This window comes from Stenotrophomonas sp. YJH_SMC_110 (assembly GCF_059369255.1).
In genome coordinates this window covers 53,020-108,473 of record NZ_JCAFSM010000004.1, presented here as the reverse complement: position 1 = coordinate 108,473, position 55,454 = coordinate 53,020, and the positions used below count along the sequence as shown (strand labels likewise).

The window sequence follows — 55,454 nt, the reverse complement described above, 5'->3', positions numbered from 1 at the left end:
GTGGCTGCGGTGATCCGGGTCAAGGATGAGGCCGAGGCGCTGCGCGTGGCCAACGACACCCGCTTCGGCCTGGGCGGCAGCGTGTGGACGCGCGACCCGGTGCGCGGCGAAGCCTTCGCGCAGCGCATGGAATGCGGCGCCGCGTTCGTCAACGCCATCGTCAAGAGCGACGCTCGGCTGCCGTTCGGTGGCAGCAAGCAGTCCGGCTTCGGCCGGGAGCTGGCCGACCACGGCATCCACGAGTTCATGAACATCAAGACCGTCTACGTGGCTTGATGCCGAAGGGTAGTGCCGGCCGCTGGCCGGCATTGCCCTGGTTGCCGGCCAGCGGCCGGCACTACCAGAAGCGGGGCATGTGCCACGACCAACGGTCGCGGCCTACCGGATTGCCGGGTATCGACGCCCCCGTGCATGGTGGGTATCGACGCCCCCGTGCATGGTGGGTATCGACCGTTGGTCGATTCGCGCTACAGCCACTTCGCGCGCTTGAACAACCGGTACAGGCCCACGCACACACCGCCCACGCCGACAATCATCAGCGGATACGACCACGGCTGGCTCAGCTCGGGCATGTGGCTGAAGTTCATGCCGTACCAGCTGGTGATCAGCGTCGGCGCTGCCAGCAGTGCGGCCCATGCACCCAGGCGCTTGACCGTCTCGCCCTGCGCCAGCGTCACCAGCGACAGGTTCACGCTCAGTGCGGTGCCCAGCATCTCGCGCAGGGTGTCGATCACATCGCTGATGCGTACCGCGTGGTCATGCACGTCGCGCACGTAGAGCTTCACTTCATCGGGAATCAGGTCACCCTGGTAGCGGCGCAGCTGCGCCAGCACATCCTGCAGCGGTGCCACCGCCATCCGCATCTTGTTCAGTTCGCGCTTGAGCTCGTAAAGCCGTACCACCGTGCTGCGCTTGTAGCTGTCGGCAAAGATGTCCTTTTCCAGCAGGTCCAGGGTGTCGCGGAAGCGGTGCACGATCGGCAGGTAGTTGTCGACCACGAAGTCGGTCAGCGCGTACAGGCAGTACGACGGGCCCATCTTCAGCAGCTGCGGTTCACGCTCGACCCGTGCACGCACCGGGGCGTAGGACAGCGAGGCGCCGTGGCGCACCGTCACCAGGAAACGCGGGCCGAGGAAGGCGTGGGTTTCGCCGTACTGGATGCGTTCGTCCACCATCTGCGCGGTGGTCACCACCACGAACAGCGAATTGCCGTAGGTCTCGACCTTGGGTCGCTGGTGCGCATTGCGCGCGTCCTCGATGGCCAGGTCGTGCAGGCAGAACTCTTCCTGCAGTTTCAGCAGCACATCGTCGTTGGGGTCGTACAGGCCGACCCAGACGAAGCCGTTGCCACTGGCAATGACATCGCTGATGGCATCCAGGCTGATGTCGTGGCGTTTGCCGTCGTCATCGTAGTGGACGCAGTTGATGACGCAGGCGGGGTTGGCCGAGGCAGGGGCGGAAGCGGAGGCGGGCAATGACATGCCCGCCATCGTGCGTCAGTGCCGTGTTTCGGACAAGTGAGGACGGCGCCCCAGTACCCACGCCAGCGCGACGTGGACGGGCAGCAGCAGCACGATCCACTGCACGTTGTACTGCGCCTGCAGGCTCAGCCAGTGCAGCACCAGCGCCGCCACGGCCTGCACCGCCAGCAGCCACAGCACGACCCTGAACATGCGGCCCGGCGCGCGCCGGCGCAGCAGCGCGATCGCGCCTGGCAGCAGCAGCACGGCCAGTGGCGAAAGCAGCAGCAGGTTGCGGTTGGCCCAGGCGGCGTAGTGGGTGCTGAAGCCCCACAGGAACACCAGCAGGCTGCCGGCGATGGCACACAGCAGCCAGAACGGCAGGGCCAGCCCGGCCAGCAGGCGCGGGCGGTTGCGCAGCGCCAGCACGCCGCCGGCCACGACCAGCCCAAGCAGCAGCCACGGCCACCAGCGGCGTGCGAATTCCTTCGGCTCCGGGTCGATGCGGTGCGGCAGCAGTTCCTGTTCGGACTGCACCAGCGGCCGGCCATCGCTGTTGCGCGCCTGGCGCAGCGCATCGGCCAGGCGCATCGGCACGAAGGCTTCCTGCCAGCGCGACAGCGGCTGGTCGGCGAACGGCCCGAGGCCGACATCGAAGCCCAGCCACATCCATGGTGCCGGCGAGGCCAGGCGCACCGATTCACTGCGGTAGGTATTGCCGCGCGAGCGCCCCGACAGCTGCGACTGCAGGCCGCCACCCAGCGCCTTGTCCACCGTGTCGCGTACCATCGTGGCGCAGTTGGCGGTGTAGTAGTCGTAGTGGTAGCGCGCGTTTTCCGGCTTGGCCCGCTCGGCCAGGTCGGCGGCCAGTGCACGTGCCTGCTCCGGGCGCAGGTCCAGCCACTGCACGCTGGCGCCACGGCCGGTCTCGTCGTAGTACGACAGATCCTGCTGCAGCGGCAGCGCCACCAGGTAGTACATCATATCGCCGCGCACGAAGCGGCTGATGAAATCGTCCTCGGACGGATCGAAGTAGCCGAAGTTGTACGAGGTCGCTTCGCCGCTGAGCGGATCGATCACGACGATGGCGTCGTGGCCGAAGCGCTCGAAGAACACCGTGCCCGGCTGCATGGTCACCACCCCGATGCGCGGGGCGGGAGCCTCGGCGCTGGTGGCGGGTGCAGCAGGTTCGGGTGCCGCCGGCTGCGCGAAGGCGGCCAGCGGCAGGGCCGTGGCCAGCACGCACAGTGCCAGCCACAGCCTCAGGCGCAGTGCCAGGAGGGCGCCGCGCTTCAAGCGTCGTCCTGCGCGTCCGGCGGCAGCACGGTCACGTGGAAGGCCTGGACCCGGCGCGCATCGGCGCGGGCCACGCGGAACATGAAGCGGTCCAGCGCCAGCTCGTCACCGACTTCCGGCAGGTGGCCCACGGCCTCGGTGACCAGGCCACCGATGGTGTCGTAGTCCTCGTCGGAGAAGGTAGCGCCGAAGCGTTCGTTGAAGTCGCCGATCGGGGTCAGCGCGTCGACCACGTACTGGCCGTCGGACTGGATGGCGATCTGCGCCGACGGATCCTCGGCCTCGTCATGCTCGTCGTCGATCTCGCCGACGATCTGTTCCAGCACGTCCTCGATGGTGACCAGGCCGGCGACACCGCCGTACTCGTCGACCACGATGGCCATGTGGTTGCGTGACAGGCGGAATTCCTTCAGCAGCACGTTGAGCTTCTTCGCCTCCGGGATCAGCACTGCCGGGCGCAGCAGCTCGCGCACGTTGGCCGGGCCGTTGTCGGCGACCACGCCGCGCAGCAGGTCCTTGGCCAGCAGGATGCCAAGGATGTCGTCCTTGTTCTCGCCGTGCACCGGGAAGCGCGAATGGCCGGATTCGACCACCTGCTTCATCAGTTCCAGGAAGGGCGCTTCGACCGGCAGCGAAACCATCTGCGAGCGCGAGATCATCACGTCGCCCACGGTCAGCTCGGCCACCGAAATGGCGCCTTCCATCATCTTCAGGGTATCGGCGGCGATCAGGCCCTCTTCCTGCGCGGTGTGCAGGACAGCGACCAGCTCGTCGCGGGTATGGGGTTCGCCGGAGAAGGCGGAGGTCAGGCGTTCAAGCCAGCCGCGCTTCTTTTCACTGGGCTCCTGTGCGGAGCTACTACTGTCGTCTTCTGACATCTCTGGAAAAAGGGCACCCGGCAAGCCGGGCGTTGGCCCAAGTCTAGCAGGATGTGGCGGCCTGTCAGTGACCGTCGCTGCCCGGTCCGGTGATCGGCGGCGGGGCCAGTTCAGGCCGGGCGGGGGCTTCTTCCTCGGGCAGGTCCAGGCTGTAGGTGCAGCCGGCCAGGGTTTTGCCGGGATGGGAGGCCACGGTGGAGACGCTGAGGATGATCGACTCGATCCGGGCCTCGCCGGTCTTCGGATCGGTCACGTCGCGGCTGACCAGCTCGCGGCCGGCCATGAACTTGCCGTCCTGGTCGTAGCCGGTCTCCAGCCCCAGCTGCCTGGCCAGCGGCCGCGGATCGGCCTGGTCGAGGATCGCCATGACGCTGGACCCGGCCACGGCGACCCGTTCGGTGCGGGCGCCGAACACGCTGATCGGCTGGGCCAGCCGGTACTCGCTCATGAACTGGTTGCCCTGCGGCAGCGGCTGCAGGCCGTGGGCGACGGCTTTCAGCGGATCAGCCAGCAGGGGCGCCAACGCGGCCTGCTCGGCCACGCCCTGGCGGCATTCAATCAGGGCCGGCAGGTCCAGGGCAGCGGCCGGGGCGGACACGGCGAGCAACAGGGGCAGGGCAATACGCAGCACGGGCACGGGATCCGCAACGGAAGGCAGGCCGGTGATCGTACCGGTCCCGGCCAGCCATCGCGAGCGCCCCAAGGCAATCAGGGCGGATGCCTGCGCGTGGTCGCTGGGTACCAGCGCAGCCTGACCGGGTAGCCCAGTTGCACTTGCAAGTGGTCGCGCACGGCCGCCGCCGTCGCGCGGTTGGCCGGGGTATCCCGCAGCTCAACCTCCAGTTCCCCGGTCGTGACATCCAGGCTATAGCCGAACAGGTCGGGCAGCTGGGCCAGCAGCCAGTCCCGCTGTGCGTGCAGGCGGCGCTGCATCTCCGCTTCGGTCATCGCGGCGCCGGTGATGTAGCGCACGCGTTGCGGGCCATCCGCCCCTGGATGTGTCTCATCGGCCGCGGGTGCTGGGCCAGTCAGTCGAACGACGACGTTCCAACCTGCCGCGTTGTCCACCCAGATTCCGGCGAGGCGTGCCGCGTGGCGCGCTTTCAAACGTTCCATCAATGCGTGCTGCTGCGCCTCGGCGACCGCCTGACGCGCCGTCTGTTGGCTGACGTCAAAGAACGCCTGCACCTCGGCGACCTTGGCGGCAATGTCGGCGGCGCTGTCGCTGGCCGGGAACGGCGACGGTCGTTCCCGGCCGGGGTCGATGCCCGGGGCAGTGGTCACCTGCAGAAGAGCGGCGATGAGTGCGGGCAGCAGCGCGATGGGCGCGTCCTCCGTGAAGATCCCGGTGTGCGTGGGCCTCAGCGCTCGCCGGCGTAGGGGTCGGCGATGCCGAGCTCGGCCAGGATCTCGCGCTCCAGCTGTTCCATGGCGTCGGCTTCCTTGTCGTCCTCGTGGTCCCAGCCGAGCAGGTGCAGCACGCCGTGCACGGTCAGGTGTGCGTAGTGGGCGTTGAGCGCCTTGCCCTGTTCATCGGCCTCGCGGGCCACCACCGGTGCGCAGATCACCAGGTCGCCCAGCAGCGGAAACTTCACGCCCTTGGGCAGCCCTTCGGGCACTTCGGCCGGGAAGCTGAGCACGTTGGTCGCGTAATCCTTGCCGCGATAATGGCGGTTCAGTGACTGCCCTTCCTTGGCATCGACCACGCGGATGGCCAGGTCGGCCTCGCGGATGCGGCCTTTCAGCGCAGCAGCCACCCACTTGCGGAAGCTGACCGCCGCCGGCAGGCCGGTGCGCGGCAGGGCATAACTGACGGCGACGTCCAGTCGCACGGGACCACGGGTCATGGAGTTGCTCCAGGTTGGATCTGATGCAGGTCACGGCGATCGTAGGCGCTGACGATGCGCGCCACCAGCGGGTGGCGGACTACGTCGCGCGACTCGAAGAAGGTGAAGCTGACGCCCTCGACCTCGCGCAGCACGTCGATGGCATCGCGCAGGCCGGACTTCACGTGCTTGGGGAGATCGGTCTGGGTCAGGTCGCCGGTGACCACGGCGGTGGAACCGTAGCCGAGGCGGGTCAGGAACATCTTCATCTGCTCGATGGTGGTGTTCTGTGCTTCGTCCAGGATCACGAAGGCATCGTTGAGCGTGCGGCCACGCATGTAGGCCAGCGGCGCGATTTCGATGACGTTCTTTTCCAGCAGCTTGACCACCTTCTCCACGCCCATCATCTCGTAGAGGGCGTCGTACAGCGGTCGCAGGTAGGGGTCGACCTTCTGGCTCAGGTCACCGGGCAGGAAGCCCAGCTTCTCGCCGGCCTCCACCGCCGGGCGCACCAGGATCAGGCGCTGCACCCGTGATTCGTTCAGCGCTTCGACCGCGCTGGCCACGGCCAGGAAGGTCTTGCCGGTGCCGGCCGGGCCGATGCCGAAGTTGATGTCATGCGTGGCGATCTGGTGCAGGTAGCGGCCCTGGTTGGCACCGCGGCCGCGCACCGTGCCGCGCTTGACCTTGATCGCCACCTCCTGCGCTTCGTAGGAGCGTTCGGCGATCTGCTCGACGTTGGCCTGCGCCAGGCGCAGGTGGATGGCGTGGTTGTCGAAGGTGGTTTCGCCGGCTTCGGCGTACAGCGCTTCAACCAGCTTCTGCGCCTCGACGATGGCTTCGTTGGGCCCGCTGATGCGGAACACGAAACCGCGGTTGGCGATCTCCACGCCGAGCTTCAGCTCGATCTGGCGCAGGTGCCCATCGAAGGGGCCGCACAGGTTGGCCAGCCGCTCGGTGTCTTCCGGCGACAGGGTGAAGTCTCGATGTTCGATGCTTTTCATTGCCTTGGGTGGGGCGGAAGCCTTCCACCGCAGTGTATTCAGGGAGGACAAGGGTAGCGCGCGCAGCGGGCGCGCGGCCAGCACGGGGTCGATACATGCTTTTCCACACCCGGTGTGGACGGGGGCTGCGGAAACCTGTGGATAGACCTCTACAGTGCTTGTGCCACAAGCGTCATGAGGGGGTGGTGAAAAAATCGTCACGGACCCGGGCGTGCCGGCACCCGCAGGACGGGCGGACCGGGAGGGAGGGCACGTCGCAGCGCGTGGCCGAGAACTTCCCGGGCACGCCGGCGTTCTTCGTGATCGCAGCGCAGGTTCCGCTGCCAGGCGAGCAACAGGATCCCGTGTTGCCGGTTTTCCACACCGGTTGTGGAATGATGCCGAATCAACCTGTGGATAGGTGGCGCGGAGCCTTGCAGCCAAAGGCTCGCCAACGCGTGGTGAAAAAACCGTCAGGGCTGATCGGAATCATAGAGGGTGCACGGGGCGGATGGCACCGTGGCGCCGTCGCAGGAGGGGATGGCATGGGCATCGGCAATGGGATGCGTGGAATCGGATTGGTGGGTATCGGCCTGCTGGCCGGGTGTGGGCAGGCGCCGCCTGCAGCGCTCGGCACGCTGGAGTGGGACCGGATCACGGTGCCGGCGCCGGCGGCCGAAGTGATCGCCACGGTGGAGGTGCGCGAGGGGCAGCAGGTCAAGGCCGGAGCAGTGCTGATGCAGCTCGACCCCGCCCGCGGCGACGCGCAGTTCGCCGCGGCGCAGGCCGACACGGTGCGCGCGCAGGCCCAGTTGGAAGAGCTGAAGATCGGCCCGCGCCAGGAACAGATCGCACAGGCCCAGGCGCAGCTGGCCGCGTTGCGCGCGCAGTCCGCCGAAGCCAGTGCCTACTACCGTCGGGTGCAACCGCTGGCACGCCAGCGCCTGATCGCCGCCGCCGAGCTGGACCGTGCACGGGCGGCTGCCGGCAATGCCGAGGCCAGCGTGCGGGCCGCCGAGCAGGTTTGGCTGGAGCGGGTGCACGGCAGTCGCGCGCAGGACATCGCCCAGGGCCAGGCGGCCGCCGACGCCGCACAGGCGCAGCAGGTGGTGCAGGGCGTCAACCTGCAGAAGTTGCAGCTGCGCGCGCCGCGCGATGGTGTTGTCGATGCCCTGCCTTACCGGCAGGGTGACCAGGCGCCGATCGGGGCGCCACTGGCGGTGATGCTGGTCGGCGAGCGCCCCTATGCACGCGTCTACCTGCCGCAGCCGCTGCGCCTGCAGGTCAAGGTCGGGCAGGCTGCGCAGGTGCAGCTGGAAGACGGCAGCACCGTGCTGAAGGGGCACGTGCGCTCAATCCGCAGCGAGCCCTCGTTCACCCCGTACTACGCACTGACCGGTGATGACGTCGAGCGCCTGAGCTATCTGGCCGAGATCGAAGTGGACACGGCCACCGACATGCAGAAGCTTCCGGCCGGACTGCCGGTGCAGGTGCGCTTCTGAACACCGGCGACGACATCGCGGTGCATGCGCAGGGCTTGACCCGCCGCTTCGGCGATCTTCTGGCTGTGGACAATGTCGACCTGACCGTGCCGCGCGGGCAGGTGTACGGCTTCCTGGGGCCGAATGGATCCGGAAAGTCGACCACCATCCGCATGCTGTGCGGCCTGCTGGAGCCGAGCGCTGGGCAGATCCAGGTGCTGGGGCTGGCGGTTCCCGAGCAGGCCGAAGCACTGCGCCGGCGCATCGGCTACATGACCCAGCGCTTCTCGTTGTATGAGGACCTGTCGGTGCGCGAGAACCTGGAATTCCTCGCCGCCATCCAGGATCTGCCACGCGCGCAGGCCCGGCGGCGGGTCGACGAGCTGCTGCAGCAGTACCGTCTGCTGGACCGGCAGCCGCAGCTGGCCGGAACCCTCAGCGGTGGCCAGAAGCAGCGCCTCGCCCTGGCCGGCGCCGTCGTGCACGCGCCCGAGCTGCTGTTCCTGGACGAGCCGACCAGCGCGGTCGATCCGGAATCGCGCCGTGATTTCTGGGAAGCCCTGTTTGAACTTGCCGACGCCGGTACCACCGTGCTGGTGTCGACCCACTACATGGACGAGGCCGAGCGCTGCCACCGGATGGCAATCCTGGATCGTGGTGCACTGGTTGCCGATGGCACGCCGGCTGAGCTGTGCGCACGATTGGACGGCCGCACGTTGCAGGTCACGTCGTCGCAGCCGCGGCAGGCCAGCCGCGCACTGTCTGAGCTGCCCGGTGTGCTGAGCGTGGCGCAGATCGGCACCCAGCTGCGCGTGCTGTGCAATGAGGGCGCAGCGGACGTCGCAGTGCTGGCCCGTGCACTTGCCAACGCTGACCCGCAGGCCCGCATCCAGACGGTGGCGCCAAACCTGGAAGATGTGTTCGTGGCCGCCACCCGTGGCCGCGGCCGGGAGCCGGCGGCATGAACCTGCGCCGGCTGTCGGCGATCATGCTCAAGGAGCTGCGGCAGCTGCGCCGCGACCGCATCACGCTGGCGATGATCGTTGGCATTCCGGTGATGCAGCTGTTGCTGTTCGGCTATGCGATCAACCTCAACCTGCGTCATCTCGATGCGGGTGTCGCCGATCAGGCCAACAGCGCCGCTTCGCGCGCGCTGGTGCAGGACATGGTGGCCACCGGCGTGATCACGCCGCGCAGCGAAGCCTACACGCCTGCCCAGCTGATGCAGGCGCTGCGCCGTGGCGAGATCAGTGTCGGCATCGTGGTGCCGGCCGACTTCGAGCGTCGCCGCTTCGATGGACGCGAGGCGGTGCAGGTGCTGGTCGATGGCAGTGACACCGTGGTGCAGAGCGCGGCGATCCAGCTGGCGCAGGTGCCGCTGGACACGCGCCCGACCAGCAACACCCGTCCCCTGCGCGAAGGCAGCATCGCCAGTGGTCCGGTCGGCGTGACCAGCTTCTACAACCCGCAGCGGCGCTCGGCGGTGAACATCGTACCGGGCCTGATCGGGGTGATCCTGACCATGACCCTGGTGATGTTCACGGCGGTAGCGGTGGTGCGCGAACGCGAGCGCGGCAACATGGAACTGCTGATCGCCACGCCGGTGTCGCGCAGCGAGCTGATGGTCGGCAAGGTGCTGCCCTATGCGGCCATCGGCCTGCTGCAGACCACGCTGGTGCTGGTGCTGGGCACCTGGCTGTTCCAGGTACCCATTCGCGGCAGCCTGCTGGACATCTATCTGGCCGCGGTGCTGCTGGTGCTGGCCAACCTGGCGCTGGGCCTGCTGATCTCCACGCGTGCGCGCTCGCAGTTCCAGGCGATGCAGATGACCCTGTTCCTGTTCCTGCCGTCGATCCTGCTGTCGGGCTTCATGTTCCCGTTCGCAGGCATGCCGCGGCCGGTGCAGTGGCTGGCCGAGGTGCTGCCGCTGACCCACTTCCTGCGCCTGGTGCGCGGCATCATGCTGCGCGGCGCCTCATTGTGGGAGCTGTGGCACGACGCGCTGGCGCTGCTGGCCTTCATCGTGGTGATGATGACCCTGGCGATCCTGCGCTTCCGCAAGCGCCTGGATTGAAGGCAGGGGGTCGGATCCCCGCAGGGGCTCCGACCCCAATTTATCGGGCCGGCGGGTCGGAGCCCCTTTGGGGCTCCGACCCGAAGATTCATTCCGCCACCACCCGCGCGCGCAGCGAATTGGTCAGCGCTTCGGTGATCACCACATCCACGAACTGGCCGATCAGGCGCGCCGGCGCCGGGAAGTTCACCGAACGCATGTTCTCGGTCTTGCCGGTCAGCTCGTTCGGGTTCTTGCGCGAGGGCCCTTCCACCAGCACGGTCTGCACGGTGCCGACCATCTTCTCGGAAATGCCGGCGGCATGCGCATTGATGCGCTCCTGCAGGCGCGACAGGCGCGCGTGCTTTTCGGCATCGCTGATCGTGTCCTCCAGGTCCGCGGCTGGCGTGCCCGGGCGCCGCGAATAGATGAAGGAGAAGCTGTGGTCGAAGCCGATGTCCTCGATCAGCTTCATGGTCTTCTCGAAGTCGGCATCGGTCTCGCCGGGGAAGCCGACGATGAAGTCCGAGCTGATCGAGATGTCCGGGCGCACCGCACGCAGCTTGCGGATCTTCGACTTGAATTCCAGCGCGGTGTAGCCGCGCTTCATCGCTGACAGCACGCGGTCGCTGCCAGCCTGTACCGGCAGGTGCAGGAAGTTGGCCAGCTGTGGCACGTCACGGAACGCATCGATCAGCGAATCGCTGAACTCCAGCGGATGCGAGGTGGTGAAGCGGATGCGGCCGACGCCATCGATCTCGGCGATGGTGCGGATCAGCAGGCCGAGGTCGGCGAACTCGCCGTCACCGTACGGCCCGCGATACGCGTTGACGTTCTGCCCGAGCAGGTTAATCTCGCGCACGCCCTGTGCGGCCAGCTGCGCCACCTCCACCACCACGTCCTCGAACGGGCGGCTGACTTCGGTGCCGCGGGTGTAGGGCACCACGCAGAACGAACAGTACTTGGAACAGCCTTCCATGATCGACACGAATGCCGAGGGTCCTTCGGCGCGCGGCTCGGGCAGGCGATCGAATTTCTCGATCTCGGGGAAGCTGATGTCGACCTGCGGGCGCTTCTGTTCGCGGCGTGCGCGGATCAGCTCCGGCAGCCGGTGCAGGGTCTGCGGGCCGAACACCAGGTCGACGAACGGCGCACGCTTGATGATCGCTTCGCCTTCCTGCGAGGCGACGCAGCCGCCGACGCCGATGATGACTTCACGGCCCTTGTTCTTCAGCCCCTTCCACACGCCCAGCTGGCTGAACACCTTCTCCTGCGCCTTCTCGCGGATGGAGCAGGTGTTGACCAGGATGACGTCGGCGTCGTCCGGGCTGTCGGTCAGTTCCAGGCCATCGCTGGCGGCAAGCACGTCGGCCATCTTGGCCGAGTCGTACTCGTTCATCTGGCAACCGTGGGTCTTGATGTACAGCTTGCCTTTCACCTGGTCGGGCTTGCGCGGACCAGCGGGCAGGGCAACGAGGGGGGTACCGCCCGGTGTGGTGGGCGGAAAGACGTCTGGCGTCCCGGTCATGGCGCTTAATCCATTCGGGTGGCGGGAAAGCGGGTAATTCTACCCGCATCCCGCGCCAGCCGCCGCGCCCGTGCAACCGAGCCCATGCCCAGCGTGGCCATCACTGTAGAGCCGAGCCCGTGCTCGGCTGCCTTTGCAAGGCGGAGGAGCAGCCGAGCGTGGGCTCGGCTCTACAAGGGGGCGCTGCTTACGCCGCCAGTTCCGCATCGATCTGCCGCGAACGGTCGAAGGCGGTCATCGCGCTCATCCGTGCAATGTAATCAGCCGTGGCCGGTGCAGGCTGCACCAGGCCGAAGGCCGTGGTCCAGGCCAGCGCATTGCCCCACAGCACGTCGGCGGCGCTCATCGTCTCGCCAAGCAGGTAGGGGCCCTGCGCCAGCTGGGCCTCGATCACCTGCAGCACGGTCTCGGCGTCGTTGTACGGCGACATCAGGCGCGGCGGCGGCTCGCGGTGCATCGCCTTGTCGATCATCGCCGGCTCGAAACAGGCGCCATAGAAGGCCATCCAGCGCAGGTAGGGCCCGCGCAGGGCGTCGCCGATCGGCGGTGCCAGGCCGGCCTCCGGATACAGGTCGGCCAGGTACAGATAGATCGCCACCTGCTCGGTCACCAGCGCACCGTTGTGGACGATCGCCGGCACCTTGCCCATCGGGTTGATGGCCAGGTAGGCCGGGGCCAGGTTGGCGCCCGCCTTCAGGTCCAGCACCTGCATGCGGTAGTCGGCACCCAGTGCTTCGAGCAGGGCCACGGCGCCGCTCGAGCGGGAACGGGCGGCGTGGTACAGGGTGATCTGGCGTGAATTCATGGCATTGCTCCTTGCGGTGGGTGGTGAACTGGAGGCCATCCTGGGGCACTATTGCGGACGACTTCTGTCCTCGATCCTTCATGCGCCATACCGCCCATCGATTGCTGCGCCTGATCGCCCTGCTGCAGGCCCGTCGCCAGTGGTCCGGGGCCGAGCTCGCCGAGCGCATGGGCGTGGACCGGCGCAGCATCCGCCGTGACGTCGAGCGCCTGCGCGAGCTGGGTTATCCGGTCCGGGCCTCGTCCGGGGTTGGCGGCGGCTACCAGCTGGGGGCAGGGGCGCCGGTGCTGCCGATGCTGCTGGACGAGGAGGAGGCGACTACCCTGGCCATCGCCCTGCGCGCGGCCTCTGCGACCGTCGCCGGCATCGACGACACCGCGCGCGGCCTGTTGTCCAAGCTCGATCCGCTGGTGCCGACCCGTCGCCGCCAGCAGGCCGGCGAGGTGCATGCCGCCACCGCCACCCTGTCCGACCTTCCGTCCACCGACGCACGCCTGCTCGGGCAGCTGGCCCAGCACTGCCGGCAGGCGTCACGGCTGGCCTTCGAATACCGCAGTGCCCAGGAAGCGGTGACCCAGCGCGAGGTCGAGGCGCAGCACCTGGTCAACTACGGGCGGCGCTGGTACCTGCTGGCCTGGGACCTGGGCCGGCAGGACTGGCGCACCCTGCGCGTGGACCGGATGGGCGCGGTGCGCGAATGCGCCGAGCCGGGCATGCACCGCCGTACGCCCGCACCGCCGGATGTGATGGTGCGGCAGGCGGTCAGCCAGGCCCCGTTCGCCCTGCAGGCCATCGTCCGCCTGGCCGGCAGCCGCGCCGAGCTGGAAGGCTGCATCCCGCCCTGGTGTGGTGTGCTGGAGGACGATGGGCCCGACCATTGCCTGCTGCGCATGGGCGCCGAGAGCCGCGGCATGATGCTGGCGCAGATCCTCAGTCTGGACCGGGTGCCGGTGGCGGTGTGGACCACGCCGCCGGGCCTGCGCGATGAACTGGCACAGCGCCTGGCCGGATTGGGGCAGGTGCTGGCTGTGCCGCCGGTCACAGGCTGAGCCGCGTCGCTTGGCAAGCCCCGGCGAAGCTGGGACACTCGCCGGCATGAAGGGGATACTGGGGACAACGGCGATCATCATCGCTGCGCTGACCGCTGCGCCGGCCAGCGCGGGCACCCTGTTCAAGTGCCAGGGCGCCGACGGGGTCACCAGCTATGTCAGCAAGCGCCTGGCCGGGGCCCGCTGCAGCGCCATCAGCTACAGCCGCGACCTCCGCCCGGCACCGCGCCCGGTGGTGGCCGCGCCGAAGCCGGCGCCGACCACCGTGGCCAGCATCGAGCGCAACCCGGTGGCGGTGGCGGCCAGCACTGCGGCGCCGGCGGCTGCGCCAGCCGCCGTACCCGCGCCCCCGGTCGCCTCGCGCAGCGGGCGCATGGTCAGCGGCCAGGTCTATTCCTTCATGAAGGACGGCGTGCGCCACTACACCAGTGCGCGCCCGACCCAGGTCGCCAACCTCGGCCCGGTGCGCACCATCCGCTACAGTTTCATGGAGCGCTGCTACGCCTGTGGCGTCAACCCGCGCGTGGACTTCGGTTCGGTGCGGTTGAACACCACCGCGTTCCAGACCGAGATCAGCTCGGCCGCGCGCGAGTTCGGCGTCGACGAAGCCGTGGTGCGCGCCATCATCCACGCCGAGTCGGCCTACAACCCGACCGCGCTCAGCCGCGCCGGCGCGCAGGGCCTGATGCAGCTGATGCCGCCAACCGCGGCCCGATTCGGAGTCAGCGATTCCTACGATGCCGGGCAGAACATCCGCGGTGGCGTGCAGTATCTTGCGTGGTTGTTGAAGCGTTTCAATGGCGACCTGACCCTGGCCGCGGCTGGCTACAACGCGGGCGAAGGCGCGGTTGACCGCCACGGTGGCGTGCCGCCCTACAGCGAGACCCAGTACTACGTGCGCCGGGTCGGGCAGCTGGCCGAGCGTTACCGCACCGCATTGACGCACCAGTAGTGCCGGCCGCTGGCCGGCAACCTTGGGCAATGGCCGGTACCGACCGGCCACTGGCTGGCAGCCCCGTAATCAATGTTGTTGCAATGCGTTGTGTGGCGCTCGACGGTTCCGCTACACTCGCCCATGATTCAATGCGGCTCTGGCCCCCACCGGATCCGCTGGCAGCCTTAAAGCTACCTAATCAATATCGGAGTGCCGGATGGCCAACGATGGGGTACACGATCCAGTCAACACCGGACGTCGGCGTTTTCTTTCTGCCACCACAGCCGTGGTGGGTGCCGTCGGCGTCGGATTCACCGCTGTTCCTTTCATCAAATCCTGGAACCCCAGTGCCCGTGCCAAGCTTGCCGGCGCACCGGTGGTGGCCGACATCAGCGCCCTGCAGGAAGGCCAACGCCTGATCGTGGAATGGCGTGGCCAGCCGATCTGGATCGTCAAGCGGTCCAAGGCGATCCTCGATGCACTGCACGGGCTCGATGGCCGCCTCAAGGACCCCGAGTCCGGCGAGAAGGACCAGCAGCCGGACTACGTGCTGAAGCAGAACCCCGAGCTGCGCTCGATCAAGCCGGACATTTCCGTGCTGGTCGGCCTGTGCACGCACCTGGGCTGTTCGCCGGAAATGGTCGCCGAGATCCGGCCTGAACCCTATGACCCGCAGTGGAAGGGCGGCTACTTCTGCCCCTGCCACAAGTCGCGCTTCGACATGTCCGGCCGCGTCTTCAAGGACGTGCCGGCGCCGATCAACCTGAAGGTGCCCGCGCACCATTACCAGGACGACAACACCATCATCATCGGTGTCGATCCGCAGGGGGCAGCCTGATGGCCAATATCCTCGCTCGTACCGCCAGCGGCGTGGCCGACTGGGTCAATGCCCGCGCGCCGGGCCTGATGCCGGTCTACCGCAAGCATGTCACCGAGTACTACGCGCCGAAGAACTTCAACATCTGGTACTACTTCGGTTCGCTGGCGCTGCTGGTGCTGGTCAACCAGATCGTCACCGGCATCTTCCTGACGATGCACTACAAGACCAACGCCGCCGAGGCGTTCGGCTCCATCGAATACATCATGCGTGATGTGGAGTGGGGCTGGCTGATCCGCTACATGCACTCCACCGGGGCCTCGCTGTTCTTCATCGTGGTCTACCTGCACATGTTCCGCGGCCTGCTGTACGGCAGTTACCAGAAGCCGCGCGAGCTGGTGTGGATCCTGGGCATGCTGATCTACCTGGTGCTGATGGCCGAAGCCTTCATGGGCTACGTGCTGCCGTGGGGGCAAATGTCGTTCTGGGGCGCCAAGGTGATCATTTCGCTGTTCGGCGCGATACCGGTGATCGGCAACGGCCTGACCGAGTGGATCATGGGCGACTACCTGCCCAGTGACGCCACGCTCAACCGCTTCTTCGCGCTGCATGTCATCGCACTGCCGCTGGTGCTGCTGTTGCTGGTGGTGCTGCACCTGGGCGCGCTGCACGAGGTGGGGTCGAACAACCCCGATGGCGTGGAGATCAAGAAGGGGCCCAAGGGCAACCGCTGGTCGCCGAACGCCCCGGCCGACGGCATTCCGTTCCATCCGTACTACACGCTCAAGGATGGCGTCGGTGCCGGCTTCCTGCTGATCATCGCCGCCTTCATCATCTTCTTCGCCCCCGGTTTCGGCGGCCTGTTCCTGGAGCACGACAACTTCACCGAAGCCAACCGCCTGGTGACCCCGGAACACATCAAGCCGGTCTGGTACTACACGCCGTACTACGCGATGTTGCGCGTGGTGCCGAACAAGCTGGGCGGCGTGCTGGTGATGTTCTCGGCCATCGCGATCCTGTTCCTGGTGCCGTGGCTGGACAAGGCGAAGGTGAAATCGGTGCGCTACCGCGGCTGGATCTCGAAGGTGATGCTGGGCGTGCTGGCGGTGTGCTTCGTGTGGCTGGGCGTGATTGGTTCCGGCCCGGGCACCGATGTGCACGAGACCTACATCGGGCGGGTGTTGACCTTCCTGTACTTCGCGTTCTTCATCACCATGCCGCTATGGACAAGGTTGGACAGGACCAAGCCGGTACCGGAGAGGGTGACCACGCATGACTGAGCGCTGGATGGTCCGGCTGGCCCTGGCGGCCACCCTGATGCTGGGCAGTTTCCTGGCCTCCGCCGCCGAAGGCGGCACCCCGCTGCTGCAGGCCGGCAACGACCTCGGTGACCGCGCCTCGCTGCAGCGCGGCGCGCAGCTGTACATGAACTACTGCTCCGGCTGCCACGCATTGAAGTACCTGCGCTATTCGCGGATGGCGCAGGACCTCGGCCTGACCGAGGAAGAGGTGATGAACAACCTCAACTTCACCGGCTCGGCGATCGGCGACCCGATCCCGGTGGCGATGCCCAAGGAGAACGCGGAGAAGTGGTTCGGCAAGATGCCGCCCGATCTCAGCCTGATCTCGCGCGTGCGGGGCAGTGACTGGGTCTACACCTATCTCAAGTCGTTCTATCTGGACAGCAGCCGCCCCCTGGGCTGGAACAACGCGCTGTTCGCCAATGCCTCCATGCCCAACCCGCTGTGGGAGATGCAGGGCCTGCAGCATGCGGTGCACGGCAAGGCGGAAGCGCCCGGCATGGACCCGCCGGTGACCGGCCTGAAAATCGAAACGCCCGGGTCGGTCGATGCCGGCCAGTACGATCAGGCCGTTCGGGACATCACCAACTTCCTCGAATACGCCGGTGAACCGGCCGCGCTCAAGCGCCAGCAGCTGGGCGTATGGGTGATCCTGTTCCTGGCCCTGCTGACGTTCCTGCTGTACCTGCTGAAGAAGGAATACTGGAAGGACGTCCACTGATTCTGCCGCCGGCCATCGCACGGGCCTATTGGCTTTTGTGATGGTCGGTTGCACACTCGGGGAGGAGTCGACCGCTGGCACGGTGCCGGCGGCGCCGATGCGGCAGGCGGTCTCCTGTCGTGGGAGAGCCTTTGATGGCGGCGAGCGTACGCATGCGCAATACACTGACGCTGTTTTCCTCGAACGACGACGTACTGTGCCACCGGGTACGCCTGGTGCTGGCTGCCAAGGGGGTCACCTTCGACTTTGTCCCGGTCGATCCGCAGAACCCGCCTGAAGACCTGATCGATCTCAACCCGTACCACTCGGTGCCGACCCTGGTCGAGCGCGAGCTGGTGCTGTACGCCGCGTCGGTGGTCAGCGAATACCTGGACGAACGCTACCCGCATCCTCCGCTGATGCCGGTCGATCCGCTCTCGCGTGCGCGTATCCGCTTGGCCATGCTGCGCATCGAGCACGACTGGGTACCGCAGGTGCAGGCCATCCAGCTGGGCAACAAGACCCAGGCCGAGGCCGGCCGCAAGCGCCTGAAGGAACTGCTGACCGCCTCGCTGCCGCTGTTCAAGGCCAGCAAGTTCTTCCTCAATCCGGAAATGAGCCTGGCCGACTGTGCAATGGCACCGATCATCTGGCGCCTGCAGTCGCTGGACGTGCCGCTGCCGAAGGACGGCAAGGCGATCGAGGACTATGGCAACCGCATCTTCCGTCACCCGGGTTTCGTCCGCAGCCTGACCGACCAGGAAAAGAAGCTGCGCGATCTGCCGGTCTGATCCGACCTTGCGTAACCCGTCTGCACGCCGACCGGCGTGCAGGCGATCCGCCCCGGCGGGGCGCCGGGCGCGTACACTTCACGCATGACCGAAGACTTCTTCCACATGACCAGCCACCGCCCGTACCTGCTGCGGGCGCTGGTGGAATGGATCAACGACAACCAGCTGACCCCGCACATCCTGGTCGACGCCGGCGTCCCCGGCGTGCAGGTGCCGCCTTCGGCGGTCAAGGATGGCCGGGTCGTGCTCAACATCGCCGAACGCGCCGTCGTGCGGCTGATGATCGACAACGAAATGGTGAGCTTCTCGGCCCGCTTCTCCGGCACCAGCTACCCGGTGCAGGTACCGATCAGCGCCGTGCTGGCAGTCTATGCCCGCGAGACCGGGCAGGGCATGGCGCTGCCGGATGACATTCCGGGCAGCGAGACCGCGCCGACCAGTGACGAACTGCTGCACGAGGACGGCACGCCGCCGGACGATACGCCACCGGCCAGTCCGCCGCCCAAGGGCCGCCCGAACCTGCGCGTGGTCAAGTAACCATTCCGACGCCGCCCCGATGGGCGGCGTCTTCCTTTGCAGGTTTTACCGGTGGGTGCCGGAATTGTGTGGGTGCCGACCGTTGGTCGGCACACCTTCAGTTCTTACACATCCTCGGCATCCTCCACATCCGGCCGGATCTGGCTGATCCGCGCGGCACCGGGGCCGGTGAACGAGATCAGCTGGTCGCCGCGCAGCACCATGCGGCCCACGTGGCGATCGATGCCATCGTAGGAATACTCGAACTTGAAGGTGCGCTCGAAACCGAGCCGTCCGTCCTCGCCACGCGACAGTCGCAGGCCGGTGGCATGTACCGCCTGATCCAGCCACTGCACGTCGGCAGCGCGGCAGGCATTGCGGCCCAGCTCGACCGCGCGCTCGGCGGCCGAACGCGCCGCATTCCAGAAGAAATAGATGATTCCGCCGGCAATCAGCAACAACAGCAGGGTGGGCATGGCGTCAGCCGTCAGAGGTGGATCCGGCAAAGATGGCGGCGAACGCGCGCTGGATCAAGCGCTGCACTCACCGCCGTGGCTGCGGTTCGCTGCACATCGGTGATGCGGGCACGTTAGACGGCGCCGTCGCCGGCACCGTCTGCATCGGCGCGGCGGAGGGCGAAGGCATCACCAATGGCGCGGTCGCCGTCAGCTGCAGCAGCGCTGCCCAGTCCTGGCGGTTGAAGCTGCATTCGTCCTCGCGGCCCGGCGTGCAGCTGGGCTCGATGCCGGTGCTGTTGCGTTCGCGCGCCGGCGGCAGCTTGATCAACCCGGTGCGGTCCAGCGGCAGCAGTCGCATCGCCACCGTGTTCATCACGTTGCCGCCCACCAGGTACAGGGTCTGGTCGCCCCCCAGGTTGGCGGCCACCACTACTTCGCAATGTGATTTCCAGTGGCCCACCGAACCGTTGCCCAGTGCCTGCACCAGCCCACTGTAGCTGAGCGTGGTGCTGCGATCGCGCAGGAAGCACAGCAGGTCGCCCGGTGCGGGCTTTGCGGTCGCGGGATCGACCAGCCGGTACGGCACGCCCGAGGGTCCGCCCTGGTACGCGGCACGGATGTAGTCGATGTGGCGTGGCGACGCGTTGAAGCCGGGGACGCCGGACTGCACCATCACCCAGGAAATGAACGCGGCCGACCACGGGTTGTCGATCAGGAAGGTGCGGCAGTCGCTGTCGGTGTAGCGCGTGCCCAGTGGTGCCAGACAGCTGCTGGCGCCGGCGATGCTGCCCATCGCGTTGAGCGTGCCGCTGTTGCGCCAGTAGCCGGCCACGCGTTGCCAGGCAATCAGCCCGTTGTCGGCCAGATGTTCGTTCTCGGCCTCGGTGACACTCAGGCTCGCCGCGCGGCCATCGCGATCGATGAAAGGCCGGAACCAGAGCCGGTGTTCATTGCAGGCAGTATTGCGGATGGCCACCGCCAATGGGCTCAGGCCGAAACGCGGTGGCACATCGCAGGCTTCGGCCGCCGCTGCGGACAGGGGGGCCGCGGCCAGCAGCAGACAGGCAGGCAAGAGCATCCGGCGCATGCGCGGCTCCTGTGGGGGATGCCGGCAGCGTCGCAGAGGCGGCCGTAGCCGAGCCGTGAAGGCGTCCCGGGTCGTGTAGAGCCGAGCCCATGCTCGGCTCATCGCGCGAAGCGCGCGCAGGGCGTGCCGCAAATCGACAAGCAGCCGAGCGTAGGCTCGGCTCTACAAGTCCTGCAGGCCTCAGCCCGGCGGTGGGCCGAGCTTCAACGACAGATCGATGGCCTGCACGTGCTTGGTCAGGCCGCCGATGGAGATGCAGTCGACGCCATCCTCGGCGATCGAGCGCAGGCCACCCAGGCCGACGCTGCCGGACACTTCCAGCGGAATGCGGCCGGCCGTGATGCGTACCGCCTCGCGGCGCAGGTCGGGGCTGAAGTCGTCCAGCAGGATGCGTTCGCAACCAGCGTCGAGCGCCTGGCGCAGCTGCGCCAGATCCTCGACCTCGACCACCAGCGGCAGCGCAGGCCACTGCCGGCGTGCGCCCGCCACGGCGTCGGCCAGTGAACCGGCAGCGCGGATGTGGTTTTCCTTCAGCATCACCGTGTCGTACAGGCCGAAACGATGGTTCTCGCCACCGCCGCAGCGCACCGCGTACTTCTGCGCCAGGCGCAGGCCGGGCAGGGTCTTGCGGGTGTCGAGGATGCGCGTGCCGGTACCGGCCACCGCCGCCACGTAGCGGGCGGTGGTGGTTGCCGTACCGGACAGCGTCTGCAGGAAGTTGAGCGAGGTGCGTTCGGCGCTGACCAGGCTGCGGCTGCGCCCATGCAGCAGGGCCAGCACGGTGCCTGCGGTGACCGCGTCGCCGTCGGAAACCTGCCATTCGATGCGTACGTCCGGGTCGATGGCGCGGTGGGTGGCGTCGAACCAGGGGCGGCCGGCGATCACCCCGTCCTGCTTGCACAGCAGGTAGGCGCTGTCGGCCTGGTCGGGCAGCAGGGCGGCGGTGACATCACCGCTGCCCAGGTCCTCGGCCAGTGCACGCGCGACATCGGCGGCGACAACGGCCGCATCCGGCGTCGGCAGCGTGCTCATGCGGTCGGGAAATCGGCGATCTGGGCGGTCGGGATGGCTTCCTCGGCCAGCAGCACCGGGATGCCGTCGTCGACGCGGAAGACCTGCTTGCGGTCGCGGGTGACCAGCGCTTCGCGCAGCGGCTGCGCCAGCGGGTTGCCATCGGCCTTGTTCACCGCGCCGGCGGAAATGGCCTTGTTGAGGGCTTCCAGGCCCTTGCCATCCAGCAGGGACAGGGGCTGGCGGGTGTCAGGCGACACCAGCAGGTCGAGCAGCTTGCGATCCATGGTTCTTCGTCTTGCGTGGAAGATGGCTAGAATACGTCTTTAAGGCAGGTGACGGCCAATGACCCCCAACCCGATCGCGCCGCTTGTCGGCATCGTCATGGGTTCCCGTTCCGACTGGGAAACCATGCAGCACGCCGCCCAGAAGCTTGAAGCCCTGGGTGTTCCGTTCGAAGTGAAGGTGGTGTCCGCGCATCGGACGCCGGATGTGTTGTTCAGTTACGCCGAGCAGGCGGGCCCGCGTGGCCTGCGCGCGATCATCGCCGGTGCCGGCGGGGCCGCCCACCTGCCAGGCATGATCGCCGCCAAGACCGCCGTGCCGGTGCTGGGCGTGCCGGTGCAGTCCAAGGCCCTCAACGGCATGGATTCGCTGCTGTCGATCGTGCAGATGCCGGCCGGTATCCCGGTCGCCACCTTCGCCATCGGCAATGCCGGCGCGTCCAACGCGGCGCTGTTCGCCGCCGCGATGCTCGCCAGCGACCAGCCGGCGATCGGCCAGGCGCTCGACGCCTTCCGTGCACGCCAGACCGAAGACGTGATGGCCCACGACGATCCGCGCCAATGAGCCTGACCGTCGGCATCCTGGGCGGCGGCCAGCTCGCCCGCATGATGGTCCTGGCCGGTGCGCCGCTGGGGCTGCGCTTCGAACTGTATGACCCGGCGGCCGACGCCTGCAGCGGCCCGCTGGCGCCGCTCACCGTCGGTGCCTTCGACGACCGCCAGGCGCTGGCGGACTTCGCTGCCAAGGTCGATGTGGTCACCTTCGATTTCGAGAATGTGCCCGCCGACAGTGCACAGTTCCTGGCCGACCGCGTGCCGGTCTACCCGCCGCCGGCCGCGCTGGCGGTGGCCCAGGACCGGTTGAGCGAGAAGACCCTGTTCCAGCAGCTGGGCATCCCGCTGCCGGCCTTCGCTGATATCCGCAGCCGCGACGAGCTGGCGGCGAAGGCCGCCGAATTCGGCCTGCCGTGCATCCTCAAGACCCGCCGCCTGGGCTACGACGGCAAGGGCCAGTTCCGCCTGCGCAGCGAAGCCGACATTGATGCCGCCTGGGATGCGCTGGGTGCACAGGTCGAGCGCACCGGACTGATCCTGGAGGGCTTCGTGGCCTTCCAGCGCGAGGTCAGCGTGGTGGCCGTGCGTGGCCGCGATGGCAGTTTCGAAGCCTGGCCGATCACCGGCAACTGGCATGTCGACGGTGTGCTGTCGGCCAGCGTGGCCCCGGCCGTGCTGTCCGCCGCCGAGCAGCAGGCAGCCATCGGCTATGCACGCCGTGTCGCAGAACACCTGCAGTACGTCGGCGTGTTCGCGCTGGAACTGTTCTGCCGCGATGGCGAGCTGCTGGCCAACGAGATGGCGCCACGCGTGCACAACTCCGGGCACTGGACCATCGAAGGCAGCGAGACCTCGCAGTTCGAGAACCACCTGCGCGCCGTGCTGGGCCTGCCGCTGGGCAGCACCCGCATGCTCGGCCATGCCTGCATGCTGAACTGGCTGGGCCGGATGCCCGACCCGTTGCCGGTGCTGGCCCAGGCCAGTGGCCACTGGCATGACTATGGCAAGGAGTCGCGCGAAGGCCGCAAGGTCGGCCATGCCACGTTGCGCGATGACGATGCCGCAGCACTGGCCGACGCGTTGGACCAGGTGGGCCTGGAACTGGACCGCCAGGCCCAGGTGGCACCGGCGGTGCACGCGCTGCGCAACCGCTGAGTCCGGTAGTGCCGGCCGCTGGCCGGCAGTGCAACGGTGTGGCGCACCGGTGCAGCCATCGGCACAACATTCCCGGTGGTAGCGTGGAGCTCCTTTCACAGGAGTCACGACCATGCTCGACTGGAATGCCTACCGCAAGGAACTGAAGGGCCGCATCGGCGAGATCGGCAAGCTCTCGCCGGATACGGTCAAGGGCTACGCCACCCTGGCCAATGCCGGTGCCCAGACCAACCACCTGGATGCCAAGACCCGGGAGCTGATCGCGCTGGCGGTGGCGGTGACCACCCGCTGTGACGGCTGCATCACCGTGCACGTGGACGCGGCGCTGAAGCATGGCGCCAGCCGCGAGGAAATCGCCGAGGCGCTGGGCGTGGCGGTCTCGCTCAACGCCGGCGCCGCGCTGGTGTACTCGGCGCGGGTGATGGATGCGGTGGCCGCGCACGAGAGCGCGTGAAGCTTCATCTGTAGAGCCGAGCCCATGCTCGGCTGCTGTCCGGCCAGCCGAGCATGGGCTCGGCTCTACAGGGGGTCAGCGCAGCTGGCCCTCGGCGAATTCCCAGTTGACCATCTGCCAGAACGCGTCCAGGTAACGCGCGCGGTCATTCTGGTAGTCGGTGTAGTACGCGTGCTCCCACACGTCGCAGCACAGCAGCGGGGTGCTGTCGCCGGTCAGGGGCGTGCCGGCGTTGCGGGTGGCCTGGATGCCCAGCTGGCCGCCCGGGTGCTGCACCAGCCACACCCAGCCCGAGCCGAACAGGCCCAGTGCAGTGCGGTTGAACTCCTCGCGCAGGCGCTGCGCGTCACCGAACTGGCGCTTGACCAGCTCGCCCAGCCGGCCCTGCGGTTCGCCGCCGCCGCGCGGGCGCAGGCACTGCCAGTAGAAGCCGTGGTTCCAGGCCTGGGCGGCCGCATCGAACAGCGTGCCCTGGGCATGGCGCACGATCTCTTCCAGTGACGCCTCCTCCCACTCGGTGCCGAGGGTGCCGGCGTTGACCGCGTCGACATAGGCGCGGTGGTGGCGGCCGTGATGCAGTTCCACGGTCTGCGCGGACAGGTGGGGCTGCATGGAGCCGGAGAGGTAGGGCAGGGCAGGCAATTCGACAGGCATGTGCAGGTTCGTGGCCAGGGGACGGCGGCAGCCTGTTCCATCCGCTTACAATGGCGGCTACCGTGGGCAGTCTAGCCGACCATCACGGTCGGGTTGTCCGGCGAAGCAAGGAGTGTGGTTGTGGCGGTAATGCAGCAAATCCAGGCCGAGGTCGATCGTTACCCGCTCGTGCTGTTCATGAAGGGCACCCCGCAGTACCCGATGTGCGGCTTTTCCAGCCGCGCCGTGCAGGCGTTGATGGCTGCCGGCGCCGTCACCCTGCGCACCGTCAACGTGCTCGAAGAACCGGAGATCCGCGCCAACCTGCCGCGCTTCTCCAACCTGCCGACCTTCCCGCAGCTGTTCATCAACGGCGAGTTGATCGGCGGCTGCGACATCGTCATGGAACTGTTTGAATCCGGCGAGCTCAAGCGCATCGTCGAAGAGGCGACCCAGGGATGAGTGCCTGGCCGTCGACGTCACCGACTGACGGGGCGCTCGATGGCCGCCCGTTGCAGGACCGCGTGGTGCTGGTTGCCGGTGCCGGCGGCGGGCTGGGCAGTGCGGCGGCGATTGCCGCTGCGGCGGCCGGGGCTACCGTGGTCCTGCTGGGGCGCAAGCCGCGCCGGCTGGACCGGGTCTATGCCCAGGTCCAGGCGGTCGGCCCGGAACCCCTGCTGTACCCGATGGACCTGGAGGGTGCCGGCCCCGATGACTATGCCGAACTGGCCCAGGCCCTGCAGCGTGAGCTGGGGCGGCTGGATGGCCTGCTGGTCTGCGCCGCGCATTTCCCCGGCCTGACCCCGTTCGAGCTGGCCGACCCGGCCAGTTTCGCCCGTGCGGTCCATGTCACCCTGACCGCCCCGGCCTGGCTGGCCCAGGCCTGCCTGCCGCTGCTGCGGCAGCGCGAGGATGCTGCCCTGGTGTTCGCGGTCGATGCCCCCGAACGGGTGGGGCAGGCCTACTGGGGCGGGTATGGCGTGGCCCAGCACGGCCTGCGTGGCCTGATCGCGAGCCTGCACGATGAGCTGGGCCGCAGCCCGGTCCGGGTCAGCGGCCTGTACCCGGGGCCCCTGCGCACGGCCCTGCGTGCCCGCGCCTATTCCGTCGACCAGGACCCGGCCGCGCAAGGGCCCGAAGCGGCCGCCGCTGCGGCCGTCACCCTGTTGTCCCGGGCCGGCCATGCCTGGCGGGGGACGATTCTCGATGCCAGTGAGGCAGTTCCCCGCGAGTGAGCCCCGGGGAAAGGCGGAGTGAAGAACCCGTCACGATTGCGTTGCGAACCGGTGCCGTTTGTCGCACAACCGTCACATTGATGGCGTAGCGTGTTAATCTAGTGTTAACCGTTATGGCTGCCTTCAGCCAAGCGGTAGGGAACCCCAGATAACTCTCCGACCAGCCACCCGCAGGGCTGTTTGGATGCGCTTTTTTTTCCGCCATCGCCAACTCGCATCGAGGCTACCGAAAAATGACCCACCCACTCCGGATGTCCAAGCTTACCCTTGGTCTCGTGGCTGCACTTGCTGCCGCTCCCGCCTTCGCCCAGACCACCACTGCCGGTGTCGGCGGCCAGGTCGTGACCAGCGGCGGCCAGCCCGTCGCCGGTGCTGAAGTCACCATCACCCACACCGAGTCGGGCACGGTTTCGCGCGCTACCACCGACGCGGCGGGTCGCTACAACGCGCGCGGCCTGCGCGTGGGTGGTCCCTATACCATCACCATCACCAAGCCGGGTGAAGGCACCAAAACCGAAGATGGTGTCTACCTGGGCGTGAACCAGACCGGCACCATCAATGCCATCCTGACCGGTGACGTGGCCAAGGCCACCAACCTGGACACCGTGCAGGTCACCGCCGTCGGCGGCGGCTCGGAAGTGTTCAGCGCCACCAAGATGGGCTCGGGCACCAACATCAGCCAGGAGCAGATCGAGATTGCGCCGTCCATCGGCGGCAACATCCAGGATCTGATGCGCCTGGATCCGCGCGTGACCTTCATCGACCGCGCCTCGGGCTCGATCTCGGCCGGTGGCCAGAACCCGCGCTACAACTCGATCAACATCGACGGCGTCTCGGCCAGCGACACCTTCGGCCTGGAAGGCAACAACATGCCGACCCGCCGCCAGCCGGTCGCGATGGAGGCCATCGAAGCGCTGGACATCAACCTGTCCAACTACGACGTCAGCATCGCTGGCGCTGCCGGTGCCACCGTCAATGCGGTGACCAAGTCCGGTACCAATGAATTCCACGGTTCGGTGTACGGCACCTACCGTGACGGTGACTGGTTCGGCAAGAACCCGGAAGGCAAGAAGTTCAACGGCTTCAACGACGAAAAGACCTACGGCATGACCCTGGGCGGCCCGATCGTCAAGGACAAGCTGTTCTTCTTCGCCAACTACGAGAAGTTCAAGCAGTCCGCGCCGGGCGCCGACCTGTCCAGCACCGCGCTGGGCAAGGCCAATGCCGACTACAGCATGGCTGACGTGACCCGTGCCCAGGAAATCGCCAAGGGTTATGGCTTCGATGCCGGCGGTATCGAAAGCAACGGCAACACGGATCTGGAAGAGTACGCGCTGAAGCTCGACTGGAACATCAACGAGAACCACCGCGCCAACATCCGTTACAGCAAGCTCGAGCAGAGCAAGCTGCGCATCAACGGCATGGGCTCGACCTCGCAGGCTTCGCTGAGCTCTTACTGGTACCAGCACGTCAAGACCAACGAGAGCTACGTCGCCCAGGTCTTCAGCGACTGGACCGACACCTTCTCGACCGAGTTGAAGGCTTCGTACCGCGAGTACTCGGCCGTCCGCGAGGTGCCGACCAATGCCCCGAGCATCCGCATCTACTTCCCGCGCGGTGGCGATGTGACCACGCCGGAAGGCGACTCGCTGTTCCTGGGTACCGAGACCAACTCGCAGAACAACGTGCTGGAAACCAAGGCGTGGAACTACTACGCCGCCGGTACGCTGACCTTGGGTGACCACGACCTGAAGTTCGGTGGTTCGTACGACACCAACGATGTCTACAACTACTATGGCGCTGGCTCGTGGGGTGCTTACACCTTCTATGGCCTGGACAATTTCGCCAAGGGGCAGTGGCAGACCTACCAGCTGAACAAGGAAAAGAGCGCGAACTCGATCGCGGCTGACTACAAGTACAGCAACCTGGCCCTGTTCGTGCAGGACACCTGGTACGTCAACAGCAACCTGACCCTGACCATGGGTCTGCGTGGCGACCGACCGAAGGTGAGCCCGGCGCCGGCGTACAACCAGAAGGCGCAGACTGTCTTCGGTTATGACAATAGTGCGGTGTTCCCGAGCAAGTTCCTGATCCAGCCGCGCTTTGGCTTCAACTACACCTTCGACACCGAGCGCCCGACACAGCTGCGCGGCGGCATCGGCCTGTTCCAGGGTGATGCACCGCAGGTGTGGATCAGCAACAGCTACTCCACCACCGGCTTCAACTACGACTCGTACAACATCAGCCGCTACAACGGCCAGAAGTTCAATCCGGACAAGGACAACCAGCCGGTCCCGACCACTCCGGGCAGCGCGCTGCAGAACGTCAACTTCGTCGGCCGCGACTTCAAGCTGCCGTCGCTGTACAAGGCCAACCTGGCCTTCGATCACGAGCTGCCTTGGTACGGCATGGTCGCCTCGGCCGAGCTGCTGGTCACCAAGGTCAAGGATGGCCTGTACTACCAGCACCTGAACCTGGGCAAGGGCCGTCAGGTCGGTGCCGATGGTCGCGTGAACTACTACGTGCCTTCGGCTGACGGCAGGGCGTGGGGCACCAACGATGCGCGTAATGGTTACGCCGCACAGGGCTTCAACAACGTCTACCTGATCGACAACACCGATCAGGGCCGCACCTCGCAGTTCACCGTCTCGCTGAGCAAGCCGTGGAGCGCGAGCAGCGACTGGTCCTGGAACCTGGGCTACACCTACACCGATGCCAAGGAAGTGGGTAGCCTGACCAGCTCCACCGCCAGCTCGGGCTGGGGCTACCAGTATGCCTTCAATGCCAACGAGGAAATGCTGAACACCTCGCGCTACCAGATCCGAGACCGCCTGTCGGGCTCGCTGAACTGGAAGCACAAGTTCTTCGGCGACTACGAGACCAAGGTGGGTCTGGTGTACGAAGGCCGCAGCGGCCGCCCGTACAGCTACATCTATGTGAACGACGCCAACGGCGACGGCCGTTCGGGCAACGACCTGTTCTACGTGCCGCGTCGCGGCGAGGTCCTGTTCGGTACCCTGTCCAACAACGGCAAGTTCACCGCCGATGCGGCGATGGAGAAGTCGTTCTTCGACTGGCTGGCGGCCAACCCGCAGCTGGCCAAGTACGAAGGCCAGGTGGCTCCGGCCAACCAGTTCCGTACCGGCTGGATCAACACCTTCGACATCCGTATCAGCCAGCAGCTGCCGGGCTTCATGAAGGGCCACAAGTCGGAGATCTGGCTGGACATCCAGAACGTCGGCAACATGCTCAACAAGAAGTGGGGCAACATCTACGACTACGGCTTCTACGCCAACGCTCGTGTTGCCAGCCTGCAGGGCCTGTACAACGGCAAGTACGTCTACAACTACCGTGGCGCGGACCTGCCGAGCGTCGCCAACTCCGATGCTGACGGCTTCGACGTCGGTGTCTCGCAGTGGTCGATGCAGCTGGGCTTCCGCTACCAGTTCTGATGCACTGACGTAGCGCTGCTGTAAACGGAAACGGCCGGGGAAACCCGGCCGTTTCCCGTTCAGGCGAAAGTCCTTGCGGGGCGCTGGGCAACGGCGTAGCATCTGGAAATGTGCGCGGCGTCAACGCCGCCCAGGCGGTCCCGGACAGGCGAACGCGGGCAGCACACATCCAACGGTCGGGCTTCCCGGCCGTTTTGCTTTTTAAGGGGGCGGCAGTACAGTCGGAAACCTTGAAGGAAGCGAAAAATTGGATATGACCACGAACGAAAAATCAGCCCGTGCACTGCCGGTGCAGGATGCGCGGATCTACCCGCGCGGTGGGCTGGATGTGCTGTCGCGCGCCGAGGTCGCACGCCTGCGCGATGCCTCCGCCGGCGGCATGCATGAGCTGCTGCGCCGCTGCGCGCTGGCTGTGCTGACCAGCGGCAGCGCTTCGGACGATCCGCGCGCGGCGCGCGACCTCTACCCTGATTTCGACATCCAGGTGGCGCAGCAGGATCGCGGCGTGCGCATCGACCTGGTCAACGCACCGGCGATGGCCTTCGTCGACGGCGAGATCATCCGCGGTGTCGCCGAACTGCTGTTCGCCGTCGTGCGCGACCTGGCCTACATGGCCATCGAGATGGGCCCGGCCTACGCGGCCGAGCTGGAGTCGTCCGAGGGCATCACCAACGCGGTGTTCGGCCTGCTGCGCAATGCGCGCATCCTCAACCCGGGCGATCCGAACCTGGTGGTGTGCTGGGGCGGCCATTCGATCTCGCGCGACGAGTACCTGTACACCAAGCAGGTGGGTTACGAGCTGGGCCTGCGCGGCCTGGACATCTGCACCGGCTGCGGTCCGGGCGCGATGAAGGGCCCGATGAAGGGTGCGACCATCGCCCATGCCAAGCAGCGCCGCACCGTCACGCGCTACATCGGCCTCACCGAGCCGGGCATCATCGCGGCCGAGTCGCCGAACCCGATCGTCAACCACCTGGTGATCATGCCGGACATCGAGAAGCGCCTTGAGGCCTTCGTCCGCATCGGCCACGGCATCATCGTGTTCGCCGGTGGCGTCGGCACTGCCGAAGAGATCCTGTACCTGCTCGGCATCCTGCTGCGCGAGGAGAACAAGGACCTGCCGTTCCCGCTGATCCTTACCGGCCCGACCGTGGCGGCGCCGTACTTCGAGCAGATCGACCGCTTCATCCGCCTGACCCTGGGTGATGAGGCTGCCGAGCGCTACGAGATCATCATCGGTGACCCGGTCGCGGTGGCCAAGAAGATGGCCAACGGCATCAAGCGCGTGCGCGAGCACCGCCTGGCGCAGAAGGACTCGTTCTTCTTCAACTGGTCGATCGAGATCCCGTGGGAGTACCAGCAGCCGTTCGTGCCGACCCACGAGGCGATGGCCGCGCTGGACCTGCACCACGGGCGTGCGCCGCACGCGCTGGCGGCCGACCTTCGCCGGGCGTTCTCGGGCATCGTCGCCGGCAACGTGAAGGAGGACGGCATGCGCCGCATCGAGCAGTTCGGGCCGTTCCAGATCCACGGGGATCCGGACATGATGCAGGCGCTGGATGCGCTGCTGCGCGCCTTCGTCGAGCAGCGCCGGATGAAGATCTCCGGCGAATACCAGCCCTGCTACCAGGTGCTGGCCTGAACCCGGGCCGGCGCGATGGGGATCGCGCCGGCACTGGCAGGGGAGGGCGGCTCGTCAAGCCTTTGACGCCCGTCGCCCCGGATTGACCGTTCATCCTGCCGCCGCTTGCCGGTGGCGGGGCGATGGCCCATCGTGGCCACCAACACGCTGGGGAGCGTCCAATGTCTTTGCGCCGGCAAAACGGTTTCACGCTGGTTGAACTGATGGTCACGCTGGCCGTCTTCGTGATCCTGGCGTCGATCGCCTATCCGAGCTTCCGCGGGATGATCCGCTCGAACCGGCTGGCGACCGCCAACAATGAACTGATCGCGCTGGCCAACCTGGCCCGCAGTGAAGGCATCCGCAACAGCAACGGTGGCGGTGTCTGTGGCAGTGCCGATGGCAAGGCCTGTGATGGCGACTGGTCCAAGGGCGTACTGGCCTGGTCGGACCTTGATGGCGACGGTCAGATGGGCAGCAATGACGTCGCGCTGCGCTTTTCGCAGGGCAACCCGCAGCTGAGCGTAGTCGGCCCGCCGGGCGCGGTCATCGCCTTCGACGGGCGCGGCCGGCGCAGGGCGGTCGCTGATCAGACCCTGGTGCTGTCGCCGGATGCGTGCAAGGCCGGTGAATCGAAAAGCACGTTGACGATCAACCAATCCGGCCAGGTCCGGGTGACCAAGGGAGCCTGCTCATGAGCCGCCGCAACCTGGCCCGCCCGCGCTCGTCGCAGGGTGGCTTCAGCCTGATCGAAGTGATGGTGGCGGTGCTGATCCTGGCGTTCGGGCTGCTGGGCTTCGCTCTGCTGCAGACCACCAATGTCCGCTTCGTGCAGAGCGCGAATTACCGCACCCAGGCCACCAACCTGGCCAACGACCTGATTGAGCTGATGCGCGCCCAGCGTACCGACACGCTGGCCGGTGGCGCCTACTCCTCGGCCTCGTTCTCGGCCGGCTCGGTGAAGCCCAGCGGCGTCTGCGCCTGGCCGACCGGCGCTGCCGTGACGCCGAAGACGAACGTGGCGCGCTGGCAGTGCGAGGTCGCGCGCACGCTGGGCGAGAAGGCCAGCGCGCAGGTGACCTTCGTGCAGAGCACCGGCCAGGTCACCGTGGCCATCAGCTGGGGTGACCAGCGCTGGGATCCGAAGGATCCCGACAGCCTTACCACCTTCGGCCTGACGACCTTCCTGTGAACGCGCCCATGAGTCCAATTTCGCGAGCCCGAGGCCTGTCGCTGATCGAACTGATGATCGCCATGGTCATCGGCCTGGTCCTGATGCTGGGCGTCACCCAGATCTTCATCGCCTCGCGTGCGGCCTCGCGCCTGTCCGAAGGCGCGGCCCGTACCCAGGAGAACGCGCGCTTCGCGCTGGATTTCCTGCAGCGTGACCTGCGCATGGCCGGCCATTTCGGTTGCGTCAACGACCAGGCCCACGTGGTCAAGAACACCGGCGATGTCGGCTACCACCTGGGCATCAGCTCGGGCAGTGGCGACCCGCTGGATTTCTCGGTTCCGGTACAGGGATACGAGGCTGCAGGTACGGCGCCGGGCACCACGCTGACGCTGGGCCGTGCGTGGAGCGCGGCGCAGTCGGTTCCGAAGAGCATCGCCAACCTCAAGCCGGCACCATTGCCGGGCAGCGACATCCTGGTGCTGCGCCTGATGAGTCCGGAGGGGGCCGTGGTGACCGGCATCTCCGTGGCCGCGGGCGCGACCACCCTGACCGTCTCCAGTGATGGCATGGCCCGGCTGAAGGCCAACGCCGCAGGCACGCCGACGGTCTTCGGCGTGGCCGACTGCACCCGTGCCGACGTATTCCCGGCCACCATCAGCGGTTCGACGGTGAAGGTCGACAAGGTCGACCTGAGCAACTATTCGATCAACAACGCGATGACCATGCTGTATCGCGCCGATGGCATGGCGTATTACATCGCGACCAACCCCAATGGCGAGCCGGCGCTTTACCGGGCACGTGCCAATGGCGCCGGCGGCTACGCCGATGGCGAGGAGCTGGTGGAAGGCATCGAGAACATGCAGTTCCTGTACGGCCTGGATGCCACCACCAACATCTCCCTGCCCACGCCGCCGACCGGCCGCATCGTCGACCAGCGCGTGGCCAGTGCGGTCAGCACCGGCACCGATGCCGCCGCCGCCGCGCAGTGGCGACGCGTCGGCATGGTGCAGGTCGGCCTGCTGGCACGCAGTCCGCAGCGTGCGTCGGCCGAAGCGCCGGGCAGTGCGGCCACTTACCCGGCCATCCTGGGGGTGGGCTTTGCCCCGGCCGATCCTTACGACCAGCGCCATCGTGGCGCCTATGAAGCGTCCGTTGCACTACGCAACCGCTTGTTCGGGAACTGACGACCATGCGCACTCATCCTTCCTCCAGGCGCCGCCCCTTCGTTGCCCAGGCACGGCAGCAGGGCGCTGTTCTCTACGTCGCGCTGATCATGCTGGTGCTGCTGGCCCTGCTGGGCGTGATCGGCATGCAGGTGGCCGGCATGCAGGAGCGCATGGCGGCCGGCTACCGGGCGACCAACATGGCGTTCCAGAACGCCGAAGGTGCGGCGCGCAGCGCCGAGAACGCGGTGGAGAACATCGCCAACCGGAAGGATGCCGGTGCCAATCCGGCCGTAGCGTCCGCCGACATCAGCCAGCAGTGCGATGACGGTTTCGATCCGTCGGCCTGGGTCGCGAAAACCAAGCTGGGCAGCAAGCCGGCGATCTATGTCCGTGAGATCCAGGGCTGCATCCAGGGCGAGGGTGCGCTGGACATGGGCAAGTCGGTGGAGAAGCCAACGCCGGTCTACCAGATCACGACCTATGCCGGTGATACCACCAGTGATGCGACGTCGCGTGCGGCGATCGATACCGTATTCAAGCTGTGAGGGTGGGGAGCCCATGAACACTCGCAACCGCAGGATCCTGGCAGGCGTTGGCCTTGCCGTCTTGGCCGCTGGTGGCTATCTGGCGCATACCTTGTTTGCCGCACAGGCGCAGGGCGTGCTGGCACAGGAGCCGATGAACGTGCAGACCCGCGCGACACCGGCGTTCATCATGGCGGTGGACGATTCGGGTTCGATGAACTTCGAGCGCATGTTCCCCGGTGGTGACGGCCGCATGCGCTGGAATTCCAGCAATGGCAGCTTCTTCAACAACGATGGAAGCTTCTTCAGCGTGGGTACGGCGTGCGCCAACAACTCGGTGGACTGCTATCTCTACCTGTATCCGCACGCGGATTTCAACAAGGAATATTCGCCGGGTCGCGCCATTCCGCCGCTGGACATCTACGGCTTTGCCCGTTCCCATGTCTACAACGCCAGCTACTTCAACCCGGACGTGACCTACCGGCCGTGGACCAATGCCGATGGTACGTTGTGGGCCGATGCCTCGATCACCCAGACCCGTGCCGATCCGCGTTCGGCCCAGCGCGGTTACAACGCTGTCTACAACATGACGACCGACCGTTCCACCACGGCGGAACAGTTCCAGTTTGTCAGCGGCATGCGGATTCCCGACCTGTCCGGCACCGGCAACTCCTACTACACCGGTCGTGGCTGGAGCACGGCGGCGACCAGCATCACCAGCAGCACCACCTATGCGGTGACCTATTTCCCGGCCACGTTCTACCTGCCTGCGGCGGCACCGGCTCCGGCGGGCTACAAGACGGACAATGCCAGCCGGCCGCTGATCGCAGGGGCCTGTGGTCCCAGCTGCGACATGCGCCGCTACCAGATCAAGCCGGGCAACTATTCAAGTACCGCAGCCTACAACACCGCGATCCAGAATTTTGCCAACTGGTTCCAGTACCACCGCAACCGCGTGCTGGCGATCGTCGGTTCGTCGACCGCGGCGCTGGTGAGCGTTGACACGATGCGCGTGGGCTACTTCACCATCAACAAGCTCAGCAACGCGACCATGTACGACATGGTCACCAACCGTGCTGACCTGTACTCGCAGATCTACGGGTTGACCGCCAATGGTGGCACGCCCAATCGTCGCGCCGTGGAGTACCTGGTGGATCAGTTCCGCCGTACCGACAGCGGCGCGCCGGTGCAGCTGGCCTGCCAGCGCAACGGCGGCATGCTGTTCACCGACGGCTACACCAACTCCGGCAACACGGCGAACAGCGGCTTCGGTGATGCCGACTCGGTGAACTCCACCCACCTGCCGTCCATTCCGTTCGCCGATGGCTACAGCAATACCATCGCCGACATCGCGGCGGCGGCCTATGCCGGTTCCCGCACGCCCCTGCGTACCGGGACCAGCTTCCCGGCCGGGCAGGTGCCGGTCAGTGACAAGTGCAATTCGCTGGACAAGAGCAGTCCGGACTGGAAGCGCCTGGACTGCCAGACCGACCTGCACATGAACTTCTATGGCGTGACCCTGGGCGCGCAGGGCAAGATCTATGGCGTCAACCAGGCAGCGACCGACGATCCCTACAAGAACCCGCCGAACTGGGCCGGCAATGGCAACCCGGTAAATGTCGATGACGGTACCGTCATCGATGAACTGTGGCACGCGGCCGTGAACAGCCGTGGCGAATTCATCAACGCACAGACCCCGGCGGACGTCACCGAGGCCATGCGCCGGGTGCTGTCTTCGATCACCGGTGGTGCATCGCCGTCGGGAACGATCGGCATCAGTGGTGCGCGCATCGGCACCGGCTCACTGGCGGTGACTCCGCGCTATGACATCACCAACAGTGGCACCGACTGGTCGAGCAAGCTGACCGCATCCAGCGTCAAGGTCAACGCCGACCAGGTGGCGGAACTCACCGAGGTATGGGAAGCCTCCAGCCGACTGACATCGTCCGGTCGCCGGATCGTGGCCAACAAGCTGGGTTCGCCGGTGGACTTCAACAGCGCCCGCATCAGCCTGCAGGATCTGTGCAGCAAGCCAGGCGGCAAGTACGCGACGATGCTGGTCTGTTCCAGCGACAAGCTGACGACGATCAAGGCCGACCTCGCCAGCGCCATCAACTATCTCAGTGCCGACAGCTCGACCGAAGTCCGCAACGGCGGCAAGTACCGCGACCGCACCACGCCGCTGGGTGACATCGTCAATTCGGCGCCCGTGGTGAGCTCGCCGCTGGACGACTACGGTTACCGCCAGCTCGGTGGCGCCTACGCCAAGAGCTATACGGACTATCTGGCCACCAAGGCCAAGTCGCAGCGGTACATGGTGTATGTCGGTGCCAACGACGGCATGCTGCATGCCTTCGATGGCGGCATGAAGGCTGACGCCAAGCAGGATGGCACGGGTGGCACGGAGAGCTTCGCCTACATCCCGGCCACCGCGCTGGGGCATATGGCCAACCTGCTGTTCCCCTACAAGTCCGACACGGCCGACCAGACCTTCCGCCACCGTTATTACGTCGATGGCCCGGTAGCCGTGTCCGATACCTACAACGGCACCGCGTGGCAGACCAGCCTGGTAGGCACCACGGGTGCAGGTGGTCGTTCGGTGTTCGCGCTGGACGTCACCACGCCGGGCAGCTTCGGAACCGGCAACGTGCTGTGGGAAATCAGCGACATCAACTCGTCGCTGCGGGACGAGGTGCGCAACAACATCGGATTCGTGCTGGGCAAGCCGGTGATCGTGCCGGTGAAGAGTGGTACCGGCGTGGCCTGGAAGGCGATTTTCGGCAATGGCTACGGCAGCGCCAACGGCAAGGCGGTGCTGTTCGTGGTCGACATGGCCAGCGGCGACATCCGGATGATCGAAGCGGTCGAAGGCACGTCGGGCGCGGGCATCTCCGGGGACAATGGATTGGGCAATGTGGTCGTGGTCGATCGCTGGACAGGCGCGAGCCAGGATGCGCGCGGCCGTGATGGACTGGCCGACACCGTCTATGCAGCCGATCAGCGTGGCGCGGTGTGGAAGTTCGACCTGACCAGCAGTGCGAATACCACGCTGACCGTGCCGATGTTCACCAGCCAGGCGGCCCAGGACTCCTCCAACAAGACCTACCGCCAGCCGATCACCGGTGGCATGACCGCCGCGACCGGGCCCTCCGGTGGCGTGATGCTCTATTTCGGTACCGGCAGCTTCTCGTTCACCAGCGACAAGGATGACAAGGCGCAGCAGGCGCTGTACGCCGTGAACGATCTGTCGGGCAAGACGGTGACCTCGACGGTGACCGCTGCCAACCTGGTTCCGTACACGGCAGCGGCTGCCACGGCAGGGATCGACGAGCGCAAGATCACCGCAGGCGCGGCACCGGCCAATGCGCGTGGCTGGATGATTCAACTTCCTGCTGGCAACGGCGAGCGCGCGGTAGGCAATCCGACCCTGGTCAGCGGCATCGTCTTCATGCCGACCTATGTGCCCAACATGGAAACGGTAGGCTGCTCGACCAGTGGTTCGAACTGGCTGTTCGGACTGTCGTCGATCAGCGGTCTGCCGATGCTGGAGAACGTCCGCTACGGTTCTCCGGCCGGCAGCCAGCCCGGGGCAGGGACCGCGGCCATCGCGTTGAAGACTGGAGGAACCGCGCCGGTGCGTGACGTCTCGTTGTCAGTGCTGCCACGTCCGACGGACAACAAGGCGCCGCCCGGAGGCAGCTCCTGCTGGATGGCCGTCGGCGCGGCGGGCAGCCAGTCGTTGTATCTGCCTTACCCGTGCGGTCGCCAGTCCTGGCGCCAGCTCCAGTAACCCCAGTGCGAGGATCCACGCTCATGTTGCATACTCCCATGCCTCGCCGCGCGGCTGGCTTCACGCTGATCGAGCTGATGATCGTGGTGGCCGTCATCGCCATCCTGGCGGCGATCGCTGTTCCGTCCTACCAGGAGTACGTGCGCCGATCGCATCGTGCCGTGGTGAAGGCGGACCTGGCTGAGTACGCACAGCGCGCCGAGCGCTACCACACCAGCAACAACTCCTACACCGGCTACGCGCTGCCGACCAAGGTGTCGCCCCGTGATGGCGGTACCGTGCGCTACAACCTGGACTACAAGGGGGATGGCACCAGCTTCACCATCACCGCCACCCCGCAGGGCACGCAGGCCAAGGACAGCTGCGGCACGATGAGCGTGGACCAGGCCAACCGCAAGACGGCCGACGGTGGCGTTGCCAGTTGCTGGTGAAACAGGTGTTGATCTTCCTGTAATCGACCAGTACAATGCGCCTCCCCGCCCGAATAGCTCAGCCGGTTAGAGCACTTGACTGTTAATCAGGGGGTCGTTGGTTCGAGTCCAACTTCGGGCGCCAGACACTGCAAAAGCCGCGAGAAATCGCGGCTTTTGCTTTTCTGCGCAGGCAGTCAGCAGGGCGTATCGCGGTCCACGCGTTCACTTCGCACGCGGCCGCCATTGTTGACGATCAACGCACCGTGCAGCCGGTTGCCCGCGCAGATGCGCAGGGTCAGGTTGGCCCCTGGGCTGCGTCCGTCTGCCTGGAAGAACAGCTGGGGCCGCCCGCTGCTGGCCTGGGCAAGGATCGATATGTCCGAGCGCCCGGTGTGATGGTTCAGGATCGCCTCCGGCGACGTTGGCTCCCCGCGCTGGTCGCCACTGCGGTAGATGATCCAGCCGGCGCTCCAGTCGTCGCTGCAGTGCAGGCCGTCGATACTGGCGCAGAGGCCGATCAGCTCGCGTCTGCGCAATGCCTCGCTGCGCGCGCCGGCCAGGCTGGCGTGCAGGGTCAGTTGTAGTGCATCGGCGCGTTGCCGCAGCAGCAAAGGCTGCAGCGCCGGCCAGGACGCCGCCAGCAGCACCGCCAGCACGGCGATGACCACCAGCAGTTCGGTCAGGTGCACGCCCCGCGCAGAGCGGGGGCCGAGGGGGCAGGGGGCATTGGTCGGGTGCATGCATCCAGCCTCCGCGCCCGGCTGCGCGGCCGCCATCGGGAATCCCCGTGGCGGGCTGCCCGGCCACCCCTCAGCCAGCCGTCACCCCTCGCCCCGTATACTCATCCTTCCCGGGAACTGGCAACACCATGAGCGACAGTTTTGAACTTGTCTCGCCGTATTCGCCGGCGGGCGACCAGCCCGATGCCATCGCGAAGCTGACCAGCAACTTCGAGGCCGGCATCGCCAAGCAGACCCTGCTGGGCGTGACCGGCTCGGGCAAGACCTACACCATCGCCAACGTCATCCAGAACATTCAGAAGCCGACGCTGATCATGGCGCCGAACAAGACGCTGGCGGCGCAGCTGTATGGCGAATTCAAGGCGTTCTTCCCGCACAACGCGGTGGAGTATTTCGTCAGCTATTACGACTACTACCAGCCGGAAGCCTACGTGCCGTCGTCGGACACCTTCATCGAGAAGGACAGTTCGATCAATGAACATATCGAGCAGATGCGGCTGGCCGCGACCAAGACCCTGCTGTCGCGCCCGGACGCGATCGTGGTGGCGACGGTGTCGGCGATCTATGGCCTGGGCGCGCCGGAAGACTACCTGTCGCTGCGCCTGATCCTGTCCAAGGGCGAGCGCATCGACCAGCGCGACCTGATCAACCACCTGACCCAGCTGCAGTACACGCGCAATGAGTACGAACTGCAGCGCGGCACCTTCCGCGTGCGCGGTGAAGTGATCGACGTGTTCCCGGCCGAGTCGGACAGTGAAGCGCTGCGCCTCGAGCTGTTCGATGGCGAGGTCGAGAAGATCACCCTGTTCGATCCGCTGACCGGCGAGACGCTGCGCAACATGCAGCGCTTCACCGTGTATCCGAAGACCCACTATGCGACCACGCGCGAACGCGTGCTGGCGGCGATCGAGACGATCAAGGTGGAGCTGAAGGAGCGGCTGGAGCAGCTGTACGCGCAGAACAAGCTGGTGGAGGCGCAGCGTTTGGCGCAGCGCACCCAGTTCGACCTGGAGATGATGGCCGAGGTCGGTTACTGCAACGGCATCGAGAACTACTCCCGGCACCTGACCGGCAAGGCCGCCGGCGAGCCGCCGCCGACCCTGTTCGACTACCTGCCTGCCGATGCGCTGCTGGTCATCGACGAATCGCATGTGACCATTCCGCAGATCGGCGCCATGTTCAAGGGCGATCGCTCGCGCAAGGAAACCCTGGTCGAGTTCGGCTTCCGCCTGCCGTCCGCGCTGGACAATCGTCCGCTGCGTTTCGAGGAATGGGAGGAGCGTTGCCCGCGCAGCATCTACGTGTCGGCCACGCCGGGTCCGTATGAATACCGCGAGGCCGGAGACGAGATCACCGAACTGGTGGTGCGCCCGACCGGCCTGATCGACCCGGTGGTGGAGATCCGGCCGGTGGGTACCCAGGTCGACGACCTGATGAGCGAGGCCAACGCGCGCATCAAGGCGGGCGACCGCGTGCTGGTCACCACGCTGACCAAGCGCATGGCTGAAAACCTCACTGAATACCTCACCGAGCATGGCATCCGCGTGCGTTACCTGCACTCGGACGTGGACACTGTCGAGCGTGTGGAGATCATCCGCGACCTGCGCCTGGGCAAGTTCGACGTCCTGGTCGGCATCAACCTGCTGCGCGAAGGCCTGGACATGCCCGAGGTATCGCTGGTGGCGATCCTCGATGCCGACAAGGAGGGTTTCCTGCGCTCCACCGGCTCGCTGATCCAGACCATCGGCCGCGCCGCCCGCAACGTGCGCGGCAAGGCGATCCTGTATGCCGACCGGATCACCCGTTCGATGCAGGCGGCGATCGATGAAACCGACCGCCGCCGCGCCAAGCAGGTCGAGTACAACGAAGAACATGGCATCGTGCCGCGTTCGGTGGCGCGCCCGATCGTCGACGTCCTCGAGGGCGCGCGTTCGGATGCCGCGGAGAAGGAAGCCAAGAAGGGCAAGGGCAAGGGCCGGGCGGGCGTGGCCGAAGAGGCGACCGACTATCGTTCGCTGTCGCCGGCGCAGCTGGCTGTCCGTCTCAAGGCGCTGGAACAGCAGATGTACCAGCACGCCAAGGATCTGGAATTCGAGGATGCCGCGCGCGTGCGTGACCAGATCCGCCAGCTGAAGGAAGCCAGCCTGGGCTGAACGCGGCAGTGCAGCATCATCTTCACAAAAGTGTTGCGCTTCCCTGCCGGCATCCGTAATATACGCGGCCTGCACCGACGCAATCGCGGAAATGCAGAAGCAAAACGGGCGGTTAGCTCAGCGGTAGAGCACTACCTTGACATGGTAGGGGTCACAGGTTCGAACCCTGTACCGCCCACCACGAAGTCCTCGCAAAAGGGCTCTCGTGAACTGCAAAGCCCGGCCCTGGCGCCGGGTTTTTACGTAACAAGGCCAGCCTTCGGGCGGCAAGAACAAGATGGGCGGTTAGCTCAGCGGTAGAGCACTACCTTGACATGGTAGGGGTCACAGGTTCGAACCCTGTACCGCCCACCACCTGTTCCCGGCGTTGCCGGTGAAGCGGTGGAAACGATGAAAGCCGGCCCTGGGGCCGGCTTTTTTTCTTTCCAGAGGCAGGACCCCGGCGTTCCCGCGAAGCCACATTCCTGCAGGTTCAGTGGCGTGAAATCAGTGGGTGATGGTGATCGAACGCTGGATCCGCCAGTGGCCATCGACGCGTTCCCACAGCTGCGCTACACCTGCCCGGGCCAGCGCAGCATGCGGGCTGCCGCCACGGTCGCCTGCCAGTTGCTGGCTGCCCAGGCGCAGCACGCGGTCCTGGCGCAGGTGATAGAGCTGCAGGGGCAGCGCTTCATGCGTGTCCTGCGGTCCCTCGGTGCGCAGGATCTGGCTGCGCAGGGCATCCTCGGTGGGCCCGCTGCCGTCGCCGAACAGGCTGGAGAACAGCAGGACCAGGGCAAGCATCGGCATGGCACGGTGCTCCAGCGGGAAAGTGCGTGCAGGCTGGCATGGCCGGCCGGGCACCGCAGCCGGCCTGCGACGAAGGCGGGGATTGCGCCGCCAAAGGCAGGCAGGCGGCGATGAATCCGGGACGCGCAGGCGTAGACTCGGCGCTACCGCGCAACCGCGCCGTCACTTCAACGAGCTGCCGCATGAGCGATCACGTCCCGGTGTCCAGGCCCAATCCATTCCTGGAACGCCTGTTCGGCGGCAACATGCTGGAAGGCACGTTCAAGGCAGTGATCTGGGTGGCGATCCTGTGCGCGCTGCTGGCGTGGACCACGCTGCGCTGAGCGACGCTACCGCGTGGGCTTGGCTGCTGATGCAGTGAATACGGATGCCGCGGCAAGGGTGCGGCGGCAGTGTCCGTGCATGTGCCGTCAGGCGCTGAAGGCCTGGCGCAGGCTGCGCAGGGTTGCCTGGCGGTGTTCCCTGGCCGTCGGCTCGCCCATCTCCAGTTCCTGCAGGCGCAGTCCAACCAGGGTCATCGACAACGCATAGCCGCGTGCCGCGTCGGCAACGCGTGACAGGCCCACTGCACGGCGTGCCAGTGCATTCACATGTTCGAGGTCGGGCATCAGTCCCAGATAGACGCGCTCGGCGCTGTCCAGGTCGGGCGCGCGCAGGATCGCGTGGGCTTCGGTGGCGGAGGAGACGGAGGCCATGGGGGTCCTTGTCCGTAGGGGGCGCTCGCTCAGAACGAGCGCATCAGGGAAACGAAGGCCGACGTCTGCGTGCCACGTCGTGCCATCGGGCTGTCCTTCACTGCATCACCGAACCACTGGTTGGCCACCACGCCGGTGGCGCGCCATTTCGTGCCCAGTGGCGTGCTGACCGCGATCTGCAGGCTCGGCGACGTGGTGCTGCCGGGGCGGTAGGCGGCAAGGCCCGAGCGCAGGGCTTCTTCATCGCTGATGCCGTAGTAGTAGTCGAGCAGCCGTGCACTGGAGTGCACCACGCCCGCCCGCGGCACCCAGGTGAAGCGACCCGCCTGGATCGGGTAGCTGTAATGCAGGCGCGACTCGAAACCGCCGCCATGGCCGGTCACTTCGCGCATCACGCTGGCCTCGACGATGCCCCAGTCGGCGCTGTACTCGCCGTTGATGCCGGCCATGGCCGACATCTGCCGGCTGTGCAGGCGGCGCAGCTGAGCATCGTTCACGTCATCGGTCTTGAAGCGCAGCGTGTAGGGCGTGACCGCCGCCGACAGGCGCAGTCCCTGGCCCTTGTAGAGGTACATGCCCAGCGAGCCGGGGCTGGCGAAGAAGCGCTCGCCCTGCCAGGCAATGGCCGGTACCACCAGCGGTTTGACGTCGTAGTGCGCGTACGCACCGGAGGTCGCGCCAGCGCTGATGCCGGCCTGTACGCCCGGGTTCTGCTCGGCAGCGTGGGCGAGCAACGGCACGCCGAGGGCAGCGGTGAACAGCAGCGGGCGCAGCAGGGTCGGGGACAGCGACGGCATCGATCAGCCACGTTGCGGAGGATGGCTGCGCATGGTGAGGGGGCAACATTGTCAGAACATTGCGCCCGCGTGATCGGCACGCATGGGCGCAAAACCCTGGCGCCAGGCACTATGATCGGCAGCGTTTCCGGCAGACGAGTTCCTGATGCGCATCCTCCTGGTCGAAGACGATCCTGATCTGTCCCGCGCCCTGCAATCGGGCCTGGAGCGGCAGGGCGTGGTCGCCGACGTGGTCGGCAGCCTGGCCGAGGCCGCGCTCGCGTTGCGCGAACCGGTGCACCAGCTGCTGCTGCTCGATCGCCAGCTGCCCGATGGCGATGGCGCCGGATTCGTCGCGACGGCGCGTGCGCTGCGGCCGAACCTGGCGGTGATCATGCTGACCGCCAAGGGCACGCTGTCGGACAAGGTCGAAGGCCTGGACGTCGGTGCCGACGACTATCTGGTCAAGCCGGTGGCGATCGAGGAACTGATGGCGCGCATCCGCGCGGTATCGCGCAGGCCTTCGGCGATGGTGACACCGAGCCTGCGGCTGGGGCGGCTCGAGTTCGATTTCGAATCGCTGCAGGCGCAGGTGGAGGGCCAGCCTCTGGCGCTGCCACGTCGGCAGGTACTGGTGCTGCAGGCATTGGCGATGCGGCAGGGGCGCACGGTCACCCGCAGTGCGTTGGAGGCTGCGGTGTACGGTTTCGACGATGAGATCCAGTCCAATGCGCTCGACGCGCACATCTCCAAGCTGCGCAAGGCACTGCAGCAGGCCGGTGCCGGCGTCGAGATCCACGTGATACGGGGCGTCGGCTACCTGCTGGCGGAGGCCTGAGATGGCCCGTCCGATCCGTTCGATCACCCTTGGCCTGGCCTGGCGCCTGTTCCTGGCGCAGGCCTTCACCGTACTGTTCGCGGTGGTCGCGCTGATCCTGACCTGGGGTGACAAGGACTCCTGGGGCATGGACATGTTCGTTGCCGAGGCGGTGGCCAAGGCGGTGCACAGCGAAGACGGCCGCCTGGTGCTGGACCAGGCGCGCTGGGACAAGCTCGATGCCAACGCCGGGGGAAATCTCTGGTTCGCCGCGGTGGACGACAAGGGCATGTGGCTGGAGCGCGGCATCATCCCCGCGATCCACGCGCCGATGCTCGCGCGGCTGCCGACCGTGGGTGCCACCGAGCTGGGTTCGCTGGTACCGCCCTACCTGGACGTGGCGCGGGTGATGATCCGCAACGAGGATGGGCGCCGCATCACCGTGATGGTCGGTGGAGCACCCAAGGGCGGGCTGCTGGACGGTGCGCTGATGGTGCTGCGCCTGATCGGCCTGTGGTTCTTCCTGCCACTGATCGTGGTCACCCTGCTGGTGATGCCGACCGTGATCCACCGTGCCATGCGCGGTGTGCGCCGTTCCGCGCAGCAGGCCAAGGAGCTGGACATCGGCCAGCCCGGTGCGCGGCTGGATGCGCGGCTGGTCTCCACGGAAGTGGCGCCGCTGGTGGAAGCGTTCAACGATGCCATCGACAAGGTGCAGCAGGGCTACGCCGCGCGCGACAAGTTCCTTGCCGACGCAGCGCACGAGCTGCGCGTGCCGATCGCCGTGGTGCAGGCGCGCCTGTCGCAGCTGCCGCAGGGCGAGCTGAAATCGCAGTTGCTGACCGACGTGGCGCGGCTGGGCAATGTTGCCGAGCACCTGCTTGATCTGCAGCGGCTTGACCGCAATGTCGGCGCATTGCAGCGGCTGGACCTGGCCCTGCTGGTGCGTGAGGCAGCCGCGGACCTGGCGCCGTTGGTGGTGGGCGCCGGCTATGGATTCGAAGTGGACGCGCCGGAAGCGCCGGTGTGGATCCACGGTGACAGCCTGGCGCTGGGGCGGGTGATTGCCAATCTGGTACACAACGCGATCGTGCATGGTGGTGGCCGTGGCACCATCTGTGTGCGGTTGGACACGCGCGGGTTGCTGGAAGTCAGCGACCAGGGCGCGGGCATTCCAGTAGGCGACCGCGAGGCGATCTTCGAGCCGTTCCATCGCCTGCGCGCGGCGGGCAGCGGCAGTGGCCTTGGCCTGCACCTGGTGAAGGAGATCGTGCAGCACCATGGCGGCTCGGTCAGTGTCGGTGAGGCCGCGGGCGGCGGCGCAAGCTTCCGGGTCAATTTCCATCGCGGCAGCGCGCGGCGCTGACGCGTTTGCGGGGCAAGTCCCGATAGGCAACCTGCCGCCGGCAGCGGCAGGCTGGCCTCATGGCCATCGAGCGCTCCCCGTCTCCCTTGCTGGGCAGTGGCACCGCTGGGGCGCTCACACTGGGGGCGTTGGGCTGCGTGCAGCTGTCGCAGCTGCCGCCGCTGTGGGTCTGCACGGTGATGATCGTGCTTGGCATGGCCGGGTGGGGCCTGCGATGGCGGGGGCGCCTGCCGGCGGTCATGCTGCTCGGTGCCGGATGGACGTCGATGCACGGGCACTGGGCAATGCAGGACCAGCTGCCACCGGGCCACCCGGCTCGGGATGTAGTGGTCAGTGGCCGGATCATCGATCTGCCGGATCATCGGGCCGCGCACACCCGCTTCCTGCTGCAGGTCAGCGAGAGCCGCGAACTGCCATCGCTGCGCGGCAAGCGCCTGCAGGTCACCTGGAACGACGGCTGGCAAGGCAGGTCCAGCGCCGCTGCCGAGGGGCGGCGCAGGCAGGTCCTGGCCGGTGCGCAGTGGCAGCTGGCGCTGCGTGTGCGGGCCCCTCGCTCGCGGATCAATCCCGGGGGTTTTGACAGTGAGCGTCATGCGCTGCTGCGTGGCGTAGCCGGCACTGGAACGGTGAGGGCGCCGGCCAGCGCGCGTGAGCTGCAGGCCGGACATGGCCTGCCGGCATGGCGTGAGCGCACCAGCGCCGCCATCGCGATGCAAGTGGCCCATCCGGCCGCCCGTTTCGTGCAGGCGCTCGCCCTGGGCGACACGCGTGGCCTGTCCGACACCGATTGGGATCAGCTGCGGGCGCTGGGGCTGACCCATCTGGTGGCCATTTCCGGATTTCATGTCGGGGTGGTGGCGGGGCTGGGGGCGTTGCTGTGCCGAGGGCTGTGGTGGCTGTGCCCCCTGCTGGCCCGGCATTGGCCACGTCCACAGGCGGCGGCCTGCGCCGCGGCGCTGTCCGCAGCGGGCTATGCGGTGCTGGCCGGTGGTGAATTGCCGACGGTGCGCACGGCACTGATGATCGGGCTGGTGGCCCTGGCGCGCAGCGGGCGGCGCCCGCTCGGTCTCGTGCAGGGGCTTGCGCTGGCGGCGCTGGCGCTGCTGCTGCCGGCGCCCCTGTCGGTGCTGTCAGCGGGCTTCTGGCTCAGCTTCGGCGGCGTACTGTGGCTGGTGTGGTGCTTGCCGCAGGGACGTCCGCGCGGGGTGGCCGCCAACCTGCGCGGGTTCCTGGCCGCACAAGGGGTGGCCAGCGTCGGCCTGTTGCCGCTGGGCATCGCCTTGTTCGGTGGCACCGCCTGGCTGGGGCCGCTGGTGAACCTGCCGGTCATCCCGTGGTGGACATTGCTGGTGGTGCCCCTGTCGCTGCTGGGCACCGCCCTGCAGGCGCTGCACGACGGCGCTGGGCGCTGGGCGTGGCGCGCGGCGGCGTGGCTGTTCGAGATCAGCTGGCAGGCCCTGCAGCCACTGGCGGCGCACCCGCAGGCGATGTGGTGGCTGGCCGAGGCGCCGGCCTGGGCGGTGCCGGCGGCGCTGCTGGGGGTGTTCTGGTGGCTGCTGCCACGGGGTGCCGGGGGCTGGCTGGCTGGCCTGCTGCTGTGCCTGCCGCTGCTGTGGCCGGCGCGTGAGCGCCCGGCCGAGGGGGAGCTGGAGCTGCTGGTGCATGACGTCGGCCAGGGCACGGCGGTGTTGCTGCGTACTGCGCAGCATGCCCTCTGGTACGACGTGGGGCCGCCGAACGGGGGCGAGGGCAGCGAGCGGGTCCTGGTTCCGTCACTGCGGGCCCTGGGCCAGGCGCCGCCCGAGCGGGTGCTGCTCAGCCACGACGATCTCGATCATGCCGGCAACCTGCCGAGCCTGCGTCTTCAGCTGCCGGGGCTGCCATTGCTGGCGCCGCCGGGAAGTACGATCGCCGGGGCCGGCCGTTGCCAGCGCGGCCTGCGCTGGCACTGGGATGGCGTCGATTTCCAGGTGCTGCACCCGGATGCCGGCAGCCAGCGGGCCGAAAACGAAGACAGCTGCGTGCTGCGCGTGGCCGGTGCCCATGGCGTGGTCCTGTTGCCGGGGGACATCGGCCGTCCGGCCGAACAGGCGCTGTTGCGGGCGTCTGCGGCGGCGCTGAAGGCGGATGTGGTGCTGGTGCCGCACCATGGCAGTGGCGGCAGCTCCAGCGCGCCCTGGGTGGCGGCGGTGTCAGCCCGGCTGGCATTGGTCTCGGCCGGCCACCAGAACCGTTTCGGCCACCCGCGCAAGGACGTGGTCCGGCGCTGGCAGGCGCAGGGCGCCGAGGTGGTGTCCACTGCGGAGTCCGGGGCGATCCGCGTATGGCTTGGCGCACAAGGGCTGCAGCTGCGTGAACAGCGCATCCATGCATCCCGGTGGTGGGATGCCGCTGGGCGGGCGCGGTCGGCTGCTATCCTATCGCCGATCGAACAAGCGGCCGTTGGGCCGGAGGGTTGAAACGTGTGGGAACTGGTCAAGGCCGGTGGCTGGCCGATGGTGCCGCTGCTGCTGTTGGGCGTACTGGCTTTGGCGATCATCCTGGAGCGTTTCTGGTCTCTGCGGCGAACGGAGGTGCTGCCGCCCGGCCTCGGCCAGGAAGTGCGCAACTGGGCCGCGCGCGGCAAGCTTGACCCGGCGCACCTGCAGACCCTGCGTGCCAACTCGCCGTTGGGCGCGCTGCTGGCGGCCGCGCTGGAAGCCCGCAACCGCCCGCGCGACCAGATCCGCGAGCGCATCGAGGATACCGGCCGTCACCTGGTGCACCGCATGGAGCGGTTCCTCAACGCGCTGGGCACCATCGCTTCGGCTGGCCCGCTGCTGGGCCTGCTCGGCACCGTGATCGGCATGATCCAGATGTTCCTGGGCATCCTCGACCATGGCGTGGGTGATGTGAACCAGCTGGCCGGTGGCATCGGCAAGGCCCTGGTGTGCACCGCCACCGGCATGATCGTGGCCATCCCGGCACTGATGTTCCATCGCTACTTCAAGGGCCGCATCCACGGCTACGTGGTGGAGATGGAACAGGAGGCCAGCGCCCTGCTGGATACGCTCGACGGCCGCCCGGGGGTGATGAACCCGTCCCCGTCGGCGCGCCCGGCCAACGCCGCTGCGGCGAAGGCCTGATCGATGCGTATCGGCAATGACCGATCCCAGGATGAGCCGCATATCGATCTGGTCCCGCTGATCGACGTCATCCTGGTGCTGATCATCTTCTTCGTGGTCACCACCACCTTCGATGCGCGCTCGACGTTGCAGGTGCAGCTGCCCACCGCCAGCCAGCAGCCCAACAACGAACCGCCGCGTTCGCTCAGCGTGCTGATCAACGCCGAAGGCCGTTATTTCATCAATGACCAGGAAGTGCTGCGCAGCGATGTCGAGTCCGTCAAGCAGACCATCGCCGCCGTCGCCGGCAGTGATCGCAGCCAGCCCGTGCTGCTGCGCGCCGACGCGCGTACTCCCTACCAGGCCGTGGTGACTGCGCAGGACGCGCTCGGTCAGCTCGGTTTCCGTCGTATCGCCATTGCAACTGCGCCAGAGGTGCGTCCATGAGTTCCCATCACGCGCCGGTGTGGCCGATCTACAAACGTCTGCTGGGCTACACCCGCACCTACTGGGTGTTCATGGTGGGCGCGGTCATCGCCATGGTGGTCGAAGCCCTCGCCGGCTATCACTTCACCAAGCTGATGGAGCCGCTGGTCAACGAAGGTTTCGTCGATCCGCAGCCGCGCGCGGCCGTGGTGCTGCCGCTGACCATCCTCGGCCTGTTCCTGATGCGCAGCCTGGCCACCTGGGTCAGCGACTACACGCTGGCCAAGACCGGCCGCAGCGTGGTCCGCGACCTGCGTGAGCAGGTGCTGCAGAAGTACCTGCACCTGCCGTCGTCGCACTTCGATACCGAAGCGACGCCGGTAATGGTCAGCCGCCTCAACTTCGATACGGAACAGGTCACCCAGGCCAGTGCCGACGCGCTGAAGACCGTGGTCGCCGATACCCTCACCATCATCGCGATGCTGGCAGTGATGCTGCAGATGAGCGTCAAGGTGACCCTGGCGATGCTGCTGGTGGTGCCGCTGATCGGCGGCATCGTGTCCTACGTGGGCAAGCGCTACCGTCGCATCAGCCGCGGCATCCAGGACGGCATGGGCACGATGGCGCAGACTGCCGAGCAGTCGCTGGCCGCGCAGCAGGAAGTGAAGGTGCACGGCACCCAGCAGCATGAGATCTCGCGCTACTCGCGCCTGGCCAACCGCATGCTGGCGCTGAACATGAAGGTCGAGGTCACCCGCGCCGCCGCGTCCAGCGTGGTGCAGTTCCTGGCCGCACTGGCGCTGGCGGTGATCGTCTGGGTGTCGACCCGCGAAGCCCTGGCCGGCCGCCTCAATGCCGGCCAGTTCATGGGCCTGATGACCTCGATGATGGCCATCATTCCCTCGCTGCGCCGACTGACCAGCGTACAGACCTCTATTTCGCGCGGCGTCTCTGCCGCCGAGCGCCTGTTCGGCATCCTCGACATGCCGGTGGAGCGTGATGAGGGCCAGCACCGCGTGCAGCGCGTGCGCGGCGAACTGGCGTTCGACCACGTCATGCTGCGCTACCGCGAAGATAGCGGCATTGCCCTGGACGACATCAGTTTCGTTGCCAGGCCGGGCACGGTGACGGCCATCGTCGGCCGTTCCGGCAGCGGCAAGACCAGCCTGATCCGGCTGGTTCCGCGCTTCTACGAGCCCAGTGGCGGCGTCATCACCCTCGATGGCGTGGCCCTGGATGACTATCCGCTGGCCGACCTGCGCCGGCAGGTGGCGATCGTCGGGCAGAAGGTGATGCTGTTCGATGACACCATCGCCGCCAACATCGCCTACGGCATGGAGGCGACCGATGAGCAGATCCGTGCGGCGGCCGAAGCGGCCAATGCCTGGGAGTTCATCGCACGCATGCCGCAGCAGCTGCAGACCCCGGTCGGCGAGAATGGCGCGCTGCTGTCCGGTGGCCAGCGCCAGCGCCTGGCGATTGCCCGCGCGATCCTGCGCGACGCGCCGATCCTGATCCTCGACGAAGCCACTGCGGCGCTGGACAACGAATCCGAGCGCCTGGTGCAGGATGCGCTGCAGCGCCTGATGCCGGAACGCACCACGCTGGTCATCGCGCACCGCCTGTCGACCATCGAGCATGCCGACCAGGTGCTGGTGATGGACCATGGCCGCATCGTTGAACGTGGCACCCACAAGGAGCTGCTCGAACTGGGCGGCCTTTACCAGCATCTGCACAGCATGCAGTTCCGCGAAAGGCAGGACTGATGGCCGGCAAGGGTACCCAGACCCCGGCGTACTGGTACGACGGCAGCCCCGTTCCGTGGACGATGCGCCTGCTGGCGCCGCTGTACGCAGGTGTCACCGCGCTGCGCCGGCGCGCCTATCGGCGTGGCTGGCGCAAGCGCCACTCGCTGCCGGTGCCGGTCATCGTGGTCGGCAACATCACCGCCGGTGGTACCGGCAAGACGCCGCTGACCATTGCCCTGGTCGAGCGCCTGCGCGCGGCCGGCTGGAAGCCGGGCGTGGCCAGCCGTGGTTATGGTCGCGAAGACGCCGACAAGCCGCTGTGGGTGCAGGCCGATACGCCAACTGCCAAGGGCGGTGACGAGCCGGTGCTGATCGCCTGGAAGACCGGTGTGCCGGTGCGCGTGGACCGCGACCGTGTCGCCGCCGGCAAGGCGCTGATCGAGGCCGGCTGCGATGTGATCGTCTGCGACGATGGCCTGCAGCACTACCGCCTGGCGCGCGACATCGAGATCGAAGTGGTCGATGCGCAGCGTCGCTACGGCAATGGCCGGATGATTCCGGCCGGGCCGTTGCGCGAGCCCGTCAGCCGCGCCAGCGAATGCGATTTCCGGGTGGTCAACCTCGGCCAGGCCGATGAGGAAACCGCAGCGCAGGCCTGTGGCTTCGGCCAGTGGCCGATGGCGCTGCACATCGACAGTGCACAGCCGCTGGCCGGTGGCCGCGCTCGCCCGCTGGCGTACTTCAAGGGCCAGCGCGTGCATGCGGTGGCCGGCATTGCCCATCCCCAGCGCTTCTTCGACATGTTGCGCGCGCGCGGGATCGGCGTGGTGCCGCATGCGTTCGCCGACCACCAGGCCTACCAGCCGCAGGACCTGTCCTTCGGCAGCCAGCTGCCGGTATTGATGACCGAGAAGGACGCGGTGAAATGCCGTGCGTTCGGCAACGACTGGCACTACGCGGTTCCGTTGCGCGCCGAGCTGCCCGCGGCGTTCTGGGTGGCGCTGACCGATCGCCTGGACAAGCTGCGGCCGAACTGAGTGGTGCGGCGGCGCTTGCATTCACGCGCTGCTGCCCGCATTCCCGTTGTAACGAGCCTGCCGAGTACCGCCTGCATGACTGAATTCGTCGTCGCCATTCCGGCCCGCTATGCCGCCTCGCGGCTGCCGGGCAAGCCGTTGCGCCCGCTGGGCGGCGAGCCGCTGGTGCTGCATGTGGCGCGCCGCGCGCTGCAGGCCGGTGCCCGTGAAGTCTGGGTAGCGACCGACGATCAGCGCATTGCCGATGCGCTGTCCGGGCTGGCCGAAGTGAAGGTGGCGATGACCGCGACCACGCACGCCTCCGGCACTGATCGCCTGGCCGAATGCGCACGCATTGCCGGCTGGGCCGATGACACGGTGGTGGTCAACCTGCAGGGCGACGAACCGTTCGCACCGGCGGCCGGTATCCGTGCGGTGGCCGATGCGCTGGTCGCAGGCACTGCGACGATGTCGACTCTCGCCACGACCGTCGAGGACGCGCACACCCTGTTCGACCCGAACGTGGTGAAGCTGGTGCGCAACGTGCGCAACGAGGCGATGTACTTCAGCCGCGCGCCGATCGCCTGGCACCGCGACGGCTTCGCACGCGGCCGCGACACGCTGCCGGACGGCCACCACTGGTTGCGCCACATCGGCATCTACGGCTATCGCGCCGGCTTCCTGCAGCAGTTCGCGGCGATGCCGCCGGGCCAGCTGGAGCAGGTCGAATCGCTGGAGCAGCTGCGCGTGCTGGAAGCGGGCTATCCGATCAGCGTGGCGATCTCGCCCGAGCCGTTCCCGCCGGGCATCGACACGCCCGAGGACCTAGAGCGCGCCGAGGGGCTGCTGCAGGCGATGGCGCCGCGATGAGGCTGCTGGTCGTTTGCCTCGGCAACATCTGCCGTTCGCCGATGGCCGAAGGCGCGCTGCGCGCACGCCTGGATGCCTCGCCGCTGGCCGGGCGGGTGCAGGTTGATTCGGCTGGCACCGGCGACTGGCATGTGGGCGAGCCGCCGGACCGCCGCGCGATCGCCTGCGCGGCCGGGCACGGCGTGGACATCGGCGGCCTGCGCGCACGCCAGCTGCAGGCCGTGGATTTCGACCGTTTCGACTGGATCCTGTGTGCCGACGAGGCCAACCTGCGTGATGCCGGGCGCCTGGCATCGGCGGCCCAGCGTGAACGGCTGGCGTTGTACCTGCCCTGGTCGGGCGTTCAGGGGCGGGTAGCCATCCCCGACCCCTACACCGGCGGCAGCGATCATTTCGAACAGGTCTGGTCGCTGGTCGACGATGCTGCAAAACGTGCGGTGGCACGACTGTTGCATGACGCCGACTCCGGCATAATCGGGTCATGAACGTCCAGCCCGTCCCGGACCTGCCCGAGTTCGCCACCTGGCTCAATGCCACCCCTTGCACCCTGACCGAACTGCGCGGCCGGCCGGTCGCGCTGCTGTTCGTCAATGCGGCCTCCGCCTGGAGTGCGCAACGCCTGGCCGAGTTCGGCCAATGGCTGTCGCGCCACCCCGGCAAGCTGCAGCCGCTGGTGCTGCAGGTGCCGCGCTTCGATTTCGAGCGCGACGCCAGTGCCGCACTGAAGCTGCTGCGCCGCCAGGGTCTGGCCATGCCCGTACTGCTCGATGCCGATTGGGATGGCTGGCGCCGCTTCGGCGTTACCGCCTGGCCGACCGTGGTGCTGCTGGACGCGCAGGGTCGCGAGCAGCAGCGGCTGGTCGGGCAGGGAGCACCCGGTGAACTGGAGCGCGCCCTGAACACGCTGTGCCAGGGCGCGCCTTCGGCGCCGCCGCGCGGCGGCAGCGAACTGCATCCGGAACCACGCCAGGCGCTGCGGTTCCCGCTGGGCCTAGCGGTCAGCACCGAACGCCTGTACATCGCCGACAGTGGCCACCACCGCATTCTCGAATGCAGCCATGGCGGCCGCATCCTGCGCCAGTTCGGCCTCGGTACCGCCGATTTCATGGACGGCAACCTGGCCGAAGCGGCGTTCCACCGCCCGCAGGCGCTGGTGCTGGAGCGCGATTCGCTGTACGTCGCCGACACCGGCAACCATGCGGTGCGCCGCATCAACCTGCTGACCGGCATCGTCGACACGCTGTGTGGCAATGGACGTCCCGGTGCGCCGATGGAAGGTCCGGTGGCGCAGGCGCGGCAGGTCTCGCTGGACCATCCTGTCGGCCTGGCCATCGCCGACAACCAGCTGCACATCGCGATGGCCGGCGACAACCGCATCTGGAGCTACCACCTGGGCCAGCGCAGCCTGCAATGGCGCGCCGGCAGTGGTTCCATCGACGAGCGTGACGGCAGCGGCCACCTGGCTGCCTTTGCCCAACCGACTGCGCTGGCCGTGGTGCAGCAGGTGTTGTACGTCGCCGACGCCTTGGGATCCTCGATCCGTGCACTGCAACTGCGCGGCGACCTGGTGCAGACGCTGGTCGGGCAGGGGCCCTGGCGCTTCGGCAGCGAAGACGGCCCGCGTGCGCAGGCCAGCCTGCAGTATCCGCAGGCGATCGCATTGAGCGCGGACGCTCCGCTGCTGTGGATTGCCGATACCGGCAACGGTCGCCTGCGCACGCTGCGCCTGGGCGGCGGTGAACTGACCACCCAGCCGCTGCCGCGCCGCCTGCATGGCCCGGCCGGATTGGCGGTGGGCGCCGGTGCGGTGTGGATCGCCGAGACTGACGCCCATGCCGTGCTGCGATTCGACCCCGACAGGGGCGTGCTCAGCGAAGTCCCGATCAGCGAATGACCGACGTTCCCGCCCCGGCCTTCGACGGCAAGGCCTTCGCGGCCCAGCTCAGCACCGCCCCTGGCGTGTACCGCATGTACGCCGCCGACGACACCCTGCTGTACGTGGGCAAGGCGCGCGCGCTGCGCAACCGTGTCGGCAGCTATTTCAACGGCAGCCCGAAGAACGCGCGGATCATGTCGATGATCTCGCAGATCACGCGCATGGACGTGACCGTGACGCGCTCGGAAGCCGAGGCGTTGCTGCTGGAAAACCAGTTGATCAAGTCGCTGTCGCCGCGCTACAACGTCTCACTGCGCGATGACAAGACCTATCCGCATGTGCTGCTGACCCGCGAGGACTGGCCACGCATCGCGCTGCATCGTGGTCCGCGTGCCATTCCTGGGCGCTACTTCGGGCCGTATCCCGGCGTCACCGCCGTGCGCGAGACGCTGAACCTGATGCACAAGCTGTTCAAGCTGCGCAGCTGCGAGGACAGCGTGTTCCGCAACCGTTCGCGACCGTGCCTGCAATACCAGATCGGGCGTTGCAGCGCGCCGTGCGTGGAGCTGGTCCCGGCGCCGGAGTACGCCGAGTCGGTGCGCCGCGCCGCCCTGTTCCTGGAAGGCAAGAGTGACGAGCTGACCCGCGAACTGGGCGAGCAGATGCAGGCCGCCAGCGAGGCGCTGGAGTTCGAGCAGGCCGCGCGCCTGCGCGACCTGATCTCCTCGCTGCGCAGCATGCAGACCCGCCAGTACGTGGATGGCCGCGCCGCGGACCTCGATGTGCTGGCCGTGGCCATGCAGGGCTCGCAGGCCTGCGTGCTGCTGCTGGCCTTCCGTGATGGTCGCAACCTCGGCACCCGCCCGTTCTTCCCGCGCACCAATGGCGAGGAAAGCCCGGAAGAGGTGCTTGCCGCCTTCGTCTCGCAGTACTACATCGAATTCGAGCCGCCGCGCGAGATCCTGCTGGACCGCGAGATTCCCGACGCCGACCTGCTGGTCGCCGCGCTGTCGGCCTCGGCCGAGCGCAAGGTGCAGCTGAAGTGGAACGTGCGCGGCGAGCGCGCCGGCTATGTGGAACTGGCCAGCCGCAACGCGCAGCTGACCCTGGCCACCGAACTCAACAGCCGCAATGCGCAGCACGCGCGCAGCGATGCGCTGCGCGAGATGCTGGGCCTGGCCGAGCCGGTCAAGCGTGTCGAGTGCTTTGATATCAGCCACACCCTGGGCGAGGCCACCGTAGCCTCGTGCGTGGTGTTCGACGCCGCCGGCCCGGTGCGCGCGCAGTACCGCCGCTTCAACATCAGCGGCATCGAGCCGGGCGACGACTACGCCGCCATGCGCCAAGCCATCGACCGCCGTTTCCGCCGCGCAGTGGAAGAGCAGGGCGTGCTGCCGGACGTGCTGCTGATCGACGGTGGCGCCGGCCAGCTGTCGCAGGCCCAGGCCGCACTGGCCGATCTGGGCGTGGAAGGCGTGCTGCTGGTGGGCGTGGCCAAGGGCGTGGAGCGCCGTGCCGGCCACGAAGCGCTGGTGATGCCCGATGGCCGCGAGCTGCGCCCGGGCGCGGCCAGCCCGGCGCTGCAGTTCATCCAGCAGGTGCGCGACGAGGCGCATCGCTTCGCCATCACCGGCCACAGGGGGCGCCG

The 55,454-nt window shown here is 67.3% G+C and carries 55 protein-coding genes and 3 tRNA genes (2 of these 58 only partly in view); 40 read left to right on the top strand and 18 right to left on the bottom strand.

Going from position 1 to position 55,454, the window contains the following annotated elements; all coding sequences use genetic code 11:
- On the top strand, nt 1-276 hold the end of the coding sequence (locus AC5P6H_RS09645; protein WP_495202558.1) for an NAD-dependent succinate-semialdehyde dehydrogenase. The gene continues 1,089 nt to the left of window position 1, outside the view; the window shows 276 of its 1,365 coding nt (coding positions 1,090-1,365); its start codon lies off the left edge, out of view; it ends in the stop codon at nt 274-276.
- Between the two features lie 191 nt (nt 277-467).
- Here the strand turns inward: AC5P6H_RS09645 and AC5P6H_RS09640 are convergent, their stop codons facing one another.
- The 7 genes from AC5P6H_RS09640 to AC5P6H_RS09610 form a co-directional block, all read right to left on the bottom strand.
- Nucleotides 468-1,490 (bottom strand): magnesium and cobalt transport protein CorA, encoded by a 1,023-nt coding sequence (locus AC5P6H_RS09640; RefSeq protein ID WP_495202557.1) that lies wholly within the window; start codon nt 1,488-1,490, stop codon nt 468-470.
- Between the two features lie 6 nt (nt 1,491-1,496).
- Complete coding sequence (locus AC5P6H_RS09635) at nt 1,497-2,756, bottom strand: lipoprotein N-acyltransferase Lnb domain-containing protein (RefSeq protein WP_142234480.1); 1,260 nt, start codon at nt 2,754-2,756, stop codon at nt 1,497-1,499.
- Nucleotides 2,753-3,634: a CorC family transporter gene (locus tag AC5P6H_RS09630; protein WP_014036584.1), complete on the bottom strand. Its 882-nt coding sequence runs from the start codon at nt 3,632-3,634 to the stop codon at nt 2,753-2,755. The genes AC5P6H_RS09635 and AC5P6H_RS09630 overlap by 4 nt, the downstream gene beginning before the upstream one ends.
- Nucleotides 3,635-3,698: 64 nt before the next feature.
- Nucleotides 3,699-4,265, bottom strand: a complete 567-nt coding sequence (locus AC5P6H_RS09625) for a hypothetical protein (RefSeq protein WP_014646571.1) — start codon at nt 4,263-4,265, stop codon at nt 3,699-3,701.
- A gap of 77 nt (nt 4,266-4,342) precedes the next feature.
- Nucleotides 4,343-4,918, bottom strand: a complete 576-nt coding sequence (locus tag AC5P6H_RS09620) for a hypothetical protein (protein WP_014646572.1) — start codon at nt 4,916-4,918, stop codon at nt 4,343-4,345.
- Between the two features lie 77 nt (nt 4,919-4,995).
- Nucleotides 4,996-5,481 carry an rRNA maturation RNase YbeY gene (ybeY, locus tag AC5P6H_RS09615; RefSeq protein ID WP_014036587.1) on the bottom strand — a complete coding sequence of 162 codons (486 nt, stop codon included), beginning with the start codon at nt 5,479-5,481 and terminating at the stop codon, nt 4,996-4,998.
- Entirely contained in the window at nt 5,478-6,464 is a 987-nt protein-coding gene (locus AC5P6H_RS09610) for a PhoH family protein (protein ID WP_032960924.1), read from the bottom strand. The genes ybeY and AC5P6H_RS09610 overlap by 4 nt, the downstream gene beginning before the upstream one ends.
- Before the next feature lie 524 nt (nt 6,465-6,988).
- Here AC5P6H_RS09610 and AC5P6H_RS09605 point away from each other — a divergent pair.
- The 3 genes from AC5P6H_RS09605 to AC5P6H_RS09595 are packed head-to-tail and all read left to right on the top strand — an operon-like array spanning nt 6,989 to nt 9,998.
- Nucleotides 6,989-7,945: an HlyD family secretion protein gene (locus AC5P6H_RS09605; RefSeq protein ID WP_241886655.1), complete on the top strand. Its 957-nt coding sequence runs from the start codon at nt 6,989-6,991 to the stop codon at nt 7,943-7,945.
- Between the two features lie 20 nt (nt 7,946-7,965).
- Nucleotides 7,966-8,889 (top strand): ABC transporter ATP-binding protein, encoded by a 924-nt coding sequence (locus AC5P6H_RS09600; protein WP_180834859.1) that lies wholly within the window; start codon nt 7,966-7,968, stop codon nt 8,887-8,889.
- On the top strand, nt 8,886-9,998 hold the full coding sequence (locus tag AC5P6H_RS09595) for an ABC transporter permease (protein ID WP_197606739.1): 1,113 nt from the start codon (nt 8,886-8,888) through the stop codon (nt 9,996-9,998). Before AC5P6H_RS09600 ends, AC5P6H_RS09595 begins: the two co-directional genes overlap by 4 nt.
- 88 nt (nt 9,999-10,086) lie before the next feature.
- On the opposite strand, the gene miaB is transcribed toward AC5P6H_RS09595, so the two are convergent.
- The gene (gene miaB / locus AC5P6H_RS09590; RefSeq protein WP_014646577.1) at nt 10,087-11,505 is read right to left on the bottom strand and encodes a tRNA (N6-isopentenyl adenosine(37)-C2)-methylthiotransferase MiaB; all 1,419 of its coding nucleotides are present in this window, start codon (nt 11,503-11,505) and stop codon (nt 10,087-10,089) included.
- A 187-nt stretch (nt 11,506-11,692) separates the two neighbouring features.
- A complete protein-coding gene (locus tag AC5P6H_RS09585) occupies nt 11,693-12,310 on the bottom strand; it encodes a glutathione S-transferase family protein (RefSeq protein WP_014646578.1) in 618 nt (205 codons plus the stop codon).
- Between the two features lie 80 nt (nt 12,311-12,390).
- On the opposite strand from AC5P6H_RS09585, the gene AC5P6H_RS09580 reads away from it, so the two are divergent.
- The 7 genes from AC5P6H_RS09580 (at nt 12,391) to AC5P6H_RS09550 (ending at nt 18,439) form a co-directional block, all read left to right on the top strand.
- Nucleotides 12,391-13,359: a WYL domain-containing protein gene (locus AC5P6H_RS09580; protein WP_164076936.1), complete on the top strand. Its 969-nt coding sequence runs from the start codon at nt 12,391-12,393 to the stop codon at nt 13,357-13,359.
- A gap of 46 nt (nt 13,360-13,405) precedes the next feature.
- Entirely contained in the window at nt 13,406-14,311 is a 906-nt protein-coding gene (locus AC5P6H_RS09575) for a lytic transglycosylase domain-containing protein (RefSeq protein WP_046429799.1), read from the top strand.
- 199 nt (nt 14,312-14,510) lie between these two features.
- Nucleotides 14,511-15,131: a ubiquinol-cytochrome c reductase iron-sulfur subunit gene (petA, locus tag AC5P6H_RS09570; protein ID WP_004151998.1), complete on the top strand. Its 621-nt coding sequence runs from the start codon at nt 14,511-14,513 to the stop codon at nt 15,129-15,131.
- Complete coding sequence (locus AC5P6H_RS09565; protein WP_014646581.1) at nt 15,131-16,390, top strand: cytochrome b; 1,260 nt, start codon at nt 15,131-15,133, stop codon at nt 16,388-16,390. Before petA ends, AC5P6H_RS09565 begins: the two co-directional genes overlap by 1 nt.
- A complete protein-coding gene (locus AC5P6H_RS09560; RefSeq protein ID WP_032960911.1) occupies nt 16,383-17,132 on the top strand; it encodes a cytochrome c1 in 750 nt (249 codons plus the stop codon). Before AC5P6H_RS09565 ends, AC5P6H_RS09560 begins: the two co-directional genes overlap by 8 nt.
- 134 nt (nt 17,133-17,266) lie before the next feature.
- Nucleotides 17,267-17,902 carry a glutathione S-transferase N-terminal domain-containing protein gene (locus AC5P6H_RS09555; protein WP_005408842.1) on the top strand — a complete coding sequence of 212 codons (636 nt, stop codon included), beginning with the start codon at nt 17,267-17,269 and terminating at the stop codon, nt 17,900-17,902.
- Between the two features lie 84 nt (nt 17,903-17,986).
- Nucleotides 17,987-18,439, top strand: a complete 453-nt coding sequence (locus tag AC5P6H_RS09550; protein WP_014646584.1) for a ClpXP protease specificity-enhancing factor — start codon at nt 17,987-17,989, stop codon at nt 18,437-18,439.
- 104 nt (nt 18,440-18,543) lie between these two features.
- Here the strand turns inward: AC5P6H_RS09550 and AC5P6H_RS09545 are convergent, their stop codons facing one another.
- From AC5P6H_RS09545 to AC5P6H_RS09530, 4 genes are all read right to left on the bottom strand, one after another.
- Nucleotides 18,544-18,894 (bottom strand): DUF3301 domain-containing protein, encoded by a 351-nt coding sequence (locus tag AC5P6H_RS09545; protein ID WP_005415950.1) that lies wholly within the window; start codon nt 18,892-18,894, stop codon nt 18,544-18,546.
- A 67-nt stretch (nt 18,895-18,961) separates the two neighbouring features.
- Nucleotides 18,962-19,963 (bottom strand): DUF2272 domain-containing protein, encoded by a 1,002-nt coding sequence (locus tag AC5P6H_RS09540; RefSeq protein ID WP_495202556.1) that lies wholly within the window; start codon nt 19,961-19,963, stop codon nt 18,962-18,964.
- Nucleotides 19,964-20,143: 180 nt separating this feature from the next.
- A complete protein-coding gene (nadC, locus tag AC5P6H_RS09535) occupies nt 20,144-20,995 on the bottom strand; it encodes a carboxylating nicotinate-nucleotide diphosphorylase (RefSeq protein ID WP_495202555.1) in 852 nt (283 codons plus the stop codon).
- Entirely contained in the window at nt 20,992-21,261 is a 270-nt protein-coding gene (locus tag AC5P6H_RS09530) for a Trm112 family protein (protein WP_014036599.1), read from the bottom strand. Before AC5P6H_RS09530 ends, nadC begins: the two co-directional genes overlap by 4 nt.
- A 58-nt stretch (nt 21,262-21,319) precedes the next feature.
- On the opposite strand from AC5P6H_RS09530, the gene purE reads away from it, so the two are divergent.
- From purE to AC5P6H_RS09515, 3 genes are all read left to right on the top strand, one after another.
- Nucleotides 21,320-21,823 (top strand): 5-(carboxyamino)imidazole ribonucleotide mutase, encoded by a 504-nt coding sequence (gene purE, locus AC5P6H_RS09525; RefSeq protein ID WP_005412808.1) that lies wholly within the window; start codon nt 21,320-21,322, stop codon nt 21,821-21,823.
- Nucleotides 21,820-22,968: a 5-(carboxyamino)imidazole ribonucleotide synthase gene (locus AC5P6H_RS09520; protein ID WP_241884905.1), complete on the top strand. Its 1,149-nt coding sequence runs from the start codon at nt 21,820-21,822 to the stop codon at nt 22,966-22,968. The genes purE and AC5P6H_RS09520 overlap by 4 nt, the downstream gene beginning before the upstream one ends.
- A 112-nt stretch (nt 22,969-23,080) precedes the next feature.
- Nucleotides 23,081-23,422, top strand: coding sequence for a carboxymuconolactone decarboxylase family protein (locus tag AC5P6H_RS09515; RefSeq protein ID WP_004152082.1), 342 nt, complete (start codon nt 23,081-23,083; stop codon nt 23,420-23,422).
- A 75-nt stretch (nt 23,423-23,497) separates the two neighbouring features.
- Here AC5P6H_RS09515 and AC5P6H_RS09510 read toward each other — a convergent pair whose 3' ends face one another.
- The gene (locus AC5P6H_RS09510; RefSeq protein WP_495202554.1) at nt 23,498-24,076 is read right to left on the bottom strand and encodes a superoxide dismutase; all 579 of its coding nucleotides are present in this window, start codon (nt 24,074-24,076) and stop codon (nt 23,498-23,500) included.
- 120 nt (nt 24,077-24,196) lie between these two features.
- Between AC5P6H_RS09510 and grxD the strand changes: the two genes are divergently transcribed.
- From grxD to AC5P6H_RS09455, 11 genes are all read left to right on the top strand, one after another.
- A complete protein-coding gene (gene grxD / locus AC5P6H_RS09505; RefSeq protein ID WP_005415957.1) occupies nt 24,197-24,517 on the top strand; it encodes a Grx4 family monothiol glutaredoxin in 321 nt (106 codons plus the stop codon).
- Nucleotides 24,514-25,290: an SDR family NAD(P)-dependent oxidoreductase gene (locus AC5P6H_RS09500; protein ID WP_111205954.1), complete on the top strand. Its 777-nt coding sequence runs from the start codon at nt 24,514-24,516 to the stop codon at nt 25,288-25,290. Before grxD ends, AC5P6H_RS09500 begins: the two co-directional genes overlap by 4 nt.
- Nucleotides 25,291-25,523: 233 nt before the next feature.
- Nucleotides 25,524-28,742 carry a TonB-dependent receptor gene (locus AC5P6H_RS09495; RefSeq protein WP_230548474.1) on the top strand — a complete coding sequence of 1,073 codons (3,219 nt, stop codon included), beginning with the start codon at nt 25,524-25,526 and terminating at the stop codon, nt 28,740-28,742.
- A gap of 253 nt (nt 28,743-28,995) precedes the next feature.
- Nucleotides 28,996-30,384, top strand: a complete 1,389-nt coding sequence (ppnN, locus tag AC5P6H_RS09490; protein WP_014036604.1) for a nucleotide 5'-monophosphate nucleosidase PpnN — start codon at nt 28,996-28,998, stop codon at nt 30,382-30,384.
- A 161-nt stretch (nt 30,385-30,545) separates the two neighbouring features.
- On the top strand, nt 30,546-31,061 hold the full coding sequence (locus AC5P6H_RS09485; protein WP_041863227.1) for a pilus assembly FimT family protein: 516 nt from the start codon (nt 30,546-30,548) through the stop codon (nt 31,059-31,061).
- Entirely contained in the window at nt 31,058-31,555 is a 498-nt protein-coding gene (gene pilV, locus AC5P6H_RS09480; RefSeq protein WP_046429810.1) for a type IV pilus modification protein PilV, read from the top strand. Before AC5P6H_RS09485 ends, pilV begins: the two co-directional genes overlap by 4 nt.
- Before the next feature lie 8 nt (nt 31,556-31,563).
- Nucleotides 31,564-32,721 carry a PilW family protein gene (locus AC5P6H_RS09475; RefSeq protein WP_241886656.1) on the top strand — a complete coding sequence of 386 codons (1,158 nt, stop codon included), beginning with the start codon at nt 31,564-31,566 and terminating at the stop codon, nt 32,719-32,721.
- 5 nt (nt 32,722-32,726) lie between these two features.
- Nucleotides 32,727-33,248 carry a pilus assembly PilX family protein gene (locus AC5P6H_RS09470; protein WP_032954069.1) on the top strand — a complete coding sequence of 174 codons (522 nt, stop codon included), beginning with the start codon at nt 32,727-32,729 and terminating at the stop codon, nt 33,246-33,248.
- Between the two features lie 13 nt (nt 33,249-33,261).
- Nucleotides 33,262-37,017 carry a pilus assembly protein gene (locus AC5P6H_RS09465; RefSeq protein WP_445391493.1) on the top strand — a complete coding sequence of 1,252 codons (3,756 nt, stop codon included), beginning with the start codon at nt 33,262-33,264 and terminating at the stop codon, nt 37,015-37,017.
- A 23-nt stretch (nt 37,018-37,040) separates the two neighbouring features.
- On the top strand, nt 37,041-37,448 hold the full coding sequence (locus tag AC5P6H_RS09460; RefSeq protein WP_495202553.1) for a type IV pilin protein: 408 nt from the start codon (nt 37,041-37,043) through the stop codon (nt 37,446-37,448).
- A gap of 47 nt (nt 37,449-37,495) precedes the next feature.
- A tRNA-Asn gene (locus tag AC5P6H_RS09455) sits at nt 37,496-37,572 on the top strand.
- A 52-nt stretch (nt 37,573-37,624) separates the two neighbouring features.
- Here the strand turns inward: AC5P6H_RS09455 and AC5P6H_RS09450 are convergent.
- Nucleotides 37,625-38,170, bottom strand: a complete 546-nt coding sequence (locus tag AC5P6H_RS09450; protein ID WP_049442247.1) for a GspH/FimT family pseudopilin — start codon at nt 38,168-38,170, stop codon at nt 37,625-37,627.
- Nucleotides 38,171-38,298: 128 nt separating this feature from the next.
- Here AC5P6H_RS09450 and uvrB point away from each other — a divergent pair, with 128 nt between their 5' ends.
- From uvrB to AC5P6H_RS09435, 3 genes are all read left to right on the top strand, one after another.
- Entirely contained in the window at nt 38,299-40,323 is a 2,025-nt protein-coding gene (gene uvrB / locus AC5P6H_RS09445; RefSeq protein WP_014646599.1) for an excinuclease ABC subunit UvrB, read from the top strand.
- Nucleotides 40,324-40,429: 106 nt separating this feature from the next.
- Nucleotides 40,430-40,504, top strand: a tRNA-Val gene (locus AC5P6H_RS09440).
- Between the two features lie 98 nt (nt 40,505-40,602).
- Nucleotides 40,603-40,677 (top strand) — tRNA-Val (locus AC5P6H_RS09435).
- A gap of 132 nt (nt 40,678-40,809) precedes the next feature.
- On the opposite strand, the gene AC5P6H_RS09430 is transcribed toward AC5P6H_RS09435, so the two are convergent.
- A complete protein-coding gene (locus tag AC5P6H_RS09430) occupies nt 40,810-41,112 on the bottom strand; it encodes a hypothetical protein (protein WP_495202552.1) in 303 nt (100 codons plus the stop codon).
- A 182-nt stretch (nt 41,113-41,294) separates the two neighbouring features.
- On the opposite strand from AC5P6H_RS09430, the gene AC5P6H_RS09425 reads away from it, so the two are divergent.
- Nucleotides 41,295-41,435 carry a hypothetical protein gene (locus AC5P6H_RS09425; RefSeq protein WP_162838510.1) on the top strand — a complete coding sequence of 47 codons (141 nt, stop codon included), beginning with the start codon at nt 41,295-41,297 and terminating at the stop codon, nt 41,433-41,435.
- An 87-nt stretch (nt 41,436-41,522) separates the two neighbouring features.
- Here AC5P6H_RS09425 and AC5P6H_RS09420 read toward each other — a convergent pair whose 3' ends face one another.
- Together AC5P6H_RS09420 and AC5P6H_RS09415 are read right to left on the bottom strand one after the other, a co-directional pair.
- The gene (locus tag AC5P6H_RS09420) at nt 41,523-41,807 is read right to left on the bottom strand and encodes a hypothetical protein (RefSeq protein WP_014646601.1); all 285 of its coding nucleotides are present in this window, start codon (nt 41,805-41,807) and stop codon (nt 41,523-41,525) included.
- A 29-nt stretch (nt 41,808-41,836) separates the two neighbouring features.
- The gene (locus AC5P6H_RS09415; RefSeq protein WP_495202551.1) at nt 41,837-42,604 is read right to left on the bottom strand and encodes a MipA/OmpV family protein; all 768 of its coding nucleotides are present in this window, start codon (nt 42,602-42,604) and stop codon (nt 41,837-41,839) included.
- A 145-nt stretch (nt 42,605-42,749) separates the two neighbouring features.
- Here AC5P6H_RS09415 and AC5P6H_RS09410 point away from each other — a divergent pair, with 145 nt between their 5' ends.
- The 11 genes from AC5P6H_RS09410 to uvrC form a co-directional block, all read left to right on the top strand.
- A complete protein-coding gene (locus AC5P6H_RS09410; protein ID WP_005415973.1) occupies nt 42,750-43,421 on the top strand; it encodes a response regulator transcription factor in 672 nt (223 codons plus the stop codon).
- A gap of 1 nt (nt 43,422) precedes the next feature.
- Nucleotides 43,423-44,766 (top strand): sensor histidine kinase, encoded by a 1,344-nt coding sequence (locus AC5P6H_RS09405; RefSeq protein ID WP_142234488.1) that lies wholly within the window; start codon nt 43,423-43,425, stop codon nt 44,764-44,766.
- A gap of 59 nt (nt 44,767-44,825) precedes the next feature.
- Complete coding sequence (locus AC5P6H_RS09400) at nt 44,826-47,225, top strand: DNA internalization-related competence protein ComEC/Rec2 (protein WP_495202550.1); 2,400 nt, start codon at nt 44,826-44,828, stop codon at nt 47,223-47,225.
- Nucleotides 47,226-47,228: 3 nt separating this feature from the next.
- Nucleotides 47,229-47,891 (top strand): MotA/TolQ/ExbB proton channel family protein, encoded by a 663-nt coding sequence (locus tag AC5P6H_RS09395; RefSeq protein WP_014646605.1) that lies wholly within the window; start codon nt 47,229-47,231, stop codon nt 47,889-47,891.
- Nucleotides 47,892-47,894: 3 nt separating this feature from the next.
- On the top strand, nt 47,895-48,317 hold the full coding sequence (locus tag AC5P6H_RS09390) for an ExbD/TolR family protein (RefSeq protein WP_014036620.1): 423 nt from the start codon (nt 47,895-47,897) through the stop codon (nt 48,315-48,317).
- Complete coding sequence (msbA, locus tag AC5P6H_RS09385; RefSeq protein WP_014646606.1) at nt 48,314-50,062, top strand: lipid A export permease/ATP-binding protein MsbA; 1,749 nt, start codon at nt 48,314-48,316, stop codon at nt 50,060-50,062. The genes AC5P6H_RS09390 and msbA overlap by 4 nt, the downstream gene beginning before the upstream one ends.
- On the top strand, nt 50,062-51,081 hold the full coding sequence (gene lpxK, locus AC5P6H_RS09380) for a tetraacyldisaccharide 4'-kinase (RefSeq protein WP_032960871.1): 1,020 nt from the start codon (nt 50,062-50,064) through the stop codon (nt 51,079-51,081). The genes msbA and lpxK overlap by 1 nt, the downstream gene beginning before the upstream one ends.
- Before the next feature lie 75 nt (nt 51,082-51,156).
- On the top strand, nt 51,157-51,930 hold the full coding sequence (gene kdsB / locus AC5P6H_RS09375) for a 3-deoxy-manno-octulosonate cytidylyltransferase (protein WP_495202549.1): 774 nt from the start codon (nt 51,157-51,159) through the stop codon (nt 51,928-51,930).
- Nucleotides 51,927-52,415 (top strand): low molecular weight protein-tyrosine-phosphatase, encoded by a 489-nt coding sequence (locus tag AC5P6H_RS09370; RefSeq protein WP_014646609.1) that lies wholly within the window; start codon nt 51,927-51,929, stop codon nt 52,413-52,415. Before kdsB ends, AC5P6H_RS09370 begins: the two co-directional genes overlap by 4 nt.
- Complete coding sequence (locus tag AC5P6H_RS09365; protein ID WP_495202548.1) at nt 52,412-53,824, top strand: hypothetical protein; 1,413 nt, start codon at nt 52,412-52,414, stop codon at nt 53,822-53,824. Before AC5P6H_RS09370 ends, AC5P6H_RS09365 begins: the two co-directional genes overlap by 4 nt.
- Nucleotides 53,821-55,454: the 5' portion of an excinuclease ABC subunit UvrC gene (gene uvrC, locus AC5P6H_RS09360; RefSeq protein ID WP_014646611.1), read on the top strand. The gene runs 211 nt beyond the window's last position; only the first 1,634 of its 1,845 coding nucleotides appear in the window; its start codon is at nt 53,821-53,823; its stop codon lies beyond the right edge, outside the window. The genes AC5P6H_RS09365 and uvrC overlap by 4 nt, the downstream gene beginning before the upstream one ends.

Coding starts and splice junctions, on each gene's coding strand:
- AC5P6H_RS09560 (WP_032960911.1), top strand. CDS start 16,383: ATGACTGAGCGCTGGATGGTCCGGCTGGCCCTGGCGGCCACCCTGATG.
- AC5P6H_RS09450 (WP_049442247.1), bottom strand. CDS start 38,170: ATGCACCCGACCAATGCCCCCTGCCCCCTCGGCCCCCGCTCTGCGCGG.
- AC5P6H_RS09410 (WP_005415973.1), top strand. CDS start 42,750: ATGCGCATCCTCCTGGTCGAAGACGATCCTGATCTGTCCCGCGCCCTG.
- AC5P6H_RS09610 (WP_032960924.1), bottom strand. CDS start 6,464: ATGAAAAGCATCGAACATCGAGACTTCACCCTGTCGCCGGAAGACACC.
- AC5P6H_RS09420 (WP_014646601.1), bottom strand. CDS start 41,807: ATGGCCTCCGTCTCCTCCGCCACCGAAGCCCACGCGATCCTGCGCGCG.
- AC5P6H_RS09595 (WP_197606739.1), top strand. CDS start 8,886: ATGAACCTGCGCCGGCTGTCGGCGATCATGCTCAAGGAGCTGCGGCAG.
- AC5P6H_RS09370 (WP_014646609.1), top strand. CDS start 51,927: ATGAGGCTGCTGGTCGTTTGCCTCGGCAACATCTGCCGTTCGCCGATG.
- AC5P6H_RS09575 (WP_046429799.1), top strand. CDS start 13,406: ATGAAGGGGATACTGGGGACAACGGCGATCATCATCGCTGCGCTGACC.
- AC5P6H_RS09640 (WP_495202557.1), bottom strand. CDS start 1,490: ATGGCGGGCATGTCATTGCCCGCCTCCGCTTCCGCCCCTGCCTCGGCC.
- AC5P6H_RS09390 (WP_014036620.1), top strand. CDS start 47,895: ATGCGTATCGGCAATGACCGATCCCAGGATGAGCCGCATATCGATCTG.
- AC5P6H_RS09425 (WP_162838510.1), top strand. CDS start 41,295: ATGAGCGATCACGTCCCGGTGTCCAGGCCCAATCCATTCCTGGAACGC.
- AC5P6H_RS09540 (WP_495202556.1), bottom strand. CDS start 19,963: ATGCGCCGGATGCTCTTGCCTGCCTGTCTGCTGCTGGCCGCGGCCCCC.
- AC5P6H_RS09555 (WP_005408842.1), top strand. CDS start 17,267: ATGGCGGCGAGCGTACGCATGCGCAATACACTGACGCTGTTTTCCTCG.
- AC5P6H_RS09515 (WP_004152082.1), top strand. CDS start 23,081: ATGCTCGACTGGAATGCCTACCGCAAGGAACTGAAGGGCCGCATCGGC.
- AC5P6H_RS09550 (WP_014646584.1), top strand. CDS start 17,987: ATGACCGAAGACTTCTTCCACATGACCAGCCACCGCCCGTACCTGCTG.
- AC5P6H_RS09485 (WP_041863227.1), top strand. CDS start 30,546: ATGTCTTTGCGCCGGCAAAACGGTTTCACGCTGGTTGAACTGATGGTC.
- AC5P6H_RS09565 (WP_014646581.1), top strand. CDS start 15,131: ATGGCCAATATCCTCGCTCGTACCGCCAGCGGCGTGGCCGACTGGGTC.
- msbA (WP_014646606.1), top strand. CDS start 48,314: ATGAGTTCCCATCACGCGCCGGTGTGGCCGATCTACAAACGTCTGCTG.
- nadC (WP_495202555.1), bottom strand. CDS start 20,995: ATGAGCACGCTGCCGACGCCGGATGCGGCCGTTGTCGCCGCCGATGTC.
- petA (WP_004151998.1), top strand. CDS start 14,511: ATGGCCAACGATGGGGTACACGATCCAGTCAACACCGGACGTCGGCGT.
- AC5P6H_RS09400 (WP_495202550.1), top strand. CDS start 44,826: ATGGCCATCGAGCGCTCCCCGTCTCCCTTGCTGGGCAGTGGCACCGCT.
- miaB (WP_014646577.1), bottom strand. CDS start 11,505: ATGACCGGGACGCCAGACGTCTTTCCGCCCACCACACCGGGCGGTACC.
- AC5P6H_RS09630 (WP_014036584.1), bottom strand. CDS start 3,634: ATGTCAGAAGACGACAGTAGTAGCTCCGCACAGGAGCCCAGTGAAAAG.
- kdsB (WP_495202549.1), top strand. CDS start 51,157: ATGACTGAATTCGTCGTCGCCATTCCGGCCCGCTATGCCGCCTCGCGG.
- AC5P6H_RS09510 (WP_495202554.1), bottom strand. CDS start 24,076: ATGCCTGTCGAATTGCCTGCCCTGCCCTACCTCTCCGGCTCCATGCAG.
- AC5P6H_RS09415 (WP_495202551.1), bottom strand. CDS start 42,604: ATGCCGTCGCTGTCCCCGACCCTGCTGCGCCCGCTGCTGTTCACCGCT.
- AC5P6H_RS09475 (WP_241886656.1), top strand. CDS start 31,564: ATGAGTCCAATTTCGCGAGCCCGAGGCCTGTCGCTGATCGAACTGATG.
- AC5P6H_RS09585 (WP_014646578.1), bottom strand. CDS start 12,310: ATGAATTCACGCCAGATCACCCTGTACCACGCCGCCCGTTCCCGCTCG.
- AC5P6H_RS09495 (WP_230548474.1), top strand. CDS start 25,524: ATGACCCACCCACTCCGGATGTCCAAGCTTACCCTTGGTCTCGTGGCT.
- pilV (WP_046429810.1), top strand. CDS start 31,058: ATGAGCCGCCGCAACCTGGCCCGCCCGCGCTCGTCGCAGGGTGGCTTC.
- AC5P6H_RS09580 (WP_164076936.1), top strand. CDS start 12,391: ATGCGCCATACCGCCCATCGATTGCTGCGCCTGATCGCCCTGCTGCAG.
- lpxK (WP_032960871.1), top strand. CDS start 50,062: ATGGCCGGCAAGGGTACCCAGACCCCGGCGTACTGGTACGACGGCAGC.
- AC5P6H_RS09530 (WP_014036599.1), bottom strand. CDS start 21,261: ATGGATCGCAAGCTGCTCGACCTGCTGGTGTCGCCTGACACCCGCCAG.
- ppnN (WP_014036604.1), top strand. CDS start 28,996: ATGACCACGAACGAAAAATCAGCCCGTGCACTGCCGGTGCAGGATGCG.
- AC5P6H_RS09465 (WP_445391493.1), top strand. CDS start 33,262: ATGAACACTCGCAACCGCAGGATCCTGGCAGGCGTTGGCCTTGCCGTC.
- AC5P6H_RS09430 (WP_495202552.1), bottom strand. CDS start 41,112: ATGCCGATGCTTGCCCTGGTCCTGCTGTTCTCCAGCCTGTTCGGCGAC.
- AC5P6H_RS09520 (WP_241884905.1), top strand. CDS start 21,820: ATGAGCCTGACCGTCGGCATCCTGGGCGGCGGCCAGCTCGCCCGCATG.
- AC5P6H_RS09545 (WP_005415950.1), bottom strand. CDS start 18,894: ATGCCCACCCTGCTGTTGTTGCTGATTGCCGGCGGAATCATCTATTTC.
- AC5P6H_RS09605 (WP_241886655.1), top strand. CDS start 6,989: ATGGGCATCGGCAATGGGATGCGTGGAATCGGATTGGTGGGTATCGGC.
- AC5P6H_RS09500 (WP_111205954.1), top strand. CDS start 24,514: ATGAGTGCCTGGCCGTCGACGTCACCGACTGACGGGGCGCTCGATGGC.
- purE (WP_005412808.1), top strand. CDS start 21,320: ATGACCCCCAACCCGATCGCGCCGCTTGTCGGCATCGTCATGGGTTCC.
- uvrB (WP_014646599.1), top strand. CDS start 38,299: ATGAGCGACAGTTTTGAACTTGTCTCGCCGTATTCGCCGGCGGGCGAC.
- ybeY (WP_014036587.1), bottom strand. CDS start 5,481: ATGACCCGTGGTCCCGTGCGACTGGACGTCGCCGTCAGTTATGCCCTG.
- AC5P6H_RS09470 (WP_032954069.1), top strand. CDS start 32,727: ATGCGCACTCATCCTTCCTCCAGGCGCCGCCCCTTCGTTGCCCAGGCA.
- AC5P6H_RS09460 (WP_495202553.1), top strand. CDS start 37,041: ATGTTGCATACTCCCATGCCTCGCCGCGCGGCTGGCTTCACGCTGATC.
- AC5P6H_RS09365 (WP_495202548.1), top strand. CDS start 52,412: ATGAACGTCCAGCCCGTCCCGGACCTGCCCGAGTTCGCCACCTGGCTC.
- AC5P6H_RS09405 (WP_142234488.1), top strand. CDS start 43,423: ATGGCCCGTCCGATCCGTTCGATCACCCTTGGCCTGGCCTGGCGCCTG.